54 protein-coding genes, 3 pseudogenes and 1 other annotated feature (2 of these 58 cut by a window edge) are annotated in these 57,671 nt (G+C 34.2%); of the genes and pseudogenes, 11 read left to right on the plus strand and 46 right to left on the minus strand.

Annotated elements, in window-relative coordinates; all coding sequences use genetic code 11:
• Window positions 1-218, minus strand: the 5' portion of a protein-coding gene (locus DES36_RS05190) for a helix-turn-helix domain-containing protein (protein WP_146953607.1). Its footprint begins 1,477 nt before the window's first position; the window shows 218 of its 1,695 coding nt (coding positions 1-218); it begins with the start codon at window positions 216-218; its stop codon lies off the left edge, out of view.
• Window positions 219-534: 316 nt separating this feature from the next.
• On the opposite strand from DES36_RS05190, the gene DES36_RS05195 reads away from it, so the two are divergent.
• Window positions 535-1,233: a DUF1048 domain-containing protein gene (locus DES36_RS05195; RefSeq protein ID WP_113920161.1), complete on the plus strand. Its 699-nt coding sequence runs from the start codon at window positions 535-537 to the stop codon at window positions 1,231-1,233.
• Entirely contained in the window at window positions 1,226-1,555 is a 330-nt protein-coding gene (locus DES36_RS05200) for a PadR family transcriptional regulator (protein ID WP_113920162.1), read from the plus strand. Before DES36_RS05195 ends, DES36_RS05200 begins: the two co-directional genes overlap by 8 nt.
• Window positions 1,556-1,770: 215 nt before the next feature.
• On the opposite strand, the gene DES36_RS05205 is transcribed toward DES36_RS05200, so the two are convergent.
• Entirely contained in the window at window positions 1,771-2,538 is a 768-nt protein-coding gene (locus DES36_RS05205) for a GGDEF domain-containing protein (protein WP_113920163.1), read from the minus strand.
• Between the two features lie 320 nt (window positions 2,539-2,858).
• Between DES36_RS05205 and DES36_RS05210 the strand changes: the two genes are divergently transcribed.
• The gene (locus DES36_RS05210) at window positions 2,859-3,524 is read left to right on the plus strand and encodes a hypothetical protein (protein ID WP_113920164.1); all 666 of its coding nucleotides are present in this window, start codon (window positions 2,859-2,861) and stop codon (window positions 3,522-3,524) included.
• 150 nt (window positions 3,525-3,674) lie between these two features.
• On the opposite strand, the gene ygiD is transcribed toward DES36_RS05210, so the two are convergent.
• Complete coding sequence (ygiD, locus tag DES36_RS05215; protein ID WP_113920165.1) at window positions 3,675-4,445, minus strand: 4,5-DOPA-extradiol-dioxygenase; 771 nt, start codon at window positions 4,443-4,445, stop codon at window positions 3,675-3,677.
• A gap of 228 nt (window positions 4,446-4,673) precedes the next feature.
• Between ygiD and DES36_RS05220 the strand changes: the two genes are divergently transcribed.
• On the plus strand, window positions 4,674-5,069 hold the full coding sequence (locus tag DES36_RS05220) for a DUF2500 domain-containing protein (protein WP_113920166.1): 396 nt from the start codon (window positions 4,674-4,676) through the stop codon (window positions 5,067-5,069).
• A 78-nt stretch (window positions 5,070-5,147) separates the two neighbouring features.
• Here DES36_RS05220 and trsS read toward each other — a convergent pair whose 3' ends face one another.
• The 24 genes from trsS to DES36_RS05340 form a co-directional block, all read right to left on the minus strand.
• Window positions 5,148-6,485 carry a radical SAM (seleno)protein TrsS gene (gene trsS, locus DES36_RS05225; RefSeq protein ID WP_113920167.1) on the minus strand — a complete coding sequence of 446 codons (1,338 nt, stop codon included), beginning with the start codon at window positions 6,483-6,485 and terminating at the stop codon, window positions 5,148-5,150.
• 16 nt (window positions 6,486-6,501) lie between these two features.
• Window positions 6,502-6,909, minus strand: a complete 408-nt coding sequence (locus DES36_RS05230) for a NifB/NifX family molybdenum-iron cluster-binding protein (protein WP_113920168.1) — start codon at window positions 6,907-6,909, stop codon at window positions 6,502-6,504.
• 342 nt (window positions 6,910-7,251) lie between these two features.
• A complete protein-coding gene (locus DES36_RS05235; protein WP_113920169.1) occupies window positions 7,252-10,368 on the minus strand; it encodes an EAL domain-containing protein in 3,117 nt (1,038 codons plus the stop codon).
• A 320-nt stretch (window positions 10,369-10,688) separates the two neighbouring features.
• Window positions 10,689-10,898, minus strand: coding sequence for a DUF3793 family protein (locus tag DES36_RS05240; protein WP_113920170.1), 210 nt, complete (start codon window positions 10,896-10,898; stop codon window positions 10,689-10,691).
• Window positions 10,853-11,287: a flavodoxin gene (locus DES36_RS05245; RefSeq protein ID WP_113920171.1), complete on the minus strand. Its 435-nt coding sequence runs from the start codon at window positions 11,285-11,287 to the stop codon at window positions 10,853-10,855. Before DES36_RS05245 ends, DES36_RS05240 begins: the two co-directional genes overlap by 46 nt.
• A 289-nt stretch (window positions 11,288-11,576) precedes the next feature.
• Window positions 11,577-13,076 (minus strand): carbon starvation CstA family protein, encoded by a 1,500-nt coding sequence (locus DES36_RS05250; protein ID WP_113920172.1) that lies wholly within the window; start codon window positions 13,074-13,076, stop codon window positions 11,577-11,579.
• Window positions 13,077-13,235: 159 nt separating this feature from the next.
• Window positions 13,236-13,982, minus strand: coding sequence for a LytR/AlgR family response regulator transcription factor (locus DES36_RS05255; protein ID WP_113920173.1), 747 nt, complete (start codon window positions 13,980-13,982; stop codon window positions 13,236-13,238).
• Window positions 13,979-15,655, minus strand: a complete 1,677-nt coding sequence (locus tag DES36_RS05260; protein WP_113920174.1) for a sensor histidine kinase — start codon at window positions 15,653-15,655, stop codon at window positions 13,979-13,981. The genes DES36_RS05255 and DES36_RS05260 overlap by 4 nt, the downstream gene beginning before the upstream one ends.
• Window positions 15,656-15,978: 323 nt before the next feature.
• Window positions 15,979-16,518, minus strand: coding sequence for a LemA family protein (locus tag DES36_RS05265; protein ID WP_242981703.1), 540 nt, complete (start codon window positions 16,516-16,518; stop codon window positions 15,979-15,981).
• 33 nt (window positions 16,519-16,551) lie between these two features.
• Window positions 16,552-17,523, minus strand: coding sequence for a DUF3137 domain-containing protein (locus DES36_RS05270; protein WP_113920176.1), 972 nt, complete (start codon window positions 17,521-17,523; stop codon window positions 16,552-16,554).
• Window positions 17,524-17,536: 13 nt separating this feature from the next.
• Window positions 17,537-18,715 (minus strand): DUF3137 domain-containing protein, encoded by a 1,179-nt coding sequence (locus tag DES36_RS05275; RefSeq protein WP_113920177.1) that lies wholly within the window; start codon window positions 18,713-18,715, stop codon window positions 17,537-17,539.
• A 60-nt stretch (window positions 18,716-18,775) separates the two neighbouring features.
• Window positions 18,776-19,360, minus strand: a complete 585-nt coding sequence (locus DES36_RS05280) for a hypothetical protein (RefSeq protein WP_146953609.1) — start codon at window positions 19,358-19,360, stop codon at window positions 18,776-18,778.
• A gap of 147 nt (window positions 19,361-19,507) precedes the next feature.
• On the minus strand, window positions 19,508-19,693 hold the full coding sequence (locus tag DES36_RS05285; RefSeq protein WP_113920179.1) for a hypothetical protein: 186 nt from the start codon (window positions 19,691-19,693) through the stop codon (window positions 19,508-19,510).
• Between the two features lie 38 nt (window positions 19,694-19,731).
• The gene (locus tag DES36_RS05290; protein WP_113920180.1) at window positions 19,732-20,634 is read right to left on the minus strand and encodes a hypothetical protein; all 903 of its coding nucleotides are present in this window, start codon (window positions 20,632-20,634) and stop codon (window positions 19,732-19,734) included.
• 214 nt (window positions 20,635-20,848) lie between these two features.
• Complete coding sequence (ltrA, locus tag DES36_RS05295; RefSeq protein ID WP_113920181.1) at window positions 20,849-22,261, minus strand: group II intron reverse transcriptase/maturase; 1,413 nt, start codon at window positions 22,259-22,261, stop codon at window positions 20,849-20,851.
• A 497-nt stretch (window positions 22,262-22,758) separates the two neighbouring features.
• Window positions 22,759-22,974 (minus strand): response regulator transcription factor, encoded by a 216-nt coding sequence (locus DES36_RS05300; RefSeq protein WP_170128184.1) that lies wholly within the window; start codon window positions 22,972-22,974, stop codon window positions 22,759-22,761.
• A 124-nt stretch (window positions 22,975-23,098) separates the two neighbouring features.
• Window positions 23,099-23,707, minus strand: coding sequence for an AAA family ATPase (locus tag DES36_RS15030; protein ID WP_187387059.1), 609 nt, complete (start codon window positions 23,705-23,707; stop codon window positions 23,099-23,101).
• Window positions 23,708-24,071: 364 nt separating this feature from the next.
• Window positions 24,072-25,301: a phenylacetate--CoA ligase family protein gene (locus tag DES36_RS05310; protein WP_113920183.1), complete on the minus strand. Its 1,230-nt coding sequence runs from the start codon at window positions 25,299-25,301 to the stop codon at window positions 24,072-24,074.
• Window positions 25,302-25,455: 154 nt separating this feature from the next.
• Window positions 25,456-25,681, minus strand: a binding site (T-box leader).
• Window positions 25,682-25,934: 253 nt separating this feature from the next.
• Window positions 25,935-26,477 carry a DUF2812 domain-containing protein gene (locus DES36_RS05315; protein WP_113920184.1) on the minus strand — a complete coding sequence of 181 codons (543 nt, stop codon included), beginning with the start codon at window positions 26,475-26,477 and terminating at the stop codon, window positions 25,935-25,937.
• A complete protein-coding gene (locus tag DES36_RS05320) occupies window positions 26,458-26,793 on the minus strand; it encodes a PadR family transcriptional regulator (RefSeq protein ID WP_113920185.1) in 336 nt (111 codons plus the stop codon). The genes DES36_RS05315 and DES36_RS05320 overlap by 20 nt, the downstream gene beginning before the upstream one ends.
• Before the next feature lie 382 nt (window positions 26,794-27,175).
• Window positions 27,176-27,772, minus strand: coding sequence for a cysteine hydrolase family protein (locus DES36_RS05325; RefSeq protein ID WP_113920186.1), 597 nt, complete (start codon window positions 27,770-27,772; stop codon window positions 27,176-27,178).
• A 396-nt stretch (window positions 27,773-28,168) separates the two neighbouring features.
• Window positions 28,169-28,729, minus strand: a complete 561-nt coding sequence (locus DES36_RS05330; RefSeq protein ID WP_113920187.1) for a GNAT family N-acetyltransferase — start codon at window positions 28,727-28,729, stop codon at window positions 28,169-28,171.
• Window positions 28,730-28,824: 95 nt separating this feature from the next.
• Window positions 28,825-30,591, minus strand: coding sequence for a DUF262 domain-containing protein (locus DES36_RS05335; protein ID WP_113920188.1), 1,767 nt, complete (start codon window positions 30,589-30,591; stop codon window positions 28,825-28,827).
• 14 nt (window positions 30,592-30,605) lie between these two features.
• Window positions 30,606-31,364, minus strand: a complete 759-nt coding sequence (locus DES36_RS05340) for a transposase (protein WP_113920189.1) — start codon at window positions 31,362-31,364, stop codon at window positions 30,606-30,608.
• Window positions 31,365-31,673: 309 nt separating this feature from the next.
• Here DES36_RS05340 and DES36_RS05345 point away from each other — a divergent pair, with 309 nt between their 5' ends.
• Both DES36_RS05345 and DES36_RS05350 read left to right on the plus strand, forming a co-directional pair.
• Entirely contained in the window at window positions 31,674-32,036 is a 363-nt protein-coding gene (locus DES36_RS05345) for a DUF1413 domain-containing protein (RefSeq protein WP_113920190.1), read from the plus strand.
• Window positions 32,029-32,229 (plus strand): hypothetical protein, encoded by a 201-nt coding sequence (locus DES36_RS05350; protein ID WP_113920191.1) that lies wholly within the window; start codon window positions 32,029-32,031, stop codon window positions 32,227-32,229. The genes DES36_RS05345 and DES36_RS05350 overlap by 8 nt, the downstream gene beginning before the upstream one ends.
• A 51-nt stretch (window positions 32,230-32,280) precedes the next feature.
• Here DES36_RS05350 and DES36_RS05355 read toward each other — a convergent pair whose 3' ends face one another.
• The 4 genes from DES36_RS05355 to DES36_RS05370 form a co-directional block, all read right to left on the minus strand.
• On the minus strand, window positions 32,281-32,697 hold the full coding sequence (locus DES36_RS05355; RefSeq protein WP_341457122.1) for a DEAD/DEAH box helicase: 417 nt from the start codon (window positions 32,695-32,697) through the stop codon (window positions 32,281-32,283).
• A gap of 15 nt (window positions 32,698-32,712) precedes the next feature.
• Window positions 32,713-33,531, minus strand: coding sequence for a carbon-nitrogen hydrolase family protein (locus DES36_RS05360; protein ID WP_113920193.1), 819 nt, complete (start codon window positions 33,529-33,531; stop codon window positions 32,713-32,715).
• Window positions 33,532-33,733: 202 nt separating this feature from the next.
• Window positions 33,734-34,135: a molybdenum cofactor biosynthesis protein MoaE gene (locus DES36_RS05365; RefSeq protein WP_113920194.1), complete on the minus strand. Its 402-nt coding sequence runs from the start codon at window positions 34,133-34,135 to the stop codon at window positions 33,734-33,736.
• Between the two features lie 353 nt (window positions 34,136-34,488).
• Window positions 34,489-34,836, minus strand: coding sequence for a zinc ribbon domain-containing protein YjdM (locus DES36_RS05370; RefSeq protein ID WP_113920195.1), 348 nt, complete (start codon window positions 34,834-34,836; stop codon window positions 34,489-34,491).
• 477 nt (window positions 34,837-35,313) lie between these two features.
• On the opposite strand from DES36_RS05370, the gene DES36_RS05375 reads away from it, so the two are divergent.
• On the plus strand, window positions 35,314-35,982 hold the full coding sequence (locus tag DES36_RS05375) for a hypothetical protein (RefSeq protein ID WP_113920196.1): 669 nt from the start codon (window positions 35,314-35,316) through the stop codon (window positions 35,980-35,982).
• 213 nt (window positions 35,983-36,195) lie between these two features.
• Here the strand turns inward: DES36_RS05375 and DES36_RS05380 are convergent, their stop codons facing one another.
• From DES36_RS05380 to DES36_RS05390, 5 genes and pseudogenes are all read right to left on the minus strand, one after another.
• Window positions 36,196-36,606 carry a hypothetical protein gene (locus tag DES36_RS05380; protein WP_113920197.1) on the minus strand — a complete coding sequence of 137 codons (411 nt, stop codon included), beginning with the start codon at window positions 36,604-36,606 and terminating at the stop codon, window positions 36,196-36,198.
• Between the two features lie 441 nt (window positions 36,607-37,047).
• Window positions 37,048-38,535 (minus strand): annotated as a pseudogene (locus DES36_RS15435) (HD domain-containing phosphohydrolase); the annotation flags it as partial.
• 48 nt (window positions 38,536-38,583) lie between these two features.
• Window positions 38,584-43,101, minus strand: a pseudogene (locus DES36_RS05385) (AAA family ATPase); the annotation flags it as partial.
• Between the two features lie 277 nt (window positions 43,102-43,378).
• Window positions 43,379-43,516, minus strand: coding sequence for a hypothetical protein (locus tag DES36_RS14760; RefSeq protein ID WP_170128186.1), 138 nt, complete (start codon window positions 43,514-43,516; stop codon window positions 43,379-43,381).
• A gap of 73 nt (window positions 43,517-43,589) precedes the next feature.
• Window positions 43,590-43,970: an iron chaperone gene (locus tag DES36_RS05390; protein ID WP_113920199.1), complete on the minus strand. Its 381-nt coding sequence runs from the start codon at window positions 43,968-43,970 to the stop codon at window positions 43,590-43,592.
• Window positions 43,971-44,135: 165 nt separating this feature from the next.
• On the opposite strand from DES36_RS05390, the gene DES36_RS05395 reads away from it, so the two are divergent.
• Window positions 44,136-44,720: a DUF6143 family protein gene (locus tag DES36_RS05395; RefSeq protein ID WP_113920200.1), complete on the plus strand. Its 585-nt coding sequence runs from the start codon at window positions 44,136-44,138 to the stop codon at window positions 44,718-44,720.
• 176 nt (window positions 44,721-44,896) lie between these two features.
• A pseudogene (gene tnpC, locus DES36_RS05400) lies at window positions 44,897-45,583 on the plus strand (IS66 family transposase); the annotation flags it as partial.
• 374 nt (window positions 45,584-45,957) lie between these two features.
• On the opposite strand, the gene DES36_RS05405 reads toward tnpC, so the two are convergent.
• The 3 genes from DES36_RS05405 to DES36_RS05415 all read right to left on the minus strand — a co-directional run bounded on the left by DES36_RS05405 (window position 45,958) and on the right by DES36_RS05415 (window position 48,902).
• Complete coding sequence (locus tag DES36_RS05405) at window positions 45,958-47,115, minus strand: ABC transporter permease subunit (RefSeq protein WP_113920201.1); 1,158 nt, start codon at window positions 47,113-47,115, stop codon at window positions 45,958-45,960.
• Complete coding sequence (locus DES36_RS05410; protein WP_113920202.1) at window positions 47,112-47,987, minus strand: ABC transporter ATP-binding protein; 876 nt, start codon at window positions 47,985-47,987, stop codon at window positions 47,112-47,114. The genes DES36_RS05405 and DES36_RS05410 overlap by 4 nt, the downstream gene beginning before the upstream one ends.
• 492 nt (window positions 47,988-48,479) lie before the next feature.
• Entirely contained in the window at window positions 48,480-48,902 is a 423-nt protein-coding gene (locus DES36_RS05415; RefSeq protein ID WP_113920203.1) for a hypothetical protein, read from the minus strand.
• A gap of 100 nt (window positions 48,903-49,002) precedes the next feature.
• Between DES36_RS05415 and DES36_RS05420 the strand changes: the two genes are divergently transcribed.
• Window positions 49,003-49,500, plus strand: a complete 498-nt coding sequence (locus DES36_RS05420; RefSeq protein WP_113920204.1) for a hypothetical protein — start codon at window positions 49,003-49,005, stop codon at window positions 49,498-49,500.
• A gap of 289 nt (window positions 49,501-49,789) precedes the next feature.
• Here the strand turns inward: DES36_RS05420 and brnQ are convergent, their stop codons facing one another.
• Window positions 49,790-51,154, minus strand: coding sequence for a branched-chain amino acid transport system II carrier protein (gene brnQ / locus DES36_RS05425; protein WP_113920205.1), 1,365 nt, complete (start codon window positions 51,152-51,154; stop codon window positions 49,790-49,792).
• Window positions 51,155-51,560: 406 nt separating this feature from the next.
• Window positions 51,561-52,133, minus strand: coding sequence for a hypothetical protein (locus DES36_RS05430; RefSeq protein ID WP_207657428.1), 573 nt, complete (start codon window positions 52,131-52,133; stop codon window positions 51,561-51,563).
• A gap of 158 nt (window positions 52,134-52,291) precedes the next feature.
• On the opposite strand from DES36_RS05430, the gene DES36_RS15035 reads away from it, so the two are divergent.
• Complete coding sequence (locus DES36_RS15035; protein ID WP_187387060.1) at window positions 52,292-52,459, plus strand: hypothetical protein; 168 nt, start codon at window positions 52,292-52,294, stop codon at window positions 52,457-52,459.
• A 202-nt stretch (window positions 52,460-52,661) separates the two neighbouring features.
• Here the strand turns inward: DES36_RS15035 and DES36_RS05435 are convergent, their stop codons facing one another.
• From DES36_RS05435 to DES36_RS05455, 5 genes are all read right to left on the minus strand, one after another.
• Window positions 52,662-53,021 (minus strand): transposase, encoded by a 360-nt coding sequence (locus DES36_RS05435; RefSeq protein WP_113920207.1) that lies wholly within the window; start codon window positions 53,019-53,021, stop codon window positions 52,662-52,664.
• Window positions 53,022-53,299: 278 nt separating this feature from the next.
• The gene (locus DES36_RS05440) at window positions 53,300-54,616 is read right to left on the minus strand and encodes an alpha/beta hydrolase family protein (protein ID WP_113920208.1); all 1,317 of its coding nucleotides are present in this window, start codon (window positions 54,614-54,616) and stop codon (window positions 53,300-53,302) included.
• A 144-nt stretch (window positions 54,617-54,760) separates the two neighbouring features.
• Window positions 54,761-55,186, minus strand: coding sequence for a DUF3021 family protein (locus tag DES36_RS05445; RefSeq protein WP_113920209.1), 426 nt, complete (start codon window positions 55,184-55,186; stop codon window positions 54,761-54,763).
• Between the two features lie 15 nt (window positions 55,187-55,201).
• Entirely contained in the window at window positions 55,202-55,639 is a 438-nt protein-coding gene (locus DES36_RS05450; protein WP_113920210.1) for a LytTR family DNA-binding domain-containing protein, read from the minus strand.
• Between the two features lie 819 nt (window positions 55,640-56,458).
• Window positions 56,459-57,671 carry the 3' portion of an oxidoreductase gene (locus DES36_RS05455; protein ID WP_113920211.1) on the minus strand. The gene runs 713 nt beyond the window's last position, so 1,213 of the gene's 1,926 nt are visible here — the last part of the coding sequence; its start codon lies beyond the right edge, outside the window; it ends in the stop codon at window positions 56,459-56,461.

The following is a 57,671-nucleotide window of genomic DNA, read 5'->3' on the forward strand; positions in this document are numbered from 1 at the left end:
GAAAAAAGGGCATCTTCCTGCTCTAAAAGTGTGTAAAAAGAGTCAGAGACTTTCTTTCTGCGCCTATCTAAAGGTTTAGGAGAAGTTGCTGGTATCAACCACATATGACCTTTTTTAATTGCACCATCAATACGCCCTGCAACCAAATGGTATGTAATTGAACGAGGGGACACACCCCATTTTTCTGCCGCTTCACTAACGGTAATATAATCCATCATTCCACCTACTTCCTTGATATTATATAATTGTAATTATATTTCTTTTTACAGAAGAATTCAAGAAAGTACCTGCACACTTTAGTCACTAGTCATTCGTCTCTAGTACCTAGCATTAGCGTATCTCCTTGGGGTCAAGATGCTTCGCTTTCGCTCAGGATGACTGGGAGGAGCTACATCAAAAGTAAAACTTTCTAGTAAAATATAAAACGATATTAATTTTTTTAAAAAAGCTTGATTTTTTAACTACTATGTTATACCGTATACCTATACTATTATGTATTACATAGTAGTAAAATTTATTAAAGGAGTGTCCAAATTGAAAGCGAAAAAAGTAATTGAAGAAATGAATAAATACAGCAGTGATTTGAATGAACAACATCAAAAAATATTCGATGAAATACTCTTAAAAATTAGGTTTTCAGACTTAGATGAGCATGATGCTGAAGAGTTTAGTCATCATTGCTTAAATCTTTTTCTACAAGCAGAAAAAGAAAATAAAAGTATTAAAGAAATCCTTGGAACTGATGATGTTTCTGCTTTCTGCAATGAGTATATTACAGAAGTTAAAAGAAATTATCATTTCATGAAAAAGATGTATCTAAAAATAAAATATATACCTATGATGCTTCTCATTTTTAGTTTTTGGGAAATTGGAGTGGGTAGTATCTTTCCTAAATGGATAAAAGAAAGAACATTTATTATGGAAGCACCTATTACTATATCTACTGTGGTGAGCACCATCTTTATGATTCTAATGGTTTACCTTGCATTACACTATATACCTAAGATTTCATTTGAACTCAATCATGGAAGTAAAAAGCAAGATCACAAGTGGACTTTTATTTTCTTTTTAATTTTTGTCCTTACAACAACATTTTTTGTAGTAAGTAAATTATTATTTCGCCAAGTACTCTTTACATTAAATTACCTAGTATTTTTAGCCCTGTTTGGCACTATTTATGCCCTTCAATATATAATTGAAAATGTAATAGACCGAGGAAATGTAAATGAATAAAAAATCTCAATTATTAAAAGGAAGTTTAGAAGGATGTGTTTTGCGCATTATCGACATAGAAAAGGAAACATACGGTTACGAAATCGCTAGAATTTTAAAGGAAAATGGTTTTGAAGACATTTCAGAAGGCACCTTATACCCCTTGTACACAAGATTGCAAAAAAACGGACTTATAGCAGCCACGATGCATAAATCAGACTTGGGTCCTCTGAGAAAATACTACTCTTTAACAGACAAAGGAAAAAAGGAATTAGAAGATTTTATTGATACTTGGAACTATTTAACAAAATGCATCCATTCAATTATAAGAGGCAATATTTGATTATAATCAAAAAGCACATTATTTAATCGTCTACAGCAAAGAAAATAATATCATCATATGTATAGTAATTTGTTGGATATACTCCTGTTTCTGTCATGCTGAGAAATTTTGCAATAGAGTCAAGTTCATATTTTAACTACAAAAAAGACAAAATGAACGGTGTCTAAACTGTATACTTCTAGGGGGGGACTCTAAACTCCCCCTTAGCCTTTAGCTTAGCCTAGAATACTCGTGTTTATCTTATGTTTATTTTTATCCTCATACATCCTAGTATCTGCAACTTCTATTAGTTCTTCAAAAAGTTGTCCATCAACTGGATGCGCTGCATATCCAATACTTATGCCAAAATCTTTTTCTAAATAGAGTCTATATATTTTATCTTTTATAGAAACGATTGTTTTTTCAACGAATTGTGAGTCTGAATCTACTACTATTATAAGAAACTCGTCTCCGCCAATTCTAGAAACATGTCCCTTTCTCCCTACTAATTTAGTTAATATTTGGGATGTATTACAAATGAACTTGTCCCCCTCTAGATGCCCCATTGTATCATTTATTAACTTTGTACCATCTAAATCACAGATAATAAGATAAAAAGTCTCACCTTTCTTTGCTAAAGCTTCATATTCTTTTAAAATACCTTTTCTATTTAAAACTCGTGTTAAAGAATCCAAATGTGCAACCTCTTCCAATTCATTAATGATTCTCTTTGTCAGATTACTCCATAAAATGATTCCAATGATAAATAAGATAGAACCTACAGTAAAGCAGGTATGTATTATAAGATAGATATACTGATTATGTAGATAGTTTGCAAATGTATCTAGAAAAGTTCCTACAAACAGTAGTGAGAGTCCACAGATCAAGATAATAAAAACATGAGAGTCTTCTCTATGTTTTTTCATAGTTTCCAAAATTCGGATCTTATAGAATAAAAAAATACCTACAAACAGAAAAACCAGTACTTTTCTTGCTTCAAACATAAATTCACCTCTGACATCCTGGTAGAATATTACAAACCACTTACATCAACATGCTTCTATTTATCTCCTTTTGCTTGCAATTATGAAGAAGATTAAAAGGTAGATTTAGAAGAGGGTATAATTTCCAATTTTGCACATCTACGTTATTATATCAGATTTCTAATTACAAAAAGTTGGTTTTGCGAATATTTAATAAATTTCTACAATGGATTTTTAAATATTTGTCTTTGAGTAGTTTATTATTTCTTGGGTATCTAATAAAAAAGACAAAATGCACGAAACTACTAGCTGAAATATATTAAGAAAGGTTGGGTAAAGAGATGATTTACAGTATCGATGATATTAAAAAATTATTGAATCGTTATTTCTTTTCTGATAGCACTCTCAACACCTTAGAAGAGGCAGTCTCAAATCAAAAGCAAGACTTTATTACATCCCTTATTTCTTTTGTAGAAGAAAATTTACAAAATTTAGAGCTCCAATTGCCAAAATTAATTGACCTTATTCACATGCTTTTCTCAGAAACAAACAAATCAGATAATCTTATGAATGTCATGCATTTTATTGACTTTACTTTAAAAAATGAAAAAGAACTTGTTTGCAATCCTTCTTTTGTAGTAAAGTGCTTTGCTTCAGATATAGATCTATCTAATGCGTTAAAAAATCTGTACATATTTCGTATCATTGAAAAGGTTCGATTTGCGAAAATGCAAAGAGATAGCTTGTCAGACCCTGCTGCTTACAAGAGACATACAACAAAAGCTTTAACAGTAATAAAAGATGCTTTAAAAGTATTATTTGAACTCAATGCAGATTACGATGAACTTGAAGCCATTTTAGAAAAATACTACGAGCTTAACTGCCAAGTAAATACTACAAATTGCTGGACAGAATTCTTTGCTCTGAAAGGACATGGCACTTTTGATCAATTTATAAAGGAGAAAAACATAAACGAAAAGGTTCATCTTAATACTGAATTTGAATAAAATCTTGATTGCCAAGATACATAAACTTACTAAAAATATCTTTTGAATTTCCCATCTTATAAATGATAAATTTAGAAGAGTCCCACTTTGGGGACTCTCTGGAAATTCTAGTCTACTGCAATGCACTAGCTAGTCCGTTTCGGCTGCAGCTTACTCAAAAAGGTAACCTGTCATCGTTAAAGAGCCAAGTTCACCAGACTTATTAAAAATAGTCACCTTATCTTCTTCACTTGAAGCACCAAGTATATATAGCAAAGGATAAAAATGATCTGGCGTTGGCACTGCTAGCTTCGCAAGATTGCCTTTATTCTCAAAATGCAAAATATTTTCATGGTTTCTCTCTAGGATATTTTCCTTTATAAAATCATCAAAATTATAAGCCCAATCAAACCCCTCATTTCCCATATTCCAATCAACTAATCTTAAGTTGTGTACGATATTACCAGAACCAAATAGCAGAACCCCTTCATTTCTCAAGGATCTTAATGCTTTTCCTATCTCATAATGCTCTTCTGGCGAAGCGTTGGCATCTATACTTATTTGAAATAATGGGATATCCATCTTAGGATACATATGAACTAATACGGACCATGTACCGTGATCTATTCCCCAAGAATTGTCATATTCTGTTTCTTTTGAAATTAAATTCTTAGTAACTTGAGCAAGGCTAGGTGATCCAGGTGAATGATAAATAATTTCATATAATTCATCAGGAAACCCGTACATATCATATATAGTTCTTGGTTTTTCTTCATTCATAATTTTAGTGCCTTGTGTAAACCAATGAGCAGAAAAAGAGATTATGGCTTTGGGTTTTGGTATTCTTTGTCCAATTTCTCTCCAACTTTTTGTATAATCATTCTTTTCGATAGCATTCATAGGAGAACCATGCCCTATAAAAACAACTGGCATCTTTGACATAATATATTTCATTCCTTTCGCGTAAGATTAATTGCGATTTATTATAGACTGTATTTATTGTATTTAACGCAACATCCGAATCAATTAAACTGTTGGCCATGTTATTTTTATACCCTAATTATTTAAAATTATAGGCGCTTGCTACAAATTTAATAATTTGTTCATATGCATCTCATATACTGGGTGATATAATAATAAGATATCAATTTAAAATAAGGGGGATAATAAATGTTTATAGATTCTATCTTTTTTGGAGGAGGTTTTGAAATTATTTTTTCTATAATGTTTATTTTGGTTTTTTGCGTAATCGGAGTTACACTAATTAAGAGTATTCTGCAATGGAACAAAAACAACCATTCTCCTCGACTAACTATAGCAGCGACCGTTGTAGCAAAACGCACAAATGTCAGTCATCATCACCATAATACAGGAGATATGGGTAGTTTCCATAGTTCCTCTTCCACAAGCTATTACGTGACTTTTCAGATAGAAAGCGGTGACCGAATGGAACTGAAAGTAGACGGTTTTGAATACGGAAAACTCGCAGAGGGTGACAAGGGTCGTCTGTCTTTTCAAGGAACCAGATATCTAGGTTTTGAACGTCGACAATTCACGCCCTCATAAACTCATATTAAATGGCGACCATTTTGGTCGCCTAGTCCATTTTATTTATATCGTTTCATATGAAATTTATCTATAGTCTTATCTCCTGTACAATGACCTTCCATCTATTCCTGTTAAATTATACGCGCAAAATGGTATGATTCGTTTATCTGGACTTACAATATGGATATAACAATCTCTTAGTCTTTCTAAATCAAGATTCCATGCATCTTGAAATGCCATGGCGGATACTGCAAGAGTATACTGTTTTGTGCGTTCTAAAAATTCATCAATATCTTGAGGCTTCTGATTTCTAGGGGCAACATTTGCTTTATTCACTGCTCCCTTCCATCTTCTTGAAACATACTCCCTTGATCTTTCTGATTCATTATTAGATGAACAACAGCAACTTTGTGTTTTCTGAAGCGGTGTTAAGGTTTCATCTGGATTTAAACGAAAACCTCCATTGAAGGAGCAATATGGGTTTTCTGCTGTGGCCGGTTTAAAATCTTGGACTTTCATTTTTCCTTCTGTTTGATCTTCTATAGCTCTTAAGAGTTCTGGCAAAGTAAAATGCTCACTATCCTCTTCTGGATACCGTCCAAAATAACTACACGGTTGAAAATGCACCCCTCTTATATAGGGCATTTTTTCAATGGCAAAGTATAAAATTTTCCCTATTTCATCTGTGTTTAATCCTTTAACCAAAGTCGGAACCAAAACGACACCAATGCCATGTTCTGCACAATTCTCAATAGCCTTTTCTTTTATATGTAACAAAGCTTTCCCACGAATCTTTTCTAGTACCTCATCTTTTAAGGAATCAAATTGGAGATATACGCAATCGAGTCCTGCATCTTTAAGACTTTTCACATAGTCTATATCATGAGCTATTCTTATACCATTTGTATTTAATTGAAAGAAAGGAAACCCTAAATCTCTTCCCATCTTAATGATCTCTGGTACATCATCTCTTAGACTAGGTTCACCTCCAGAAATTTGAATGTTAAATGTTCCTCCAGCCTCTTTCAGAAGCTTATACCATTGCTTAATTTCCTCTAGAGAAGGATCTTCCTCATTAACTTCTCCTGAAGATGCAAAACATATAGGACAATGTAAATTGCAATTTTTCGTAATTTCCAGCAAAACACAGCAAGTATGCTGTCTGTGATCTGGGCATATACCACAATCATATGGGCAGCCTTTTTTAACTTCTGTTATACTATATACATCCTTAGCTGCCTTTCTTTCAGGTGCCCAGGAATTATATGAAGGCAACCCCTTCCATATGCGCACAGAAAAATCCCCATGTTCCTTGCATGTCTTATGTAAATATACATCATCTTCATATTGGATTTTTTGTGCTTTAATTCTTGAAAGGCACACAGGACATACGCTTTCTGTTTCTCCAATCACTGTCCCCTTTAAATTTCCCATTGCCTTACCTCATTTCTTATTTATCTTCTAGAGGGGTTTCATTTTCACCACACTCACAAGTATCGTGATGATGATGATTACCGTTGCCACCTTTATAATCACGGATAAGATCTAATTTACGACCTTCCATTAGCTCTACGACTTCCTCTACACTATGCTTTGCACCAAAATAGCGTGTAACTTGAGCTATGGCCAATTCATCAAATGCTTTTTCCTCTATGCTTCCTGTAATAATTCCTTCACAATCACAATCAATAATCTTCTTAGCCATTTCAATTCCCAATGGATCTATATGCTGATTGTTTGCATAATGGGTATAACTCAAATCATCCATTTCTACAATAAATACATATTTGCTTTTCTCGAATTCATCAGAGACTACATCTTTTAATGTATCTCCATCTGCAGTTACTGCAATTTTCATTATGTATCCTCCCTGTTCTTATAAAATATGAATTGAGAATAATTTCCTCAATTTTCATGCGATGGCAGTAAATATTTTTTAATTTATATTGATTTTCATCTTTTGTGTAAGTTACCCAAAAGCATCTATTCTATATAATTTTTTGTAAGCGCTTACATAAATTATAAATATAGCATCTGCTCTTGTCAATTCGAAATATAGTATATATAACATTATTTAAAAATCCTTCATTTAGTATTAATAAGATTAGTGATTAAAAAACACCTTGCAAGTACTTCTTTACTTGCAAGGTGTTTTTTATGTAATAGAACAGTCCTACTTTTGACATTGGCTCCTGTCCAGTCATCCTGAGTGGCTACTATTCCTATTGACGAAGTTTTTGCGGTTTAGGTCATTATAGCTAGACAATATGATCTGCTCAAGCTCATCTGGTGGTACAGGCCGGTAAAAATAGAATCCCTGGATTTCATCGATGCTGTTTTCTATGAGAAAATCAAGCTGGATTTTTGTTTCTACGCCTTCAGCAATAATCTTGAGGCCGAGGGTATGAGCCAACCCGATAATCCCACATATAATTGCATTATTCTTTTCCTTCTGGCCAATGCCACGGATAAATTGAATATCCAGTTTAATGCGGTCGACAGGCATATCACATAAACGGCTAAGCGATGAATATTCGGTTCCGAAATCATCAATAGAAACAGATACTCCCAACTTTTTTAGGCTTCCAATCAACTCGATAATATTGTAGTGTTCGTTAACCGTAGCACTTTCTGTAATCTCCAGCTCCAGGTAGTGAGGCTCCAGTTGAGTTTCCTCTAATATCTGTCTGATACGATTAAAAAACGCAGGATTTTGCAGCTGAAAAATCGACACATTAACGGCAACTCGAATATCCGACACCCCTTTTAAGTGATGTTTTTTGCACTGCAAGCAAGCCTCCATCAGTACCCAATCACCGATGCGGCCAATCAGTCCAATCTGCTCTGCCAGTGGAATGAATAAACCAGGCGATATGATGCCGAGTTCCGGATGAAACCACCTCAGGAGAGCTTCATAGCCTATGATTTTCTTTGATTTCGCACAGACCTGAGGCTGATAATACAGCCGTAATTCTTGCCGTTCCAGTGCTTGGTGAAGGTCTTCTATCAGCTTTAGCTTTCGGGCGGTTTCCGCTTTCATTTCCTCAGTACAAAACATGTATTGATTTTTCCCCTGCTCCTTTGACTTGTACATTGCAAGATCCGCATTCTTTATGAGTGTCTCCGGGTCATTGCCGTCATTAGGATAAACAGAAATCCCGGTGCTGCCCGACAAATAGAACTCTTGATTTTTAACTACAAACGATTTTTTGAAGCTGCCTGTTATGTGTTCTGTATGCCTCCGAATATCATCCACTGTATCCATCTGTGGAATCAGAATCAAAAATTCATCGCCTCCATAGCGCGCCAGATAATCAGTCGGACGAAGACAGTCGCGCAACGTCTTTCCAATCAGTGTCAAGATAAAATCGCCACTATCATGGCCAAAGGAATCATTCACGGATTTGAACTCATCAATATCAATAAAAATGACGCCTACTAGCTTATCGTTTTTTTCCGCTTTGTTTATTTCATGGAATAGTTGTTTGAAAAATAATACTCTGTTGGGTAAGCCTGTCAAAGCATCGTAGTTTGCCAGATAGCTTAATTCTCTTTCAGATTCCAGCTTTGCCCATATATCGGTAATCAGATGAACAATCAAATTTCCAGTTTGCTGCTGCTCCTCCTCCCAAGTCAGGATCCTTTCAGTAGAACCTAGGCATAAGATACCGATTGTTTCGTTTTTGCCTCTCATCGGTTTGATGACTAGAGACTTTATACCCATAGTTTCAAGCAGTTTGGCGATTGGCTCATTTTCTGCTGATGTCTTGGAATCAGCTTTGAAAAGACAGCCTTCGGGTACAAGCTTGTCTGCATATATCATATCCTGCAACTTCTCTAAGGTACACTGGCGTTCGGATATGGCTGCCCGAGAAGCATACCATTTATAGCTATCCGGCTCCCTTTCTTTCGAAACGAATAATACGTGGACGCAATCGAGATTAAAATGTTCCCCGCAAAGGCGTATGCCTTCATACATTATTTGATCGACATTGGTTTCATTTGTGATTAAAAACAGATTGGATATCTTATTCAATAGTTTCTCCAGCCTGATCTTCTCCTTGTTTACATTGATAATATCAATATAAGTGCGGTTGATGTAAAAAACGAACCAAAGGATTATAGTCAAGATTGTTATCCTAGATAAATGGTCTACGGAGGAAAACGTCATATTCAAAACCGGTACTTTAGTCCAGAGCCATATAAGTGTTGCATAAGTTACCACCCAAATGAAATAGAGCATATACAGCTGGTTGAGGGCTATGGCTACCAACATCAGAATCACAGGCACCACCCATGCGTAAACACCCGATACATCAGTATATTTCAAAACGATAACCGGAATGGAAACAATAAAAGCGATATTGGAAAACAGCTGCTTATATTCTGGTTTTATCTTCAGGTTCTGAATAATATTGATCGCAAGGCCTAATCCAAATAGGACTGAACTGAAAAGAAGTATATCTCCAATCTGCTCACGCTTTGAAAAAAACTGCATACCAAAATTCACGAATCCCCCAATCACGTATGTCATTGACAGATAAGAGTATAGCTTTGATTTAGTATATTCGCTTAGGATCTGATTGGCTTTTGGTTCTTCGTGTTGGAGCTCCTTGCGCATAAAGTTATATCGTCTGATACAGTACAGCATCGCGGACAATGGAATCAGGATGATAATCGAAGCAAGTTGAGGAACTTTTACATGTAAAAAATAATTAATAATATATTCCGTCAAAGTTCCAAAGATTACGGCAGCAATATAAGAAATACCAATAATAATAGATTGCTTCCGTTTGGCAGTCTCCTTTGAGATAAAGCCCCAGCGAAACAGAAGAACGATACCGATCACTGAATAACCAACATAATAAAGATTGAAGTACCAGTCCAGCAAGGTATTGCCAGATATGTTGATCCAGCCGAAGTATGTTTGCACAAGATGATAGGATTGTACTACAGTATTTGTATAAATACCATATAAGAAAATATTCAAAAGCGCTGGCATGTAGAGCAATATGTAAATCGACTTTTTCTTTAAGAGCTTGTTTCCTGTTAATAAAAGAATATAGTGAAGAAAATAGCTGTACAATGAACTCCAGCCAATTGATGCAATTCGGCGCCAAAAAAGGGCGCTTTCGTAGTCTACAGCAACATTTCCTATGGAGAAGGATAAAGCCCATATAGACATATCCAAGCAGCAGCAAAAAAACAACCAATGCATCGTCGACTTTCTATTATTTGAAAGGACCAGTAAGCCATAAAAAAAGTAGATTGCGCACGCGACAAAATAAATAACTGAAACGATGTCCGGCAGATACATCTGATATACCCCCTCTTTGGCTGAAAAGTATTTAAACTATAATATATATAATATATCGTCATTAGCGGGAATACTTTAAGCCCTACATTTTATATGTAGAATTGGTCGTTTTCACATAGTCTGCCATCCTTATATTTCTTAAATAACTCTTGCACATTATTGTACTTTGTAAGAAAATAGAACGAAAAAACGCACCCTCCTTATGGATAGATGCGCTCATCTACATGTTCACTATTGCCCCAGTCACCTCTCTTCTGAAAATAATCTTGCTATGCTTTGGTGGAATCTGACTCGAGTGGAAGCTACATTCGATTTTTTCCTTATGCTGCACGGTACTTTTCTATAACTTGCTGTATCACTAATCTCCTCGCACAATCGAAGCTTTCAAATTGTTTCTGGGCATTATCAGGGTCATGATAAACTTTCCAATATCTACATAGAAGACAGTTTTTACCTTGATGCTTGATAAATCCACAGACATCGTCTACTTTTTTACCACTTCCGCAAGGCGCATTGCTAATTCTTTGCACTGGAGTAAGCCTTCTTCTGTAGGTTCTTCATGGACAATTAACCCTTCGTCAATTAAATGGACTCCTAGATTTTTCATTCTTTCTTGCCAGTCTTCCATCCACTCGCCATCTCCCCAGCCGTATGATCCGAATAATATCACAGGTTTTCCTTTTAAATCTTCTGACTCTAGTTCACAAATAAAAGGTTCCATGACTTCTTCTTCAAGTTCCTCAGCACCCATAGAAGGGCAACCAAGTGCCACGCCATCTGCCTGAAGAACATGGTCAACTGTGGCTTGTTCTACACTTATCAATTCTACCTGTACATCCCCTAACCCTTCCTCCATTGCCTTTGCCATTAACTCTGTATTCCCTGTACCGCTCCAATATATAATACTAATTTTTTTCATTTAAACACCTCCAACAATATTTTGATATTGATAATCATTATCGTTAATATAATACTACTAAACCCTCATTAATTTGTCAATACGAAAAACACTAATAATAATCTTTTAGCCCTCATATTAATATTCAACATATGAGAGCAATGATTTTTTCGACATTATATGCCAATTGCTTTACTTTTAGGAAGCCCTGAATGCCTAGTCCAAAAGCAATTAAAATCCACAAATGGCAAACCGACTCTCATTGCTAGATCATAAGTCTAACTCATTAGAGTCGGTTTATTTGATATTATTATAGATTTAATTTTCCCAAATTATTAGTAGCTCTTTTTTTGCCAGCTTTCATAACAACCCAGCCATAAATAATTGCAATGATTGCGCCTAGAATGAGGGAAAGGCTATAGCTATTTGGATCTAATCCGAATAGATATCCAATTCTAGATTCTAATCCAAATCCAATAGGCTCATGCAAGATATAACTTACAACAACCATACAGTAGAATACTCCTGGCAATAATGAAATCCAGTAATTTTTGTTTTTACCTGCCAAGTATATTGCAATCATAGCCAGAGCAAATACTGCAATAAGTTGGTTCGTAAAACCAAAGTATCTCCATAGAAGGCTAAATCCTCCAGGACTTGATTTGGAATATACTAATATTACAGCTGCAATTGCAAAGATAATTACTGAAATGCCCATTCTGTTTTTATTTGTAGATTGATCAATGTTAAAGGTTTCTGCTAAGGTAAGTCGTAGAGACCTGAAGGCGGTATCTCCTGAAGTAATGGGTAGTACAATTACTCCAAGAATTGCAAACAAAGCTCCTATGTTTCCTAGAAAATGCCTAGAAATCATACCTACCATTAATGTAGCATTCGTATCCACAGCCGTACCTAGATTAAATAGTACCATTGCGCCTGCCGCCCATACCATGGCAATAAATCCTTCTACTAACATCATGTTAAAAAAGGTACTTCTTCCTTCTCGCTCATCGGTAACCGTTCTACTAATTAGTGTTGATTGAGTAGAGTGGAACCCTGACATAATTCCACAGGCTACAGTTATAAAAAACACAGGGAAAAAGGATAATTCACTAGGATGTTGACCAAAAATATTAGTAGATAAAGATAAATTTGTTAAGTTTACTCCTCCATCTAACAAAACGCCTCCAAAGATTCCAAGGGCAGATAAAACAAGTATTGCACCAAATATAGGATATACTTTCCCAATGATCTTATCTATTGGAAAAACAATAGAAGCTATATAATAAGCAAAAATTGCTGCATATACAATCCAAAGTACTGGATTGTCAATAGTTGGCTGTTGACCTAAAATATCTGATACAATCAAATCCCCCGGAGTATATATGAATACTGTTCCTACTAAAAGTAATAATATCCAAACTACTACATTATAAATCTTATAGGTTTTTTCACCTAAATACTTTCTAATCATTTTAGGCATTTGATCGCCACCATTTCTCATAGAAAGCATTCCAACAAAATAATCATGCATAGATCCAGCAATTACACATCCAATAGGGATGGTTATAAATGCAATCGGTCCAAACAAAACACCTTGAATAGGTCCTAAAATAGGTCCTGTTCCTGCTATATTTAAAAGTTCAATTAATCCGTTTTTCCATTTACTCATACCGACATAGTCAATACCATCGGCTTTTTCAATTGCAGGTGTTGTTCTGTCATCTGGTCCAAATACTTTTTCACAGTATTTTCCATAGAAATAACCACCAACTATTAAAATAATAAGTCCAATTATGAATGTAGTCATGGTAATCCTCCTTTTTAATAAATAGTTTAAAATAAATCAATAATTACCTTACAGGTTCATATTATAGCTTTTCATTCTAAAAAGGATAAAAAGATCACCAAATGACAAAAAACAGACCCAAAGTGTCTGTTTTTTGTCATTAAGCACATTAAATTTTTCTCAAATTCCTAATATGTTTTTAAAAGCCTTTACATTATTTCTGCTAATGGGCACTTCACCATCATAACCATCTAATAGTGCCATATATGAACCATTAAACCATGGTGAAATTTCTTTAATTTTATTAAGATTGACTAAAAAACTGCGATGAGTTCTAAAAAAACCCTTATCACTAAGTTTTTTCTCTAATTCTTGGATAGAATAATTTGAATGGAAAGTTTCTTCTTTGGTTTTTATATAAATATTTCTATCCTCTGTATAAATAACTATAATACTCTTTATGTCAATGAGTAGTATTTTGTCTTCTTTTAATACCGATAGTTTATTAAGGGCAACAGCTTTTTTAACTAGTTTAGAAGGCTCTGTTTCAGTATTTTCGTCTTGAATTAGATTCTTTGCTTTATTTACTGCCTTTAAAACCCTTTGCTCTTCAAAAGGTTTTAATATATAGTCAATGGCCTCTACATCAAAGGCTTCCAAAGCGTATTTGTCATAGGCCGTACTAAAAATAATCTTACATTTTATATCTAATTTATTTATTTCTTTACTAAGTTCAAGCCCAGTCATATCTGGCATTTGAATGTCTAAGAAAACCAAATCTGGTTTTAGGTCCTTTATAAGCTTTAATCCTTCTATTCCATTGTAAGCCCTACCAATAATCTCTATATCCGTAGCTTTTGAAAGTAGGAAGGATAATTCTTCAATAGATAAATACTCATCATCAATTAAAATAGTTCTTATGCTCAATTTAAGCTACCCGCCTTTGGAATATTTATTAACACTTTTGTGCCTATATTTTCACTGCTTTGGATTTTTAATCCATAATCATCTCCATAAATAGATTTTAATCTTGTGTCTATATTTTTAAGAGCAATACCATGACCAATTGGCTCTTGTGAATCCGGATTAAATCCTACCCCATCATCTTCTATCTTTATAATATAATTCTTTTTATCCTCATTAATAATGATAGAAATAGTTCCACCATCTTTTTTTGTATATATACCATGCTTTACTGCATTTTCCACTAAGGGTTGTAGTATAAGATGAGGGATTTTAAAATTATAGTCATTTATACTGTATTCAACATTTAGTCTTTCGCCAAATCTTGCCTTTTCAATTTCTAAATAAGCTTCAATATGCTTTAATTCACTGCTTATATCTATCATATCATCCTTTTCTCTAAAATTTTCCCTTAGAAATGTACTTAGATTAATTAATAGTTTCCTTGCTGTATCTGGATCGATTCGAACCATCGACACAATAGTATTTAGGGCATTGAAGAGAAAATGTGGATTAATTTGAGCCTGCAAAGCCTTTAATTCAGCTTTTGCTAAAAGTTGTGCGTTATAATCAACTTCTGCAAGTTCTATTTGGGTTGAGAAAAGACGAGCGAGACCTTCCGCTAATTTTACATCAATACTTGTAATTGTATTTTTTTCAGTTTTGTATATTTTTAATACTCCTATCACTTTAGATTTTTTCATTAGAGGAGTAATAACAGCAGAATTAAGTCGGCAAGTTTTATTTGAACAACCAACTTCATCCTTATTTTCTACGATAATAGATTTCTTCGCCTTTAATACCGCTTTTGTTGAAGATGTTTGCACGATTTCACCAGGCAAATGATGATCGGATCCAATGCCAACATGGGCAAGAATTTCTTCTCCTTTTGTAATAGCAACCGCATCTACTTTTGCCATAGAATGTATAATCTTACAAGTAGCTAATGCCGTTTCTTTATTTATCCCATTTCTTAAATAGGGAAGAGTTTTTTCTGTAATCTTTAACGCTAACTCTGATTGAATGGCAGCTTTTCTTTCTTGTTCTTTAAAAATGTTATTTATTAATAATAAAAATAGCATAACTCCTATAGAATTCATTAGGGTCATAGGAACAAAAATCGTTTTTACTAAAGAAACTGCTGCTAAATAGGGTTTTGCAATGATAATGATAATACCCATTTGTATGACTTCTGCTATTATAGTCAGAAAAAATCCTAATACCCATATTTTTTCAAATCTATTTTTATATTTATATCCTATGCTTCCAATAATACCTGCAACAATTGTAGATATCATACAGGCAAATGCCGTAAATCCACCAATATCAATAACCCATCTATGAAAACCTGCAATAAGTCCAGCACTAATACCTACAAAAGGGCCTCCTAATAAACCAGCTACCATAATACCGATTACCCTAGAATTGGCAATCGCCCCTTCTATAGGAAATCCATAATAAGTACCAAAAATTCCAAAGAGACTAAATATGATCGCTAAAAACATTTTGTTCACAAACGTATTTTGCCGATTTAATATTATATTTTTAAAGGGAGTGGTATTTGATAATAAAAATGTAATAAGAAACATTAAAGATATATTATTGATAAGATTTATTGTAATTGGTAAGTTTTCCATAATATCACCTCTGTTATTGTCTCTTTTGGATATCTTTTAATATGGTTTCGTTCTATTTTATGGCCCTTAGGGCGTTACTCCTCAACTTCTTTCTGTTATATCTTATCATATATCCCACCATAAATTAATAAGGTATCATTTTAGTTTTTAAAATGATACCCTATTAATTAAGGATACCCATGCCCACATTCAGCTTGATCCAAAGATTTACAGCTAGATAGTATTTTACTTTTAAGTATCTGTCGCCATTGGCACATAAAAAATCTTATTACATAAAAATGGCGGCCTTTATGGTCGCCATTTTTATGTTCTGTTTTTAACTATTAAAGATCGATCTTTACATCCATCTGCTTGATTTCATCTGCCTCAAAAAACTCCCTTGGCGTGTAGTGAGCTACGTTTGCAATGATACTATCGGGAAATACTAGCATTTTTTGATTAAATGCAGATACGTTCATATTATATACTCGACGTGCGGCCTGCAAATGGTCTTCTGCATCCATAATCGCTGCCTGAAGCTGCTTAAAGTTCTCGGATGAACGAAGCTCGGGGTAGTTTTCTGCAACTAAGTTGATCCGGTGAGCCACCTCATCCATAGAGTGATTGGCTTCATTTTTCTCCGCCATGCTCATTCCAGCGCGAAGCTTAATCACTTTCTCAAAAGTTTCAGTCTCGTGTTTAGCGTACGCCCTTACAACATCCATGGTTTTGGTCAGCGTATCATAACGCTTTGTGAGTGCCACGTCAATCCCTGAACTCGATTCGCTGATCTTTACCAAAAGAATCTTGAAGCGGTTTGACATACTTATAATCCATATAACAACAATAACAGCAACTACTAAAATTCCAATTAAAAATGGCATATTCATTCCTCATTTCTTTTTTTGATACCTACCTCACGAAAAAAGTTGCTCGTTATGAAACAGTTCATCCAAAATATCTGTAAAATATGTAATCTCATTTTGAATTCGAAGCCTTAATGCTTGAATATCCTTGATTTCAGAACCTTTCTTAATTTCGAAGAAATCCTTGCCGCTATGTACAGCAATATGAACCCATTCCCCTCTAAAACAAAGCAATGTCTGGCCACCAGACTTCTTATCCACAGATAAAATACGCTCCATAAAGTGGGGAGTCAATACATAGAAAGTGTAATGAACGTCGTTGGTAAGGATTTGAAACTGTTCATTAAAGGCATGGTTTTCTGTCTCTACATCGCTTTTGACCCAAGTGTACTTTCCTACAATATTTTTAAAAAGGAGAGCCCGTTCTTTCTTTTCACGAATTCGCACTTCTGCTGGCAGGAATTTCTCTAATTTACAGGTCATCCATATCCCTTTAAAACTGGTTTCCTGCTCTTCTCTTTCCTCTCTTTTCCCTTCTTCATCTACCTCAATTTTTTTTGTAATTTTCGTAACATTTACATCACAAAGCTCAATTTGGTGCCCCTTATATTTTCCACTAATATAATCGTTGCCGACGAATTTGAAGTGGGTTTCAGTATCATAGCTATCCCCCCCCGAATCCCAGTCGTCAATGAGTCCGCTATCTCTAATCCGTGTCCTGTCAATACTCCCATAGGGATTGTAGATGCAGTCATCAAAAACCTCCTCTATTACCTCTTCCACAGTAGTAATCTTTGCGATCTGTTTTATTTTTTTATTTGCTCCCATGCTTTTCATTCCAAAGACAATGACCCCTAATAGGGCGAAAATAAATAGAATCACTTCTGCCATAAGCAAAAAAATAATCACAGCAATCAAACACAAAAGGGCAATAAGACCCATTCGCTTTTTTTTCGTTTTCAGGTCATAGAGTTTCGTCTTAAGCTCCCAATTGCTAGGCTGTTCAAAACTTTCACTTTTCATTCATCTACTCCTTTCAATCTCTGAAGTACAATATTTCCATTAAATCAACCATGATTTGAATTTCGTACTCTACACGCTCTCGTAGTTCTGAAAGAGTTGAATCCCCCACGATTGCTGCCTCAAAGGAGTCTCCCATTGCCACCGCCACATAAATCTTGTCATTTATGAATGACAGAGATATTGGAAAATTGATTTTTTCGCCGGCAAGCATGATGGCTTCGGTTACTTGTGGAGTCAGAATACGCAGCGCCCCAAGAGAATCTTTTGATACTACATGAAACTTTCTATTAAAAGCATCCAGCTCTGTTTGTATCCCTTTGCTAAATGGATACCCACTGCCAGACTTACTATAAACCATAACAGGCTCATTTGAAATAGCGTCATAATCGAATATCATAAGCCGTCCACGAAATACCGTTCTGTATCTCGTTACGGTTTGGGTATTTCCATCGTCATCTGTATAGGTAGCTTCGTACTCTTCTTCAAGATGAACATCTGATTGGATAAAGCGTTTGTTTTGACAACTGGCAGAAAGATAATCGTTGCCATTATATCTGTCATAGGAGGTGAACAACTGGCTCTCCTCTATGTTGCTTTCATCAATTTTTTCATTAGGGCGAAAGTCCACCTGTTTAAAAACCTCTTCTAGTCTTTTCTTTACAATCTCATCTTTAAATGAATCTCTATAACGACTCGACGCTTTTAATACCAAAATCCCTATCTTGAAAAAAACAATTATTGCGACGATAACATATATTACTACCAATCCAGTTTCCGCATAAACGTGCACAGCGATACCAATCAGCACTGCCACCCCGATCGCGAGGAAATATAAAAAACTTGCTATTTGCACTTTAATCCTCGCCCTATCAAGTTCCAAAAATTCGGTGGAACCTGTGGCTTCGGATTCTTTGAGGCTCTTATGTTGCTTTCTTCCGCTGCTCACCCCACCAACAACTGCGCCAATCAGCACCGAGACCACCATTATGACTAATAAAATTGGTGCAAAAAAAACACCAAACATTATTACTGAAATGATTAGGCCGCCTATGCCATCGTCGATAGCAAATCCCCCAAAATTATAATAGAATATAAGTGCCATTAATAGTGCGGCAGCAGCAAAACCGATACGGAGCCATTTTACCCAGGAATACCGAGATTCAAAACCCATGATTTTTCTTATGAACTTCATCCTTTTTTACCTCACACAATTTATATATTTTTTCTTACCTTAAACATATTGCCACAACTTCTACTCTTCATCGCTCTGGCTGCTAGCATGAGCAAAGTAGAAGGGACTGCCTTCATATGACATATCGGTAGGGAAAAGTTTTACGGGATATAATTCCTCAAATTCTAGTTCTTTCCCGCCGTCCATGGTATAGTAAGTGTCTATTTCTTCGAAGTTTTCACGAAGAGTTCGATACAGGCTATCCATCATAAACCAGCGCATGGAGTCCGCATCGTAAAAGAAAAACTCCTCTTTTTGTTCCCTGTCACCAAGGTTGGCAATCAATGTGCTCTCCTTTTTCCAATCTACCGTAATACCTTTTTGAGTTTGCGCCGTATCCGCTATAAAGTCAAGTCCAGTCAGCTCAGTCAAGCCTTCCAAAAGTGCTTCTGGAGTCAAATCCCCAGTATATTCCAGTTCGTATTCTTTAATATTTAAATCGGAATTTCCGCTGGAAAAATCTGCGCAAAGTACGGCAGTGTTTTCGGTTTGCTCCTGAGAGGACTGATTTAGATCCTTTTGGTTTTTGTACGTGGAATCGTCTTTACAGGCAGAAATAGATAGTGTCAATATGATGAATAAAAGTAATGAAAGATTTTTTTTCATGTCATCTATACTCCTTTCTAGATGAATCTCCTGATTGCATAATACCCCTTCATCCGTTGTAGTCAGCAATAAAACAACCTTCTTAAATTGCTCGAACTTTCTACTTTCAACTCGTATTTGCCTTTACTTCGCTGCTCTCTTCATACTTTAATCAATACTGTACAGGAGCAGTAGAGAAGCTGTTAAATACAACAGACCTCCCACAAGAATTACCATCAGTATGAGCCCCATTATTATCTGGTTTGTTTTTCCGATTTTCTTTCTAGTGAAAAACAATAACATTTCACTCGCCAAACAAACGAGAATTAGGAAAATAATCAGCCATAATGGCATGCTGCCCCTCCTGTTCTTTGCGCCTATGCAAAAAAAATTTATTCTATAAACTTGTATTGGCCACGCATATGAGCCCAATCCGAACTTTCAGGCGCAAAGAAATCGATGGCGCTGTAATCTTTATAGAGGCTAAAGGAAATTTCACCATATTCCGCCATATATTTATCATCTGGATATAAAGTCGCAGTTCCACTCATTACCGTACTACCATTTCGGAGCAAATAAATATCAAACCAAAAGCTACTGCCGTTGAATTTAGTAATCTCAATGGAAAACTCGTCTCCTACATACATGCCCCGCCAGTTGGGACCATATGGAATAAGGTCACCCTTTCCATCATCCTGGGAAAGGACATCACCACGACCGTCATCCTTCGAAGTATTGTCAGTGTGAGTGTTGTCCTTCGAAATAACGTCGCCAAGACCGTCATCTAGAATGGTATCACTGAAATCCTCATAAATGGATGCCGTTTTATTGCCGCTGTAGTCTACTGAAAACCGATATATCACCTGATAACCGTCACCCATAAGCCCACCTTCAGCGGTGCCAAGAGCAACACTATAAATGTAACATTCCCGTCCCATAGCAGAATCAATAATCATTAAATCGTCAAAAGAAATATAGAGGCACTCATCGGCGGAAATCCTATCTCCGCTGTAAAGCCCTGTTGAGGCCAACAGTTCATCTACCAGCCCTGCCCCTTCCCTTGGAGTAAGACCGTCGCCTGGATCGCCAGAAAGTTCGTAAAGCTCATAGTAGAAGACCCCTTGCCTAATTTCATCAGCCCCTTCCGGAATTTTGTAATCATCGAACACATCACCTCGCCCATCGGAAGACTCGTTTATATCTTGTTTATCTTTCTGCTCATCCCCCTTTGGTTTGCATGCACACAATGTAAACACCATAAAGACAACCATGCAAAATGCTATTACTTTCTTCATTATCAATACCCCCTTATCTTTTTCATAGATATTACCGATTCAATCTTCATCCACCAACGTTTAAGTCTCCTTTATGTCTATGCCTGTGTCCTCTTGTAAGCTTATTCATTTGTTCTCCGCAGTATGTTTTATATAATCGAGTAGGAGGTAGCTGATTATTTCAGCTACCAACCTCTCACACCACCGTACGTACGGTTCCGTATACGGCGGTTCTCTAGTTTTTACATATTTTCAGATAGTAGTCAGCCATGGATATATATCCGAGGCTGGCTATTACTTTATTTGTAAGTACACTATTTAGCATTATTGCTGACCGCCAAATTCCCTTACGACAGTTTGCCATTTCATGTACTTTCCATTCAGGCATACCAAACTTCTTAATCATTTGATATCTCGTCTTAATTTTCTTCCATTGTTTCCAGTATATAGCCCTTATCTTACGACGTAACCATTCATCTGTACTCCTTAGCAGTTGTTTCATGTCTGCCATACCAAAGTAATTTACCCATCCTCTTATAAATTGCGTCAATTTCAATGCTCTGTATTCATTTCCCCATCCATTACTTCTAGATGTTAATTCTTTCAATTTTGCCTTCATTTTCGCTATTGATTTCGGGTGTACCCTTAATCTACATTTTCCTTTATATCTATAGAAACTATAGCCAAGGTATCTCACTTTGCTGATATGTGCCACTTTCGTTTTCTCTCGGTTAACCTTTAGAAAGAGTTTTCCTTCGATATGTGGCATAATGTTTTCCAAGGTTCTGATTGCACTCTTTCTGCTTTTGCAGAAAATCATACAATCGTCCGCATAGCGCACAAATCTGTGCCCTCTGCGTTCTAGTTCCTTATCCAATTCATTCAGCATGATATTGCTAAGTAGTGGACTTAGTGGTCCGCCTTGGGGCATTCCAACGTTTGTCTTTTCAAACATCCCATTACTAACTACTCCCGCATTGAGATATTTGTGGATAAGCGATATAACTCTGCCATCCTTAATGGTACGTGATAACACTTCAACGAGTTTGCTTTGACACACTGTATCAAAGAACTTCTCTAAATCCATATCTACCACATATACATAACCATCATTAACATTCTGCTGGCACTGTTTCAATGCATCGTGTGCACCTCGTTTTGGTCGAAAACCATAACTGTTCTCCGAAAACTGTTTCTCATATATTGGGGAGAGTACCTGTGTAATTGCCTGTTGAAATACACGGTCAACTACTGTTGGTACACCAAGTTTTCGGGTTTCGCCTTTTGTTTCTTTGGGTATTTCTACCCTTCGGACTGGATTGGGTTTATACTTTCCATCCTTTAACTTTTGGACAAGTTTCTTTTGGTTATTTTTGAGGAACGTTAGAAGTTCATCCACGCTCATCCCATCAACACCGCCTGCTCCTTTGTTTGATTTCACTTTCTTATAAGCCTTATTAAGATTATCTGGTTGCAAAATCTGCTCCAACAGTTCGTCCGTCTGAAAATCTGTACTGATGTCGTTGTTTTCAGTAATCCTTGAATGAACGGACACTTCTGCATACTCTTTCTGTTCCGCAGATACCATTTGCAGATAGTCCTCAATATGAAGTTGTCTGTCCTTAATTTCATTCTTAGTTACATTCATTTACTCACATCTCCTAAAGTTCAGTCCTTCCCAACTCATTTGCAACTGAGTTGGTACTATGACCTCGGCTGACTTCTCATGATAAATCTTATTTCAACCATAACCCCAAATATTTTATTGCATTGGTTATGTCCATGAGACCTCCCCAGGTAAGAACACAATCTTCCTCTCCATCTATCTGCCACATATACTACAGTTCATTCCGAGTAGTTATTGGACTTCGACTTGTTACGCAGCCTCATCCTAAACTGTAGCCTGATGTGATTTCTGTTCGTCAGACCAGAGATTTGCCATCCGGCTTCCTTCAGATTCGCAATCGCTCACGACACCCCTGCCATTGGCTATGTCTTTCCCACTACTAGGGCAGACTAGGGACTTTAACCCATAAGATTGCGCCCATGCTGGGCACACATAAAAAACGCTATTTTACAATTTAAATTGTATAACAGCGTTTTGTCTTTGTATATTACCCACCGGGTAGTTTTAGGGTGAATATTTCATCTTTTCAAGTTATAATCATTTAATTGGACTCGTGAACGTATTCCAAGCTTCTTATAAATGCTCTTTAAATGGAATTTGACTGTAGCTTCCGAAACAAACATCATCTCGGCGATTTCTTTATTATTAAGCCCTTTTTGCGCCAGCAATGCAGTATCACACTCCCTTACGGTAAGCCTGGGCGTAAGGACTAGGGCATCTTTTATCAATTTCATGCCATTTGCTTGCCTGCGGCAAAGAGTAAGGACCTCATCCATGCATGCCTTATTTCCTGTTATTTGTACTGCCTGTTTTAGGAGTGGCAGGAGTTCCTCTTGTTCGGCAAAGGGCAGATATACCTTATCTGGTAGGGCCAGAAATAAAGCTTGACAAAGATTCTCCAGAGCCCTTTCCCTCCCCCCTTGCCGTAAAAAACAACGTATCCTTTCCAATGGTCAAGATTCTGCTGTTATAGGTGCTACCAGGAGCAGGCAAATCCAATTCCTGAGTAATGATCACTATATGGAGATTGGAGCTACCATTATAGGATAATGCGCTGATGATTTCTCTCTGAATATCACTTTGGATAAGCTGATAATTATCGATGACCAAAACAGTCGGAGCTTCGCATCGGCAACTCTTCAGCAACCGAGCAATATCTCCAAGGGTTTCTCTGGCAGGAGTCCCTAAATACTTCAACGCTTCGGCCGTTTCACTGTCAAACGGATAGAACGCATCATATATGTATTCCCATACCCGGGCAGGCGTTTCGCCTATGGCCGTATACCAGTATTCATTGACTGACTGAGGAATGTATTCTTTAAGATATTCTCTGACAGCGGTGGTTTTTCCAGCGCCCGAAGGTGCCTCTATTACTGTCAAAGGATAGTCTAGTATTTTCTCGAGTTCTTGGAGCAAGCGCCCCGACAAATAATAATCTTTAGTGTCTCTCCCATACACATCGTTCATATCACCACTCCTATTCCTAAATATTTCTCTCCGTTTACTGCATTGACTTTGTCTCATTATTATTCTTACACGGCGAAGGAACATTGAATATTTTTATAATGCAAAATATATTACCCATTTATTTCCACTCCTATTATATCGTACCATATTTTTATGTTAAAATTACAATATCTTCTTAGTTTATTGCCGGTTGATGTGATAAAGGTGGAACCTTTAGTCATAAGGGGCAATAAATCACCTAAACCTCTTATTTTAAGGGCAAATAAAGGTGACTGGATTGAAGTGACTTTGAATAAAATATGGAAAGAGATATACTACTAAATTAGCTAGTCTGTCTTTTATTTTAATTCGTATAATTAATTTTCTAATATCTATTATCAAAAATTCTGGTAGATTTCTTTTCACTCCGGGGTAGATCGCCAATACGAACTGCCTTTGGTATAATAGAAATCCCAATTCTAGACTTAAAATAATTTTTTAAATTATGTTCAAATTCTTTCTTTTCAATAGAAGGATTTGTTTCTACAAATAAAGTCATAATATCCCTTCCCTGTAAGTGATCAATCATGATTTGATACTCACTACTAGCTCCCTCCACTTCATAAAGCAAAGAGTCAATTTGCCCTGGATATATATTTACGCCCTTTACCTTTACCATGTCATCAGTACGACCAATTAATGTATCTATTCGAGGATATGTACAACCACATTCACATTGTCCAGGTATAAATCGTGTTAGATCATGGGTTCGATAGCGGATCAGTGGCGCACCTTCCTTATGCAAAGTAGTTATTACTAGTTCACCTATTTCTCCTTCCGGCAGCACTTCTCCTGTTCTCGGATTAATTATTTCAAAATATACATAATCATCCCAATAGTGCATACCCGATTCGTAATCGCAGCTCATGGCAACTCCAGGTCCGTAAATTTCTGTTAATCCATAAATGTCATACAGTTTCGCTCCCAGCTCTTCTGCAATGCGTTTGCGCATCTTTGTTCCCCATCGTTCAGATCCAATAATCGCCTTTCTCAAATGGATTTTATCTCTTATGCCTCGCTTTTCTATTTCTTCTGTTAGCAGTAATGCATAAGATGACGTGCCACATAAAACCGTACTCTTCATATCAATCATCATTTTTAATTGTTTTTCTGTATTTCCTGGCCCCATAGGAATTACCATTGCACCTAAGCTCTCAGCACCATTTTGGAATCCAATACCTGCAGTCCATAGTCCGTATCCCGGTGTTATATGTACACGATCTAGCTTTGTTAAGCCAGCTATTTCATAACAGCGTTTAAACATATCTGCCCAATCATCAATATCCTTTTGCGTATAAGGAATAATAATAGGAAGTCCTGTTGTTCCTGAAGAAGAGTGGATTCGAACAATTTCTTCATCAGATACTGCCTGAAGGCCTAGTGGATAAAGTTCTCTTAATTCATCCTTATTTGTAAATGGTATCTTTTCAAAATCCTTCTTATTTTTGATTCCATTTATATCGATGTACTGTAGTTTGTTTTGATAAAAGCTTCCATCAAGATTAGTCAGTTTTATCAATTGATCCTTAATTAAATTAAATTGTACTTCCTTCATTGCCGAACCTCCTCTAAACTTATTTGAGCAAAATATTTCTTTCACTTTCTACCTTCCGTTATTATATTTCCAACATAAAAGTAAGCAAAGAACAGTGAAATCATAAACAGAAGTAGAATTTTACACATAAAAAAATCCCAAGTATAACAAATATACTTGAGACGATTTACCCGCGGTACCACTCAATTTGACTAAGTCCACTTTATCATATACTAACATATATGCCACATGATTAACGGTTGTGGTTTCCGTCAACGCCTACTATTAGTTCGGGTTGCCCTCAAAAGTCCATTCAACTAAGGTCTTCATATCGCATTCCACCAAATCGCGACTCTCTATAATGTTAACTAAAGCCTACTCCTCTTTCTCAAAGGTTTATAAATAAATTATTATGTTTGATAATAATACATTATTTGGAATTTGTCAACAATAAATTTTTCTATAGCTTGTAGGTGTAAATACCACATCGTGTTTTTATAGTATGAAAGAACAAAACAAAATATCTATACCTTTATTATATTATTATATAAATCTACTGAATATTGCATTCCGCAAATGCCTAGTCCCGTAAATTCTTGAAACATGTCGCTTCTAGACTTTCACCTCAGAATTAACTTACTCAATCAGGATAGCTTACTCCCTAATAAGTTTCTCTTGCTCAAGTTTCTTAATTTTCTTTGCCCAGATAATACAGACATAGATGCAAACAACTCCGATAACAGCATTTAATAATCCAATAACAAGATTTGCAACATTTTTTGTAGATAACACCATGGTCATATTTGATATGCCACTGGGGATGTTTATTAACATTATTGCAATAAATAAAGTGAACAAACGCTTGTAATACTTTATTTTTGAGTCAATATCAGAAAAAAGTTCAAACTCACCATAAGCTTTATTTTTCCTCAAATAGACCCAACGAATATAACTTCCTATGCATTCAACACCTGTTTCCTCAAGAAACTGTAAATATTTTTTGCTTTCAGAGTGAAATGGTACATTTTCTAATAGCTCCAATCGATATACATATTCATCTGGATTTCCTTTAGTAAATACATATCGGAACACTTGGACAGAATCAAGTTGCCATCCTTCTGCAGACATTTTATTAATCCATTTTTCTTCCTTTTCAAAATTCCATGCCCAAAAAAGTTTATAAACTGTTCGTTTCATTATATCCACCTCCAATTATTGATTCACCATTCTTAAGAAGTTCTCGCAGTCTCTCAATTTCGTTTTGAACTACAGCTTTCCCTTTATCATTAATTTTGTACTCTTTTTTCCTAGAGTTTTTTTCTTCCGGCAAAGCTTCGATCCAATTTTTTTCAAGCAGCGTATTGATTGCGCCATATAATGTTCCAGCCGCTAGTTTTACCCTGCCATTACTCAAGTCCTCTGTATTCTGCATTATCCCATAACCGTGCATCGGTTCATAAAGTGAAAGAAGAATATAAAAGACAGCTTCTGTTAGTGCAATGTTGTTGCTCATACTAATCACCTCTATCGGTTATCGATATATCATGTTACGTTATATCGTCTTATGTTGCAATTATATCGTACGCCGATATATTAGTCAATAAAAATATTAAATCTCTACATAAACTTATAATATAATTTGGTAGGCATTTACTTCATTCTGCAAATACCCACCTTCTAATCGCTATCAAAAGCGGCTTAACTGTATGACACCAATAGAGTATAGAACTTATCTACAAGACAAAGCAGCATAAAAATATCTCCAACCATACAAATAGTTGGAGATATAACGACTTTTTTATTTTTTCACATGTCTACTTGACAAGGAGCAGTTCAAAAATTGACGCCCCAAATGTTTTCTCTCTTATACTCTTGTGTAATCCAATCTACTTTTTCTACTCAAACATATTATATACTTCTTGAACATTGACTACTTTACTTCTTCCAAATTTAAGCATTTCTAGCCCCATTTTCTTTCTTTCGGCATTAAAAGATGCTGTAGCTTCAATTGGGACTATACAATTATAATTTAGAGAAAAAGCATGGCTACAAGTTTCTAATACACAAACATCTGTTGCTGCTCCAACAATTACTAAATTCTTAATATTTTTATCTTTCAAGATTTCATCTAATTTAGTATTAAAAAATGCATTCCATCTATTTTTAACGATCAACTCTTCTCCATCTCTTGGTGCTAATGGAGGTATAATTTCAGCATCTTTCGTCCCTTTTACAAAATGATTGTATTTTTTGACATCAAATCTTTCACTCAACATCTTCCAATCACTAAAATCTTCCTCATATTCTGTTTTAATGTTAATAACTAACATTCCATTACTATTAAAATAATTTTTTAATTTGATTATAGGTGTAACCACATCTTCTTGCTTTGTCACATCAACATTTATCATCTTTACTAATGATCCATCAGGTGCTCCACCACCATACTGCATATCAACAACTAAAAGTGCAGTTTCTTCCTTAATTAACATATTTATTTCTCCTTAAAATTCATTTACTTTTGTATTATACTACTTATAATTTAATAAACAACCTATTTTTAACCCTTCTATATATGATGAGTATTGCATTTTACTAGACTGGTTGTAGAAACTTTTGAGCCACTCAATGCCAAGAATCAGACCAATAAATGCTAATCGATAGATTATCTAATAATTATATATTCATAACCTCTTGTATAATTAAAAGATTTCATGGGATCATAGGCAGTGTGAAAACGACCGATTCTATATCTCAAGTGTTGAAAAGATTTGGACAACAATAGGACGAGACCTTGATGTAGAAAGTCTCGCCCTTAAAGCCATATTTTTGATATTAAAATCCCGTCCGTACTGTTGTATTCTAATCTATGACAAACTCGAAATGCACTAATGATCTCTAGTTTTGTCTACTGTAGACATCCATTGTTCTTTGGTAATACAGGTAATATACTCCACTCTAATATCATTTAGTAAAGGCCATTCTTTATCCTTAATTGTGCATTGATATTTAAAACCACACTTCTCCTGTACCCTTTTTGATCTTTCATTTCCTTCAAAATAACCACACCATAGTTTCTTAAGATCAAGTTCATTAAATGCATAACCCATAAGTTCTCTAACTGCTTCTGTTATCAAGCCACGACCCCAAAATGGTACACCAATCCAGTAGCCTATTTCAGCCTCGTTACGATTTAAACTGATATTGCTATTTTCTCCGATCATCAACCCTATGCTACCTATTGCTTTGTCATCTTCTTTTAGGCATACAGCATAAGTTTCTGGCGCTGATAACACATTTTCAATAATTTCTCTGCTATTCTCAATACTTGTGTGAACAGGCCATCCAGCGATCGGTCCAACTTGTGGATCCTTTGCAAATTCATACAAATTATCTGCATCCTCTATACGCCAAGGACGTAAAATTAATCTTTCTGTTTCTAGTACCATTTCTTTCCTCCTCATTCAATATTGCATTAAAATTTTGAGTCTTTAAAAGTCACCGTCCCGATATGTCTTTATTCCGATTATTTATACCAGATTTTCTAAATAAATCCTTTTCGTTTCAACTCTTCAATTAGCTTTAATTCTTCTGCAGTTGGAACAGGCGACTCTTCTACTACTGGTTCATCGGAATGATTCAATCCCCATTCGTTTAACAACTGTATAAGCTCATCAGAAATCCGAATATCACGCTCGCGAATTTCCTCAAGCCCCCAATCTTTATATTGTTTAGAAAGGTTAAGTAATATTTGAACTTTGGATTTCTCGTAACTTTCTTGTTTCTTCTTGAAGTAGCCATTGCTTGCGATAATATTTAGCTTTTTCTCAAATGGAATCTTGTTTCCAATATGCTCAACTAATTCTTTTACCTCCTTATCTGAATTAGCTGGGAAATAACTAGATTGCCATTTTTGAGGTAGAATATGCTCTATTTCCCATTTTTCAGGTAACAACTCGTCCTGATGTTGGTAAGCGAGCATCTTCAAGATCATACGAACGGTGTTACGATGTGCAGTCTTGATTTTTTCTCTCAACTCCTGTTCATCAACCTCAGTAAAATCAAATTTTGGAGTTGGTGATTTAATAATTTCTGAGTTTAAGTTTAAAATTCCACGTTTGACTGCATTAATGGTTGGTGTAACAATATATCGTGCAGACAAAACTGCAAGTAGTTTTCTAATAAACTTCAAGAATAAATATTCAAAATCTTCAATAGTATAATACTTAAGGTAATAAATCACTACTGGATACTTCCAAAACTCATTTGGATACGATATCAATCCATCTAAAACTTGCTTGATCTCGATGTTTTTTGACCATTCTTCCCCCTCAATTTCGACTCTATTATTCACTACAAGCCAAAGGTTGAGTATTGTATCTAAATTTTTCATCACGTCTTTTTTATACAACTGTTCGAAATTATCTCTTGAATAGTACTTTCTTATTCCTGGCGTTGTAGTATTTCTATCATTCTCTAATGCTCTTAGATAGAACATATAGTAATAAAACAGTTTCTGAATACTTTCGTTGGCATTTGTAGCTTCTTCATCAAGTTGCTGCCAAAGTTCAATAAAATTGGCCTTACCCTCAACATCCAAATGATTATATATTTTTGCTTTAAAAATATCTGCATCAGATAAAGCTAATCCTCTATCATTTAGTGTTGAGAAAATAGTCAGAGCAGTATCCTGCGAGTCTGCAGTAATAGGCAAAAGAATTGCTTTATTTAAGACATTTCGTATAAACCAAAAAAACAACTCCGGCTCATTCGTCGCATATTTTTCAATTAACTCAGTAAACAATTGATAGTTCAGAGAGTACTTGTCCTTAGCACCATCTTCGACAATCCCCTTAATCAAAATATTTGCAAATGCTTTGTTTCCTTCGTCACCCATCACTTTAGAGATAATGAGTATCTTTTCATAGTCGACTTCAGCTGTTAACTCATCTTGCTCCCATAGTGCGGATTCAATCTGTGCCTTAAAGTTCTTCACTTCTTTCGTTTCAGTCATCGATTCAAGTTTAGAATAAAGGGCACGAAGTAACAAAAATAATGATGTTATACGTTGTTGACCATCTATGATTTCTTGACCACTATCATCATTCTCATAGGATACAACCGTACCAAGAAAATACGTGCTTTCATTATCATTAGCCGTATATTCAGTTAAATCATCAAAGAGCGTTTGGATTTGTTCATCAGACCAAGCGTACGGTCTTTGATACTCAGGAATAATAAACTTATGAACTTTTCCCGATTCTAACAACTGTTTGACACTTTGCTTATTAACTTCTATTGTTGTAGCCACATCTCAATCCTCCATTATATTCCAATTACTTTGCTTTTAGGTAGCCCTGTAATACTCATTATCTGACGATTTGTTAATCCCTTGGCTTTTAAGCTTTTAATAAGGACTATCCTCTGTTCTATAGTTATCTCTCCAATACTTTCTATTCCAAGCTTTTTCATATCATCATATATAATTTTTTCTGCTTCTATATCTGCTCTTCTTATATTACTTGCCGTTAAATAAACAATGCCTTTATCTTGTTTTTTTAGTTCTTCAATGAAATATTTCTTTGCCTTTTTTTGGTTTGTATCTAGCATATTTAGAAAAAACGCTGTATCTGTTATGGAGTTTTTTTCGATATACTCACGATAACTGCTCCATTTATAATCTTCAGCTTCCTCTACTACATTACATTTCACTGGATTGTTTAAGATGTACTTTAATACAGTAATATAATAAGTTTGAGTCTCTACACATTCACTTTTAAAACGATCCTGAAACAGATGGCCTACTCGGTGATGCCTATGATTAAACCATCCTCCGTAAATTCCACAGATTTTTTTCATGATTACACTAATGGATATTTCATTTTCTTTTAGGAGAAAATGGGCGTGATTTCCCATTAGGCAATAGGCATATAGTTCAAATTTTGTCTCACCTTTAGTCTTTTCAAAAATATCTAAGAACTTATTCTTATCTTCTTCATCATAAAAAATAGCATTCCGATTAATTCCTCTGATCATAATATGATATATCCCTGTTGAACTAACTTTTCGAGCTGCTCTTGGCATACTAAATCACCTCACCAAATTATATCATCTATAATAAAATTTATCCACATTTTAGGTGACATAAGTCACCGTCCCTATATGCCTACCTTCGCCTCTCATTTGGCCTAAAATCGGGAGAGGCTTGACGTTAAAAGTCTCGTCCCTGCTGAGTCTACCAACAAATGGTGAACAGATATATACAAGTGGTCGATGCTTTTTCCGGTGGAACTGAAATTTTTTTTAGAAAATTATTGCATGTTGGTACCAAACGTGATATCATACTTACAGGTTGGTACCTAACATGAAATTTTATTATAGGAGGATATTTATATGCCAGTTGTAAAATTGACACTAAGCGAAGAATACTACGAAAAACTAAGTGAAATGTCAAAGGCCAAGAATATGAGCATCCAAGATTTTATTCGAGACAAACTTTTTGATGAAGATACAATCTTTACACCAGAAGAAGCTGTACAGCGAGCACTTGATGGCAGATTTTCGGACGGACGTGAATTCTCTTTACCTGATGTCTATGGGGATGACTGGACAATCGAAAGAGGTCCTGCTGGAGTATTCGGTAAAAGATTCTATAATTACATCATGAATGGTGATACTAGAATTGAATTTGTGGATATGGACAAATACGGACGTAGAGCAATGTACAAAATAAAGGAGGCAAATAATAATGAGTAATATAATGATTAGGCGTACTATTAGAAAATACGTAAAAAAATTTGGTCCTCAAGATACGAGAACCGTCATTGACTATTTTTCAAAAGGATTGCGAACTACAAAGCAACGCATTTCAGGAAATCTAAGTTGCATGGCTTGTATCGATGGAACAATTACAATCATCAATAATAGACCACATAGTATTATGTATTAAGTATTAAGACTTGCAGCTGGCCTTCCGCCAGCTGTTTTTTTGTCCGAGACATTATCGTTTCCTTTTCTCATAAAAAATAGCACTCCGATTACTCCCTCTGATCATAATACGATAACTATATTGGTCACTTGTCTTAACCACCTGATAGAATAAATTTGGTCTGTCAAAGCCGATTATTGATTTTACGGGGTTTTGAAGTTCTATTAATTTTATTATTTCCTCTACTACTTCCTTTGTAGCGGTAGCTGTATACGCAGATGCGATAGGTCTATTTGAAAGGGTCTTTATAAATTCTGGAATTTCTTTGTAATAAGGCCGAAAATCAAGCCTCCATTGACTGATACAATGAGCTTCATCTATGGTCACCATAGAAATTTTGATGTCTCTGGCTAAGTTTTGAAATGAATAGGCATTTAGCCGTTCAAGGGCTACGTATACGATTTTATATATGCCCTCTTTTGTCCCTATTGTCTAATGACCTATTTATATCCTCTCTAACTTATATACATCTTCTCGCCTGCTCTTTATACTTGGTATTTGAGCTCTTATGCTAGCTATTAGACTTAGATCGATCTCTGCCGTGATCACGCATGGAATGTCGCTTGCTTTAGCTATTATATTACCCCAAGGGTCGATGATCATGGTTTTTCCATAGGAAGCAAATCTAGATTTGTTTCCTATTTGTGCTGGCGCAACTACATAGCAGGCATTTTCTATGGCTCGAGCCCTTAGAAGGGGTTCCCAGTGGTCTTTGCCTGTGTGCATTGTAAAATTAGCAGGCACGATAATCACTTGAGCGCCTTGTAGTGCCATAATCCGAAAGAGCTCCGGAAAGCGCATGTCATAGCAAATAGCAAAACCAAATGTGGCTAAATCTGTTTGAGCTGTCACTATCTCCTCTCCTGGCGTAAAATGATCGGACTCTCGGACTTTTGTTCCATCTTTTAGTTCAACATCAAACATATGAAGTTTACTATATTTTGCGATGATTTCTCCATTTGGGTTTATGAATACAGTCGTGTTAAAGGGCAGCTTCTCTCCATTACTCTCTGAGATACTACCACCATGTATCCATAGATTATATTTTTTAGCTAATTTGCATAATATGTTCGTCGTCCTTCCAGGAATCTCTTCCCCTTCGAGGTAATCCTTTCCAATATAGTTCATCATTTCTGGCAAAGCTACGATATCAGCTCTTTTACTTGCAGCTTGCGCAATGTAACGTTCCATGTCTTTTAAATTTTGCTCTTTATCATCTTGAGTATTTAGTTGTATTGCTGCCAATGTAAATTTGTTTTTCATGCCTGCCTCCACAATTTTTAATAGTAAATTACTTTGGATAAATGTGAATTCCAACAATCAACATGATTAATTCTCAAAATGAAGAATAAACATAACCATGATATTCATAAGCTTTTCTAAAAAAAGATTTCCATCTAAGGCAATAGTCGCCGTCAGATGGAAAATTTAACTGAGCCCCCATATATTAGTGCTGACTATCTAACTATTTGTATTCAATTTCAGTAACACATTCTGTCTTTATTTTATCCACTAAGAATTGAAGCGCATCTACAACATGTGGTCTAATATCCCCGCCTATCAAAACATACATAATATCATCTCCAACATTAAGAATACCCTTATTTAGCCATACTTTAATGTGAAAAATGCCTTCCATATTATATGCTTCAGCTATAGCTTTATCAACTTTTTCTGCATTATAACTAAATTCCATACCTTTTACTTTAGAACCGTCATCAATCCCTTGTCTTACCATAGCCTTTGGCGTTTGACGAACCACTCCATTATGTATTAAATACATTCCCTCCTGCAAAGCCTTTGTATCAGATTTGGCTTCTTTAAGCCATTGTTCTATAGACGGAATGTCTTTTCCTTTACTATCCATTTAGTACTCCTTCTACTGATATATATCAGAATTAATATATTTTTTCTCTATTTATTTTTACAAAGCAATAGGGGATACTTCTCAATTTTTTCATTCCTGTCTTATCTTATCATATCTTCAATAACAAATTACAATATTTTATGATATTTCAAAAATATTAATTGACAAACATGGAACAGCTTTCAAGGAATTATCAAACAAAAAATAGCTAGAGAGCCCCACTGATGGCTCTCAAAAATCATACAGGTGGCTCATTTGCACATAACCTTAATTATGGGAAACCCCTAAAGATTAAAAGGGCGAGACTTGAAACCTGACCCAAAAATTCACGTCCTTAATGGGTCGTACATGTGCTATGCCCTCTTTACAAATTCAGATTTTAATCTCATGTCACCAAACCCACTTATTTTACAGTCAATATCGTGACCATCACTAGAATCGTATATTAATTTTATACTTTTTACTTTTGTACCTTTCTTTATAGACGATGAACTCCCTTTTACTTTTAGATCCTTGATTACAATTACAGAGTCACCATCATTTAAAACATTTCCATTAACATCTTTTATTACTTCATGATTAGCGTTATGTGCCTGTTTTTGCAAGGTCCATTCGTAGGCACATTCAGGACAAACCATAATATTTCCATTTTCATAAGTGTATTTTGAATCACACTTTGGACAATTCGGTAAATCTGACATTATAGACACCTCCATTTATTATGTAACTATTATACTACCATATCTTACATAATAAATCTTTATTCTACAACATTATACATGCCCATCTTAAACAAGATAAGCTAAAAAATTTTTCTCACTTTCAAGGTTTAGCAGGTATAATATGTGCTTTTGGATTGTAAGTCTAGCGCACCTCCTCAAGTTATGCTAGTTCCAATCACTAGACAAATTGAGATTTGTCTAGTGATTCATTAAAAGGTTATCCAAATCTTTTTATATACTCCCCATCCGCTAATACTTCTATTGCTTTCTTCATTATTTACCTCACATAAGCGTATTTATATATATTATACCATTGACATGTATTTATAATTATATTAATTGTTTCAAACTTTCCCTAAGATTATAAGAAAGTTCTCCCTTTTGTAGTTTGTTATACTTAGATAGCATGATATTATATAATAAATATAACTAACAATATTTAAAGGAGGCAGCTGAATGAGTTTTATATTTAAAAAGGATATAAATGGTAAGGAAGTGGTCTTTGAAGTAGTAGCTAAACCACATTCTCCTAATAAATTAATCACTGCAAGTAAGTATACTGGTTATAAATGTTCTTTGTTTAAGATTAGCGGAAAAGAACTTTCCCAAACTTCAGATGTAAGATGCTATTTAGAAACTCATCAAAAAACAGGACCGGTTTTTTATTTAAAAAACGAGGCTCTATCTCTTCTAGAAGATATTTGCAATACTAGTTTTAATAAAGATTCCTTATATATTACCATTCCTGAATTGTATAAAGACAAATATATTCAAATGCTCGACTCTTTAGGCTTAAGCCAAGAGGAAGAAGAAAAAAAACAAAGAGATGAAAACGACAAAAATATCCAGGAAGATGATATTATTTATATTACGAGGAGTCATCTTTATATTGCAGTTACATACCCTTTTGACTCCAACCGTGATACAGTCGAATCTAAACTTTTGACAGAATCTATTCATCACGAAGAACTTGATAGTTGGGTTGAAAACACCCTCGCCCAATATTATGTAGGAATGGGATGTGGTAGTGCTCAAAAGTATAAAATGACTTATAAAGATTACAGGAAATTCTTAGAGGAGTATTCGTCGAAACTTTCTAAAAAGTCTATTACCCCTTCTATTTGAAGGGGTAATAGCAAGTAATCATAATAAAACTAGTGCACATATGGGGTGGGGTAGTTATTTGCAATAAAAAAAAGGTCAGGACTTAATATCTTGACCTGGAAAGTCCCGTACCTACTGAGTCTTATTTTTGGCTGGTATAAGTCTTTAAGTTCTTTTATAAAGTCAATCATTTTTCTTTTTCCTTTTTTCAAAATTGTGCCGCTAAGCTTGCAATTATTTCTGCTCTGGTTTATTTTTTAATAAGAATATCATAGGAATCAGAGCAAATATAAACTCGGTGCTAAAGGCAACAACTAGCCAAAGCTGTAAGCTTGACGGCCATGGCCAAATCAGCTGTATAATAATTCTTGATAACCATATAAGAGTAAAGAACACATAAAATACGCGTAATTCTCCTGAACCATCAAACAATTTCTTTTGCACTATTATTAACAGCAGACTAATCCCTACTAACAAAAATGAAAAGCAAAAATTTATGTAGTTTATGGATTGAATTATTTCAGTTGGAGCGTCTGGTATATAAGAAAACCAATTTGAAGAATACGGGACAAAAAAGTGCCATATCCCTACTATACTACCAATAATACAAGCAATATTAAATAATACCTTCGCAGTTTTTTTCATTTTTTATACCTCTCAATTTTGTAGTTTGTCTAGTTATTTAAGGTTGTGATTTTATTAAATGTAGGTGCATCCATATTATCCTTGATAGGTTTACTCTAAATATTTGTCATAAAAGACAAGACTCTTTTGGTTTAAATACCAGATAGGGACACTCCTCATTTTTTCTACTTTCATCTTATCATACATTCAGCAATAAATTACAAATACTGTTCGAGCCACTTAAGTATTCTCCATATTCATATTAATTCACCACTAACTAATTGTTCATTAACATGCAGTGTTTTTATCATGTCTTTTTTTGCTATTTTTCATATAATAGGATTATTGAGTTACAAAATATAGCTTATTAATTATCATTTTTCTCCCACTATCATATAAAATTAGTGGGAGATTTTATTTAAATAGTGAATTCTTGAAATATGTCCCTATTGGTGGTACTATTTATAATCCACTGATTTGTCCTAATACTTTTTCAATGAATACATTTACTAGTTCAGGATCAAATTGACTCCCTGCATTTTTTTGTAATTCCCTTATTGCAATTTCATCTGGCAAAGCACTTCGGTAACTTCTCGCACTAGTCATTGCATCATAGGCATCCGCTATAGTTATTATTCTTGATATAAGAGGTATCTCATCCTCTTTTAAGCCTTTTGGATATCCTTTCCCATCCCATCTTTCATGGTGACATAATACATATTCTGCCATTTCCGACATATCATTCACCGTACTCAGAATTCTATAACCTATTTCTGGATGACGCTTAATTTCTTTCCATTCATCCTCTGTAAGTTTACTTGGCTTATTAAGTACATTTTCATCAATAGCTATTTTTCCTATATCATGAAGTAATCCAACTGACCTAAGTTCCTCAATTTCATATTTAGGCAGCTTAAGAGCTTCTCCCATGCTATTGCATAATGCTGATACTCTATGGGAATGTTGTTCTTCCCTTTTGTTTTTTTCATTAAGTGTATTAATTATCGCTTTAATTGTTTTCCCTCTCATACTTGGACCTTCAAAAAGTTTTTTCTTATACATATGATCTTCAGCATTTCTAAATATGTCTTCAATTTTTTCTTCCTCATTATTTTTAGTATCATAACCAAATGAAATAGAAATATCAATGGAGCCTACTTTTTCTTTTAATGACAGATCATTTATACGTTTAATGATTTGCTCTGTTCCAAAAGCATCCGTTTTTGGTAATAGAATAACAAATTCATCACCTCCGAGTCTGGCAATAATATCACCAGTTCGGCATCCTGACCTTAGCACCTCTGCCACTTTCTTAAGAAGCTCATCACCCACAACATGTCCAAATGAATCATTGATAAGTTTTAATCCATTTACATCACCCATAACAATGGTCAAAGGAAGGTTTCTCTCTGTATCGAATCTCCTTAACTCTTCTTCGTAAAATCTACGGTTGTATAAACCCGTTAGTTGATCATAATAGCTAAGATTAAAAATTTCTGTCTCCTTTTTTTTACGCTCCGTTATGTCAATGCCTAAACCTGTAAAATATTGGGTACCATCCAGATAAAAAGCACTGGCAGTAAAATACATAGGAACTATATTACCATCCTTTTTCTGCAGTTCTGCCTCAGCATCACCAAATCCCTGTTCAATAGCCCTAGTACAACCCTCTTTGATGGTCTTCTGGTTTTCTTCATCCCCCTTATAAAAATCCATAAGGCTGATTTTAGATAATTCCTCCGAGGAGTAACCAGTTATATCCTCATGTTTTTTATTCCATCTCAATAATCTATACTGACTATCATAGAGATAGATCATACCCGGAGCACTGTTAAATATTGCATCTGTCAATTTTTTTTCACTTAATAACCTATCTTGTGCATTAATGCGTTCCGCAATTTCTTCCTTTAGTCGAGCATTAGCCTCTTCAAGCTCATATGTACGTTTTTTAACCTTATTTTCTAGTTTAGTATATAAGAAAGAGTTTTCAATAGAAATTGCAACTTGTGATGAAATTATCTTTAGTACTTCAAAATTTTCTTTAGTAAACGCTCCCGATAATGCATTATTTTCCAGATAAACAATTCCTATTAAAATATCTTGCTTCAAAATGGGAAAACATATTGAGGATTGAATACTGTTTTCTGAAAAATAATTATCAGATAAAAACGGACTCTGTTCCATATCCTCAATAATTATTACTTCTTTTGTTCTCATAACATAGTTAATCATAGAAATTGGCAGTACTTTTTTTATATCTGTACTATCAAAAATTATCTCTTTGTGATTAACTATGATTTCTAACTCATTATTTAATTCACCAGAAATTGATAAAATCCAACTACTTTCATCTTTTAAAAGTATGTGCCCCATTGTACTTCCTGAATTTTGCATCATTATTTTCATTAATTTTTCAAGCAGTTTTTTTATTTCAATTTCGCTAGAAATAGTCTGAGCTGCATTAGCAATAGATTTTAAATCTATTGAGCTTAAATCATTGTTAATACTTGATAAGGACTGGAAGTCACTACTTGAAAATAAAATATCCTTATACTTTTCTTTCATTGCTTCTACTTTACCTATTGCTCCCCAAGTAAAAAAACTTGCATAAGCTTCTTTAATATAAAAACCTGCTGTCTTCTTTATACCCATTTTAAGATATCTCTGTGCTGTTATTTCACATATAAGACCATAGTGATAGTATCTTTTATTTCTTTTAGCCTCAAACATAGCCTTTTCATATAACTTTAAGGCTTCCTCATATTCTCCACCCATTGCTTTCATCTCAGCGCATACTATATCATAGAGATGCTGAAAATTAAAAGGTGCGTCTTTTGCTCTTTGATACATCCATTCTTGATTTTCTTCCAATACTTTTTGCATAGTCTCTTTCTTTTCTGTATTCTTCATTTCTTCAATGGTCTTACAAATAGAAATGGAGTTTAAAAAGCGATAGAGTGCTATTATATAAAATGTCTCAATATAACCCAAATACGGAACAACCTTCTGCGTAAGTGTATAAGCCATTTTAAAATCGCCAAATAGCACTGCTAAAAGTGCCCTGTAAATATAGTAATAACATAATCCTATTGCATTGTGCTTAATATCTTTCACATGTTTTTCTTCATTAAAGCCTTCATCATTAAAGCTCCCATACATTAATGTCTCTCCCTTCAACGCTTTTAAAAGCTGACGAAAGGTAATAAATGATTCCAGTGCATATAGGTTGCCCATTTTACTTGCAAAGGATAAAGCTGTTTCTACTTCAACCCCGATTTCTGAAATAGAATTGCAGCATTCAATAATTCCTGCCTGAGAAGTAAAAAAACTAAAACAGGAACATTCAAATTCTCCATTTTGCAAATTTCCTTTATAAGCTTCATGAGCGTAATAAATCTCAGTTTCCAAAGGCTCAAACCAATGACAACTAAAAAGACTATAGGTATGATACATTCTATACAATTCACTAATAAAACCCTTTTTTTCTGCAATAAGTATTCCTTTTCTTGCAAGCATATATCCTGTTTGAAAATCATTTTTCAAAGGGATTAATGCCACTATAATTGCTCCTGAATGTTCTAGAGCAAAGGTAGTAACACCTTTTTCAATCATTAAGTTCGTATTTACAAGAAGAACCCAAAAGGAAGCCAACGGATTAAAAAACAAACTTGCTGGTGATATACTGCTCAAAAGTTTTGCAATGGCTTTGTCTTTTTCATTACAGAGCATTTCCTTTTCTTCAAGATTCTCTAGGCTGCCATTACTTTCATACTTATAAAACTTCTCAACCTCTGCCTGAAGCACATCCATTAATTTGTCTTCAGAGTAACTTATTCCAAGCTTTTCAAGAAGAGATATACCTAGATAAAAAGCTTCTTTGTACCGGCTTCTATTTGAAAGGCTGATTAATTGTACGCAACAAGCATTTACCAATTCAATGGGATATTTTGTTATTTTTTCTATTTTTGAATAGATTTTATCCACTTCTTCAAAATCTGCTAAACTAAAAAGCACTAGATGATACTCCGTATATATAGTCCGCATGAAGGAATCATCCTTTTTAAAAATCTCTGGTTCAATATCGATTATGAGTTCAAGATACTTCCTTGCAGTATCAAAGGCGGAAGTAAGTCTAGCAGCCTTTGCCGCATTAAGAAAAATATTAATTACTCTTTTAATATCTTCCTCTTTGTTAATACAATCTAATACCTTGGAATAATGTTCTGCTACTAAAAAAAGGTCTGAAGTATTCGTTAACCCTTCTATATTTTCATAATAATTAGCAATTTTCATATGAATTATTTTCTTATCTTCTTCTGATAGAGAAACATATCCTGCCTGTTGAAATTTGTCATGACAAAACATAAATTCTACTTTTTTAGGGCTTAAATTATCTTTTCCTAGTACATAAATCATCTCACCTGTTATAGCTGGTTTTAAACATTCATTTATATTTTCTAAATTTTTTCCGGATATCTTTGAAAGTATTTTTATATCAAACCGATTTCCAATACAGGCAGCCATGGAAATAAGTTTTTTCGTGGCTGCAGGAAGTGTTTTCATTTTTTCTATTAAAAAATCCACAACATTATCTGAGGTTTTGCTATTTCTTATATCACTTTCATTCCACTTCCACCTTTTTTCACATACATTATAATACAGCAGCTTTTCTTCATTACAATATTTTAAGAATTCAATAATATAGAATGGATTCCCTAATGTCTTTTCATGAACTATCTTTGCTAGGCCATAGGCATCTTCCTTATTACAACTTAACATATTAAATATCATTTCTGTAACTGCATAGATATTCAAATTATCTAGATGTAAATATTCTATTTTACCCCTATCCTTCTTTATTTTTTCAATTGTTCGAATCAAAGGATGAGATGCATCTACCTCATTTTCTCTGTAGGTGCAAATGAACATCAATCCTCTAATACTATTATCAAAAATAACCTTTTCAAAAAGTTCTAAAGAGGCTGAATCTATCCATTGAAGATCATCAATAAAAAATACAATTGGACGGCTTTGTGAAGAGATAGCTCTTAATAAATTTTGAAGAGCAGCACTAAATTTAACCTGTACTTCTACAATAGATTCTTCCATCAACTGTGGTTGTGAGCCTATAATCAATTGTAGTCTGGGAATTACATCTATAAGTAAAGCACCATTTTTTCCAAGTGAATCTACTATTTTTTCTCCCCAATTTTTTACTTCAACCTCTGAATCAGATAGGATATAAGTACAAAATTGATCAAGTGCATTAAATAAAGGTGAATAAGGAGTATTTTTGTTGTATTGATCGCACTTACCTGAAAGAAAGATTCCATTCTCCTTGATTATAGGTTTATGAAGCTCATTTACTAATTCGGTTTTACCAATTCCAGAATACCCACCAACAAGAATTAGCTCTGCATTTCCTTTGGCTGCTCTTTCAAATGTTCTAAGTAATTTTTTTATTTCATTATCTCTTCCATATATCTTTTTAGGAATTTCAAATTTATCCAGTATATCATTTTTCCCGAGTTCAAATTCTTCTATAATTCCCTTTTCTTCTAATTGATTTATACATTCTTGTAAATCAAATTCAATGCCTGAGGCACTTTTATATCGATCTCCAGGCATTTTTTCCATAAGCTTTAATATGATTTTAGAAACAACAGTCGGAATGCTTGGATTAATTTCACAAATGGGCAATGGAATCTTTGCTATATGAAAATAAACTATATCTGCAGGATTATAAGAAGCAAAGGGAAGCTTTGAACAGGCTAATTCATATAAAGTAATTCCTAAAGAATAAAAATCTGTTCTATAATCTATCGGTCGATTCATTCTTCCAGTTTGCTCTGGTGAAATATAATACAATTTATCATGGAACATATTTGGATTTATCGCTTCTGCAGTTTCAAAAGAAAATTCTGATGAACCTTCAAAGCCAGAGAATTTTATAATCTTTTTATCAGGATTATACATAATATTGAATGGATTAATATTCTTATGAATTACATGCTTACTATGTATGTATTTAATGCATTTTGTTATTTTCAAAGCTATATCAAGCAATTCCTTTATTTGCATATCATTGTTTTTTATATATTCAGAAAGACGAATTGCTCCAAAATCCTCAATTACAATTGAAATTTTATTTTCAAACTTTAAAAACTTACGAACCTTTACAACATGATCACCTTGGAGCTTTTTTAATAGCTCATATTCATTTTTCATCTTTGATATACTTATCGGATCATTATTTAATGTTTTAATTATAACAGTTTCATTTTTTTCAATATTCGATGCCTTAAAAACGGTGTTATTTGGTGAATTATAAATAGTCTCCGTAATTATATAATTTCCTTCCATCCTTCTCATATGTTTCCACCCCTTATATCTCGTTTTAAGAATCAAATTCATTTTATTGTAATCATCTTCATTATATCCGTTATATTTAAAAGATTCTATATTTTTAATTATTACTATTTTAAAACTAAAATTCCAGTCAAAGTGACCTATCATCACCCCAACTGGCTTATTAAAATCATCTATTCAATTTTACATTCAATCTCAGTGCCACTAAGCAATGTTGCAATGATCTTCTTGCCTTCAAACACGGTCATCGTTTCTATAATCCTAAAAAAGGCGTTTGTGAGGAATGGGACTTTTCAAGTCAGATTTTTAGATTCTCAAGTGTCGATCTACTCTCATTTACAAATTAACCACATTAAGGATGAGGCTTCAAGCGTAAGTTTCGTCTTCTTTTATTTTAGGGTATTGGGCTCAAGACATCCCATCCCTAAGCAATTTCCCCTTCCCAGGCGAGTCTTTCAGCCTGGCATGGCTCAAGAACTTGACCCAAAAATTCACGTCCCAAGTGGGTCACTTCACCTGAAGGATGTGGATGTAAATCAAATGATGCTACTGTTTTTTCCAATCATCAATCTCTATGCCACCTATTGCTTTATCATCTTCTTTTAGACATACAGCATAAGTTTCTGGTGCTAGGACTAAAAGGTTGCTTTTCTCCAAAACTTCGTCATATCTTTTTTGTCTTCAATATTATAACTTACCATCTTATCAAGTAATTCAAAATCCACTTCATCAGTCCACTTAATTCTCATTAACTCCTGTGTATGAGAATACCCTACTCCTTTAATTTCTTCTTCAAACTGTCTAATGGCTACCGCTTCAGGTGCTACTGCAATATGCCCTTTGGCAATACTAAAACCTATGATAAAGGTGCCGTGGTCACTAAACATAGGCTGATTCCATTTGATTTCTTCTTTCAACTGTGGGTATTTTTTCTTAATATGATTGAGAATCCCCTCCATTCTATCTCTTTTGTTCAATTCGTCTATGTTTTCTAGAAATTCTTGAAAGTCCTTCATTTATTCACTACCTTTCTCCTTTTATCTAATGCTTTTAGATTCATATTCCTGTTCAACTGTTGTTCAAAAATAGGTTAACATTATCCTGTCTACTGAATATTATATAGAAAGAGATTTTGTCATAATGTAAATATTTATACAAAGTAATGTTAAGGAGATGCATCTATGCCACATGATGTTATTAATTATATATACCATACAAAAGATATGAAATCACAAGAAATTGTTAGTATCCCAGTTTCTTTAGATAGGTCCTCTCAAGGGAAATATTTTGTTGGGCAGACAAAACCTTTGTTTGTATCTGATGAAAAAATAGCATGGGCTGGTTTAGTAAATCCGTGTAATTCAGGTGTCAACTTATTTGCAAATGTATTTACTGTCTCAAATTTTTCTGAGGACTATATAACTGCTGAAATATGGCTTAATACGGATTTTCCTAAAGAAGCAAATATATCCCGTATGGTTTCTCCGACAAATACATCTTTATGTCCACATCCTCAAAATAAGGTAGCTATTAAATTTATAAAATCTACTAACAGATTTCCTCAAGATGGAGTGAACGTATATAGAAGAATTGTCCCTCCTAATACTACATTAGTAGGAGAAGAAGATGGAAAATTTATCGAAGCACCTGGTGGAAATTATACATTAATTCTAAAATCACCAAGTATTGATCTTGATAAAATTATCGTCGCCTTTGGCTGGTGGGAAGAGCCTATTGATTTGGCGACAGTTGAAAAACGTGATTAACTCACCGATTAGACTCATATATTCTTACTTTTAATTATGCTCAAAAGTGATGCTAAGGGCGAGACTTTTTGTATCGATATTGTATTATGACCCAAAAATTCACGTCCCTAGTGAGCCTTTTCGATATTGTATTATGACCCAAAAATTCACGTCCCTAGTGAGCCTTTAAACCCTCGAGAAGTGGAGACAATGCAAGCAAATACTTAGAAGGGTTTAAGGGATACCTTCATTCTGATGGGTTTGCAGGATATAATAAGATCAAAGATGTTGTTAGATGTGGTTGCTGGGCACATCTTAGGCGTAAGTTTGTGGAGGCTATCCCGGATAATAGGGCAAAGGACGCTCCACTTACCAATGCAGAAATCGGCAGAGATTACTGCAATAAGCTTTTTAAAATTGAGGAAGATCTCAAAGAACTTCCTGGTAATGAAAGATATACTAAGCGTCTAGAACTTGAAAAACCTGTTCTTGATGCCTTTTGGTGTTGGCTTGAATCATTAAACGTATTAAATGGTTCTTCACTTGCCAAAGCAGTAAACTATGCCAAGAATCAGAAGCCATATATGGAAAATTACCTTCTTGATGGTAGATGTTCCATTTCAAATAACCTAGCGGAAAACAGTATCCGCCCTTTCGCTATTGGGCGAAAAAACTGGCTCTTTGCTGATACTACAAAAGGAGCAGATGCTAGTGCAGCAATATATAGCATTGTTGAAACTGCAAAAGCAAACAACCTTAATGTATTTACATATCTCGAATATTTACTGATGTACATGCCTGACACAGATTATCAAGGTGATCCAGAAGCACTGGAAGATTTGATGCCTTGGTCAGAAAATGTAAAATCAGTATGTGGAAAATAATATATTTGGCTAGCTTAGTTCCATTATAGCTAGCCTTTATTTATTTTACTAGGCACCTTGTTGTGTAGCGCTTACGTTGGCTTTGCTCTTTTTGCAATTACCTACCTATATAAGGCACTCTGTTATTGAGCGCTTACGATAAAGCTGTCTCTAAATCGCAAGATTAGAGACAGCTTTTTGTAATGTTTTTCTGATGTTAAAAGTTACATACCCAATGAGTCTTCATGCGCCCCATAGGTTATCCATTTGAAATCCACTATTCACCCTAGTGAGTTTTTAATGTCTTTAAAATAAATTATTTGCCAATTAGGGTAAAAATAAATGGGAGACTTCAAAAAACGTGACTTAAAAAGCCATGCCGCTAGCGAGTCGCTTTAATTATATGAATATTTAGTTTTGAAATAAGCAACTAAATCACCAAGAATCTTTACTACTAGTAATAGACATATTACAAATACAAAATTTTGTGCAAATGTGTTAAAAACAAATCCTTTTTCCGCACTCATTACTGTTAACATACTCTCAGGATTATATATGTTTATAGGAAATAGGCATAGTAATTTATGAATAATTCCTGTTCTAAAGACTGAACTTAATCCTAGAGGTAGAAAGAAAGCACTCGTTGCTACTAATAATGAAGCAAACGTCGATTTTGTGATAGAGGAAATAAACAAAGTAACACCTACTGTTGCTAATAATCCAAACAATTGAAAAATAAGAATTAAAAAATATACTTGTAAGTGGTTCACTTCAACAGGAAAATTAAATAACTTTAATGAAAAATTCGTTTGAATACTTGCATTCCATCCATCTAAAGCATAATAATGGAAATAAAAATACATAAAAGTAATTGCATGAATTACTATAAATAAAATTATCGAAATCCCTGTAGCGACAATAATCTTTGATAAAATCATTTTACTCCTACCGTACTTTGTAGACAATAAGAGCTGATTGATATTACTAGATACTTCACCAGAAAAGACAGTTGAGCAAATTACAATTGCTAGCAAACTCATTAAAATAAATAGGGCACCTAAAACAGTATATAAATCATTCCATGGTGTATAACTTCCTATTTTTAAAGGATCGCTAAAAGTGGAAAATCCGGCATCTTTTACGGACAAAAGGTTAACTTCATCAATAGTTATTTTCTCACCGCGTTCCATTGCATCATTCATTTTTATATAAACATCTTCATCCTTAGGAAAAAACACTTCAGCAATATCCCATGAAAACAAATCAAATGGTCTTTTTTCTCCATCTATTTCACTTTGGTATCGCTCTATAAAATCCGATAGAATTTCTTTTACTTTTTTATCATTAAATTCGCCAGCATGTTTATTCGCAACTTCCCTATAAAGTTCTATATGTCCATTCTTTTGATTACTTATTTCAGCTAAACTAAGTTGAGAATAATTAAATCCAACTTGAAAAATCCCAACTAGAACAATTAGTGCAATAATTACAAAAGATAAAAAACTCTTCGTTTTTATAATCTTCTCTATTTCACATTTTATTACTTCAATCATGCTACAGTCTCCTCTTCTCTAAAGTAATATAAATATAAATCCTCGAGTGTAGGTTCTACTTGGATCGCGTTTTCTTCAGGTCGATTTTTTGAAATAACTCGTAAAATAAGGCGATCATCTTCATGTTTTTGATTACTAACTATGTATTTAGTTGATAATTCAGCAACCATTTTTTGTGGTATTGAACATTCCCAAACTTGTCCTTCAATTTCTTTTACAAGTTCCGTTGCAATTCCTCTATTTATTAAGCATCCTTTTTTTATAATCAATATTTCATCAGCAATATATGCTACATCTGAAACAATATGTGTAGATAATATTACAATTTTTTCATTCGATAGTGAACCTATAAGATTTCTAAATTTAATTCTTTCTTTTGGATCTAATCCAACAGTTGGTTCGTCTAAAATTAATATTTTGGGATCATTAATCATAGCTTGCGCTATGCCTAAACGTTGTTTCATTCCACCAGAATATTTTCTGATTTTCTTATTTTTAACATCATTTAATCCTACTATTTTTAGTAATTCTTCACATCTTTCCCTAGCACTTTTTTTATCTACCCCTTTTAAAGCTGCTATATACATCATAAATTTCAAACCAGTAAGTTCCGGATAATATTTAAATTCTTGGGGTAAAAAACCTAAAATAGAACGATAATTTTCAAACCTTTCAAAAATATCCGTATTATTATAATTAACAGTCCCCTTATTTGCTCGCGTCACACCACAAATAATTCGTAATAATGTACTTTTACCAGCTCCATTAGCTCCTAACAAACCATAAATACCTGGTTGAAGAGTAAAAGATATATCATTCAAAATGCTAGTATTGTCATATTTTTTCTCAATATTTTTAATTTCTAAATTCATTTCTTAAACACAATCCTATCTTCTGAGTATAGTTGCAAACTTGTTTTATTTTACTATATCACTTTTATTGCTATCATTGTTTGATATGCGGAAAATTCAATTCATTCTTTAACATTTTAGTAATCATCTGTCAATGTTGATAAATAACAAACAATGTCCCAATAGGGACACTTCTCATTTTTTCACTACTTTTATCTTATCATACATCCAGCAATAAATTACAATATTCTTATAATAATTCTTGCACATTTCGTTTGAATGAAAAACTAAATTCCAGTTTTTCATAACTCCTTGTTTTCTGTAGATCTAACGTCTACTTTTCACTTAACAAAAGCTATTTTTTATCATATACTATCTGTATTAGCATAGAAAACATGTTTTTTACTGCATAGCAAACAGGCATCTGAAAATAGTGCGCGAGACTAAATTCCATATGCTTTAGTGTAAGACTAAGTTCTATACAGTAAAATCTCTGCCTGTGCTACGACTATTTTATTTTAATAATGCTGGAATAAGGGTTACCTCATCTGGTTTGATTGCCTTAAGATGAAGTTTTTTATGTAATTCCTTGTTCAGGAGAAGTTGGGACAGTTCGAACGGGGTATACCCATTCAGGCTGTCTCTTGCTTCGCTGTTGATATGGTTCATTAACAGAATGGCATCCTTTTGTATCAGGTCATTAAAAGATTTTCCTTTTGGCAAAACATATCGAATGTATTCATGACTCTTTTCAAGCATTCCTTTTTGCCTGGAACTATACGGATCACAGTGATAGATACTGGTACGTATTGTACCATCGACTGTGCATTCCAGTATAATAGGATTTTGAAATTCAGTCCCACCATCTGTAAGAATGACCTCAAATAACTTCCGAAATAATTCTTGACCAAGTAGTTCTGTTAATTCGTCAAACACTCTTTTTATTTCACAAGGTACAAAAAACAGCTTATTAATTAACTTTTTTCTCCCAGTATCTTGTAATAATAGTGGGAGAATATATTTAAATAGTGAATTCTTGAAATATGTCCCTATTGGTCATAACTATGAAATTAAACAATATAAAAAACCGGTACTCGGTTTATTCGGTGGTGATAAAAAAAAGATTAAAGAATTAGAACAGAAAATAAGGAGATATGAAGCTGGTATCAAAGGATTAACTAATAATTTAAATATTCCTAACACACCTTTCACATTAGGTGAATTTTACATAGATTATGCAACTAATAGAGAATATTTTTGTGATTTTCAAACAATAGAATATGATGATAATCGATGTCTATACATAGTATATGATGAAAACGTTGGTGAAATCGGATCATTAAAACCTGAATTTACTAAAATGTATGGTATATTTAGAAGGTTAAAAGGATCCGAATTAAGTAAAGAGTTTGGTAACTTTGACCCATATGACTCTGGAGACTTTAGTTTTAGGCCAGATGATTATACGTATTCTGAAAGATCGGGTAAATATATTGACTACATTAGATATTACATTAATGTGTATGAGGTATAAGTAAGCCGCAAAATAGCTAATTCGAACGATGGGGACTTTTCTGTTTTTCTGAAGACCATAATTACCTCAGAGGCAGTTTATCGATATAAAAAGTACCGTTCCCATCGTTTGCTTCTTCATATTACCTAATGTAATATCTGCATTAGATTTAAGTTTCTGACGCTTGCTCTGTAATTCTTCAATTTTCATATCTTCACCTACAATAAATTTCGCTACAAGTGTGCAAAACAGTACTTCATTAAGGGCTTAGATATTCTTTAAATTAATTTAATATAGTCATTAAATTAATTTATCTTAGTGGATTATGTCTTAGTTTATCATTAATTCTCCATTTAATAATTCCTATAATAAAGCCAATTAGTGCTGGTATGATCCAGCCAAAACCATAGTCAAATCCAGGCAAACAAATCTCAGCGAAATTTATTAACTTATTTACTACAGGAGTTTCCTTTATAGTTTTCGGCAATGCATTACAAAAATCAAAAAAAGCTGCCATAATTGTTAATAAAGTTGTCCACCTGTATATATCCCTTTGCTTATTAATAATTGGGGCTAATAATGATAGTATAATCAAAGTAATTGCTAAAGGGTAAAGGAACATAAGCACTGGTATAGATAGTAGAATGATTTTACTTAGTCCAAAATTAGCAATTAAGAAAGATACGGTGGTAAATATAATGGCATATTTATTGTAAGTTACTGATTTTGGAAACAATTCACTAAACATCTGAGAGCAGGAAGTAATTAATCCAATTGCTGTTTTCAAGCAAGCAACAGTTACAATAGCAGCTAATAATATTTTACCTATAAATCCAAAATAATGTTCACTAACCACGGACATTATTACTCCACCGTTGTCAGCTTTACTAATGATGCCTAAGCTTGTCGCCCCCATATAAGCTAGTGATGCGTAGATGACACTCATTCCAACAACACAGACTAAACCCGACTTACATGTTTCTATTGCCTTTCTTTTCGGGTCTTTAATACCTAATTTTTCTACATTTGATATAATAACAATTGCAAAAGCAAGAGAAGCTAAAGCATCCATAGTATTATACCCATCTAATATCCCTTTAAATAATGGCTTATAAATGTAATCTCCCTGAGCCGCATATTGACTGGCTTGTCCCATTGGTTTTATAAAGGTTGCAATTATTAATATCGATAGAAGGGCTATAAAAATAGGGGTGAGGTATTTACCAACCCAATCGAGAATCCTACCAGGCCTAAGTGAAAAGTACAGTGTAATTGAGAAGAAAATCAACGAAAATACAAATAATGCTAATTGAAGTTTTTCTTCTGCAATAAAAGGATTCAAACCCACCTCAAATGCTACACTAGCAGTACGTGGAATAGCAAATAAAGGTCCAATGGTTAAATATAGCATACATGTAAATAGTATAGAATATATTTTGTTAACAGGCTTGGCCATATCAAATAAGCTTTCACTCTGAGACAGAGTAGATGCAATAATGCCTAATAGAGGAAGTCCTACTCCAGTAATTAAAAACCCAATTGTTGCCTGGAATGTATTGCCTCCAGCTAAATGTCCCATTTGAACGGGAAATATGAGATTGCCCGCTCCAAAAAATAGTCCGAATAATAGTGACCCTACTAATAAATTCGATTGAAAATCTAGTTTTTCTTTCATGATTAAAAACTCTCCTTGTACCCAATAGGGACACTTCTCATTTTTCCACCACTTTTATTATCATATATTCGGCAATGAATTACAATATCTTTTACAATTATCATTGCATATTATGGTTGAGATATGTCCCTATTGGCGTCCATTAGAAAAGCACGGTTTTTTCTTTGTTTCAAAACTTGACCCAAAATTCCAAGTCCCTCGTAGGTCCTCATAAGATACTTAAGCACAACCTTTTCTTGTTAACCTCTATTTTCTATCCCCTTTTTACACTAAAATAGCCTAATAATGCCTTAAATATGTAAATTGTTGAAAAACGTCCCCTATTGCTTACTTGGATATCGCCTTCGTGGCTCACGAGAACTGTTTCATATTGGTCTATTTCTAAAACAAATAAAACAAATGCTTCTTAATTCTTTTTCCATTGTGATTCTTCACCGTTAAAATCTGTAACATATAATATATTATCTATGACTTTATACACATCTATACCACTAGGTTCTAGTAACTGCGGCTTTTCTTCTGATCCGTAAATTTCTTCAATCTCATATGCTAATAACTGAACTGTTTTGTTTGATTCATCGTAATCTACAATCTCATATTCGTATTTAAAAAACCATTCTGATTGATCTTGTCCTATTAGAATCTTATCATTTGTTATCATCATAATATAGTCATATTCATCGTTTGGTTCCTTAACATACATCCATTCTCCAATGATTAGATTCTTCCCTGCCTCTTTATCACTTGTGCTTAAATCCTCTTCAGTTAAATTTTCAACCTGTCCGTCTTTTGAATTCAATGGTTCTGATGAATTGTCTATATTTTTTGAATCTAATACTTTTTCTGAATCTACTGAATCCAATGGCTCCTCTGGATTTTCCACATTTTTAAAATTTGGTGAATCCTTTGAATTTATTGTTTCCAACGAATTATTTAAATCTATACTTTCTTGTGTTTCACCACCACACCCAACGAACATTACAAAAACGATAAATAACAATGTAAATATTTTTACGATTTTATTTATACTTATCATGAAACAACATCCCTTCCTAAATTACTTTTCCTAATAGCACTAACTTAACAATATATCTTAAACATCGCATCACAGGGTTTAAAGCAATCTCTGTATTCCTTATGAGAGACCTATATGATTACAGCTACAAAAAAATCTGTAAAGAGATTGGTAATCTAACTATTTCACGAGTAGCTACCCTCTCAAACAAAGGCTTTAAGCTACTAAATGAAGAAGCCAAATATAAAGATCTCCTACCTAAACTACTCAAAGAGATTAGAGTTGCTTAACTTCTAACTATCCATAAATTTAATGTTAATCCATCGAATGCATAGTATATTTACCATGTCTTTTTTTGTCTTTTTCTTCATATTATAAGTAGTTAAAGGCAGCTATTTCTTCTTTTCTTTCAATTTTTATCTCATATTTTTGCTTAAATAATCTAATAATGACGTAAAGTGGTAAATTATTGAAATGCGTCCCCTTAATATATTAATAATAATACTGCTGTGGAAATTTTAACTCCTCATGACTATTATACTTCAAAACCCATCGTGATAAAGTAATATGACTAGGTATTTTATATTTAACAGCTAAATTATATAAACTACCTTTACGGTCTAGATATTCACTCACAACTTTCATTTTAAACTCAAGCATGTAGTGATTACAATGTGTGGTCTGAATAAATGCAGAATCTCCAAAATCTCTATATTTCGCTACCCATTTTCTAAATAAGGATTCAGTAACCCCATATTTTTTTCCTATGGTTGTAAGAGATCCATTACCAGCTAAGTACTCTTTTACAGCTATTAATTTAATATCAGCTGATACTTTCTTCTTCTTAGACATAAAAACACACTCTTCCCTACAGTAAACACTGTGTCATTTTTTTACTCTTTTTTCATATAATTAGATTATTAAGGTACAAAAAACAGCTTATTCATTAACTTATTCTCCCACTATTTTGTAAAAATAGTGGGAGAATATAGTTAAATAGTGAATTCTTGAAATATGTCCCTATTGGTGTTTGTCAATAGTTATCTTAATAAATATAGACTATTTTTTCTTTGTTTTTTAATATCTATAATCAGTTCCTCTGCACTATTAATATTATTTAGTTTACTCCATCAATAATACTCTTTTGCAGCAAAAAGACCCTCACCCTTGACATAACAATTGAAAAATTCCAGCACCAGTTTATTCATGGTTTCTATACAGTAATACTCATCAACATTAGCCTTTGTTGATCCACCGGAAATTCCAGATAGCTGATTTGCCAACAATGGTGAAAACAGTGGTAAATCAGTATAGCTCATGTGGTTGCTACCTTTGATACAGATTTCAAAAGCCTTTGGAGAAATCGATGAAATATATTTATTAGGGTATACATATTCTGGATTAGCTTTTAGCTCATTAATTACATATTCTGAATAGAAGTTTAGCAGTGGAAGAGGATAGGGTTCTTCATTAATAACAATACTTTCATTACCGTTGATACTATATTCACCGAGCATTGAGCCATCTAGGTTAATAACAGCACTAATATCTTTCCTTTCACGTCCAAGCTGTACACTTGCTGCACCACCAAGTGAGTGCCCCATAAGACCTATTTTATTCGTGTCAATAAGATCATAGATTTCTGCACTGTTATTTTCAGTATTTTTAAGTATAATATCTATTACAAAATCAATATCATCTGTACGCAAATTCATCCATTTTTCGAAAAGCTGAAACTGCTCTTTTTCACTATAGATCTCACTGTTAGCATCTATAACCTCTTGCATAAACTCACTGCTACCAATTGTAAGGTTCCCATCTATATCTACAGTTCCAGCAGCATGATAAGGATGGTCAATGGAACAGACTATATAGCCATTACTTGCTAGTTCCATAAACGTAGATGCATTACTCATCTTTACTCCAAAAGCACCATGAGAAAAAATAATAAGTGGATATTTTTCTTCTGCTTCCTCTGGGTACCAAAACTCAACAGTTAATTTACGATTTTCGCCTGTATCAGTAAATCTTTCAATACGGTTCGTGTCCGTAAAGGTGTAGGATGAGGTCTTAACTTTATATCCTCCAGTTATATCAGGATCCTCATACTGTGGAAATACAATTGCTGGTATGGTAACAAAGCTAAAAACCAGCAACATAGCTATTCCTTTAGAAATAACACGCCATCTTTCATATAGTTTCTTCCCAAATTTCTTTGTAACTAATCTAATTCCACCGATTATCGCAAATATAAATAGCAAAGCTCCAAGTAAATACCATTGAAAGCTCCAATCAATTATAGTTGTTTGGATAAAACCTATAAATGTAAAAAATGCTAGTACCCGAATCCAACTTCTAACTTTGTTTTGGTTATCACTAGTTTTTATGCAATAAGCTATGAAAGCAACTTCAAATATTAATGCAATGATAATTATAAGTATTCCCATGATTATAACCCTCTTTCTTGTTTATAGTATAATCATATACTTGAGCGTAATAGCTGTAAAAATAAAATCGGTATGTTGCTTATTTTAAAAGGTAAGTTGTAAAAAAGAAAAGGCAAGCTGAAATTAAAGCAGCATGCCTTTTTCTTATTCATATTTATCTGTACGCTTCAAATGTATCAATTTTTCATTAATTCTTTTTGCTGTTGCAAGGTCACCCCGCCATGTAATTAATCTTACAATAACATAAATTACTACAATCTCAATGGCGAAAATTAAGTATTCCATAAATCCTGATACAATACTGGTAATGCCACCAAATATAAGTATTACAGCCTCAAGCAGTATAAAGTGAATTAGTATCCTCAATCGTCTGCTATTTTCAGTCAGCTCCGACTTAGACCAAAACACAATGCTTGGCAAATCTCCTACAGCAGCAAATACCATAGCCAATAGAATGTAATCCCTATTTATCGTGTTTGGCGGAGTCAGAAACACAGTACCTATAATTAGTATTCCGAAGATAACAAAGTAATCTCTAATTAATTGTCTTATCAAATCTAAAAATTTCATGTATTTCTACCTCCTTTACAGTCCTAGCTTGGATTTCAGCACTGGTACATATTGCCGTGACACCAATACTTTCTCCCCGTTTACCATAGTAGCTTCAAATCTGCCACTGATTGACGGCTTGACATGGGATATTTTCGTTATATTTATTATTATGGATTTTGATGCTCTGAAAAACCTTTTGTGATCACATATTTGTTCAAGCTCATATAGTTTCTGTTTGCACTCGTAGAACTTATCTCGGCAGTAGATGAATACTTTATTGTCTACGGATTCGAAATAATATACATTAGATGGGTTCAGTTGATAAATAGAATCGTCGTTATAACCTATAAGTATGCTATTTTTCGTCTTCAATTTGTTCATTAACTCAAGTATTTCATCATTGACCTCGTAACAACGGATGATAATTTCTTCTTCCTTATCAGGACTAACGTTTTCGATCGATATCTTCACAACATCACCTCCCATCATTAAGTGCATTTGTATTATCATATAACGATTTATCTATATAAACCACCCCAAAAATAGGGGGCAAAACGGTATTTGTTGCTCTTTTTTCGCCCCAAAACGGTCTTTTAACCACTATATATCGTGGGTATATGGTCTTGTTTCTACATAAAACCACAATGAATCATCACAATTACACTCTCCACATGGCACGAGTTTATCTAAATGATGTCTTGAGACAATTTTTAATATCTTACGCTAATGGGAACATATTAATTTAAAGTCATATCATTGTTAAGTTTCAGCTTGTGCTTAACAATTTTAGTTGGTATTTAAGCTATAAACTCTTGCCAAGCTTGTCTTCTCGAGTTACTATATCATCTTATTTGCCTTATATACGTTTCTGGAGAAAATCAACAAACGCATCTGCCTGTTTTTCCAAGGACACTCAATAGGGACACTTCTCATTTTTTTACTACTTTTATCTTATCATACATTCAGCAATAAATTACAATATTCTCATAATAATTCTTGCACGTTTCTACTCGTCAGACCAGAAGTTTGCCTCCAGCTTCCTTCAGATTCCACGTCGCCGTGGACACCCTTACTCTTGGTTATGTGCTTGGCACTACTAACCCGAATTTGGGACTTTCACCCGTTAGATTGCGCCCATGCTGGGCGAACAAAAAAAGGGTCAAGATTTAATATCTTGACCTGAAAAGTTCCATCCCTACTGAGTCTTCAAGGCCCCCGTAAAGGACCTTTAACAAGAATTCAAAGGTTTTTATATCTGTATAAGTAGTCAAATCAATCTAGCTACTTTTACTATAGACTAATTCCCACATCAAAACCTTCCTTTATTGCATCTAATGCATTACCAGTTTTTAATGCTCCACCAATTGTAATTACATTATGGTGAATTTCTTTTAATTGCTCTGTTAGTCCATTATTAGGTTTATAACCTAAAGCCAATACAACAGTTTCTGCTGCTAATGTAAATTGGCCTTGACTATTTTCTACTATTACGCCATCATCTAATATTTCAACCACTTTAGTATTTACATAAGCTCCTACTTCATATTCATTTAAGATTTTCTTTAAATAATATTTATTAACTCCATCAAGATCCATACAAATTGCAGATCTCATCTCTACAATAGAGACTTCTCTTTGTTGCATACCGAGATGAGCTGCAGTTTCAGAACCAACTTCGCCACCACCAGCTACAACAATCTTATCACCAACAGATACATTGCCTAGTAATACATCTTCAGCAGTCACTACATGCGCTTTATCAATACCTTTGATCGGTGGAACAAGAGGATTTCCGCCTGTAGCAGCAATTACTACATCTGGTTTTTTATCTAATATTAATTCTTTAGTTACTTCTGTATTCAAATAAATATTTACACCTAATTTTTCTAATTCATTTGTTACCCAAGTAGTATAATTAGCTAATTCACCTTTGCTTGGAGGATATGCTGCTGAACGGAACTGACCACCCAAAAACTCTCTTTTTTCATATATGCTAACGCTGTGACCTTTCATTGCTGCTGCTCTAGCTGCTTCTAAACCACCTGGGCCTGCACCAGCAATTAATACAGATTTAGGATTTTCTACTTTGCTGTAATCTAATTTGTACTCTTCGCCAAGAGAAGGATTTACTAAACAAGTAATAGGTCCTCCTACGTAAAGCGCCCCTGTACAGCCTTGTAGACAACCAATACAATATCTAATTGATTGTAAATCTCCAGCCTTTGCCTTATTAGGAAGATCAGGGTCTGCTAACGATCCTCTTCCCATTCCAATAATATCCGCTTTATCCATCTCTAGGAGGCTTTCAGCCATACGTGGATCATTAATTCGGTTTACAGTAAATACCGGTATATTAACTATCTTCTTTATTTCAGCAGCTAAATCTGCTTGCCAAGCATGAGAAACGTACATTGGAGATACAATCTGTCTGTTGTGGTCACCATATACTGCGCAAGAGACGTGTAGCGCATCAAATCCCCATTCTTCAATTAATTTTGCAAGA

This window comes from Alkalibaculum bacchi (assembly GCF_003317055.1).
Taxonomy (GTDB): Bacteria; Bacillota; Clostridia; order Eubacteriales; family Alkalibacteraceae; genus Alkalibaculum; species Alkalibaculum bacchi.

Bases quoted from the DNA above. Each gene is read 5' to 3' on its own strand.
- DES36_RS05220 (WP_113920166.1), top strand. From the start codon at position 4,674: ATGTTTATAGATTCTATCTTTTTTGGAGGAGGTTTTGAAATTATTTTT.
- DES36_RS05430 (WP_207657428.1), bottom strand. From the start codon at position 52,133: ATGTTCGTTGGGTGTGGTGGTGAAACACAAGAAAGTATAGATTTAAAT.
- DES36_RS05315 (WP_113920184.1), bottom strand. From the start codon at position 26,477: ATGAAACGAACAGTTTATAAACTTTTTTGGGCATGGAATTTTGAAAAG.
- DES36_RS05280 (WP_146953609.1), bottom strand. From the start codon at position 19,360: ATGAAAAAAAATCTTTCATTACTTTTATTCATCATATTGACACTATCT.
- DES36_RS05275 (WP_113920177.1), bottom strand. From the start codon at position 18,715: ATGAAGTTCATAAGAAAAATCATGGGTTTTGAATCTCGGTATTCCTGG.
- ltrA (WP_113920181.1), bottom strand. From the start codon at position 22,261: ATGAATGTAACTAAGAATGAAATTAAGGACAGACAACTTCATATTGAG.
- DES36_RS05250 (WP_113920172.1), bottom strand. From the start codon at position 13,076: ATGACTACATTCATAATTGGACTTATTATTTTAATAGTTGGTGGTTAT.
- DES36_RS05200 (WP_113920162.1), top strand. From the start codon at position 1,226: ATGAATAAAAAATCTCAATTATTAAAAGGAAGTTTAGAAGGATGTGTT.
- DES36_RS05345 (WP_113920190.1), top strand. From the start codon at position 31,674: ATGCCAGTTGTAAAATTGACACTAAGCGAAGAATACTACGAAAAACTA.
- DES36_RS05440 (WP_113920208.1), bottom strand. From the start codon at position 54,616: ATGGGAATACTTATAATTATCATTGCATTAATATTTGAAGTTGCTTTC.
- DES36_RS05365 (WP_113920194.1), bottom strand. From the start codon at position 34,135: ATGGATAGTAAAGGAAAAGACATTCCGTCTATAGAACAATGGCTTAAA.
- DES36_RS05290 (WP_113920180.1), bottom strand. From the start codon at position 20,634: ATGAAGAAAGTAATAGCATTTTGCATGGTTGTCTTTATGGTGTTTACA.
- DES36_RS05325 (WP_113920186.1), bottom strand. From the start codon at position 27,772: ATGTTAATTAAGGAAGAAACTGCACTTTTAGTTGTTGATATGCAGTAT.
- DES36_RS05350 (WP_113920191.1), top strand. From the start codon at position 32,029: ATGAGTAATATAATGATTAGGCGTACTATTAGAAAATACGTAAAAAAA.
- trsS (WP_113920167.1), bottom strand. From the start codon at position 6,485: ATGGGAAATTTAAAGGGGACAGTGATTGGAGAAACAGAAAGCGTATGT.
- DES36_RS05445 (WP_113920209.1), bottom strand. From the start codon at position 55,186: ATGAAATTTTTAGATTTGATAAGACAATTAATTAGAGATTACTTTGTT.
- DES36_RS05235 (WP_113920169.1), bottom strand. From the start codon at position 10,368: ATGTATCTGCCGGACATCGTTTCAGTTATTTATTTTGTCGCGTGCGCA.
- DES36_RS05260 (WP_113920174.1), bottom strand. From the start codon at position 15,655: ATGGAAAACTTACCAATTACAATAAATCTTATCAATAATATATCTTTA.
- DES36_RS05375 (WP_113920196.1), top strand. From the start codon at position 35,314: ATGAGTTTTATATTTAAAAAGGATATAAATGGTAAGGAAGTGGTCTTT.
- DES36_RS05410 (WP_113920202.1), bottom strand. From the start codon at position 47,987: ATGAATTTAGAAATTAAAAATATTGAGAAAAAATATGACAATACTAGC.
- DES36_RS05390 (WP_113920199.1), bottom strand. From the start codon at position 43,970: ATGAAGGACTTTCAAGAATTTCTAGAAAACATAGACGAATTGAACAAA.
- DES36_RS05380 (WP_113920197.1), bottom strand. From the start codon at position 36,606: ATGAAAAAAACTGCGAAGGTATTATTTAATATTGCTTGTATTATTGGT.
- DES36_RS15030 (WP_187387059.1), bottom strand. From the start codon at position 23,707: ATGAACGATGTGTATGGGAGAGACACTAAAGATTATTATTTGTCGGGG.
- DES36_RS05435 (WP_113920207.1), bottom strand. From the start codon at position 53,021: ATGTCTAAGAAGAAGAAAGTATCAGCTGATATTAAATTAATAGCTGTA.
- DES36_RS05265 (WP_242981703.1), bottom strand. From the start codon at position 16,518: ATGCCATTTTTAATTGGAATTTTAGTAGTTGCTGTTATTGTTGTTATA.
- brnQ (WP_113920205.1), bottom strand. From the start codon at position 51,154: ATGAAAGAAAAACTAGATTTTCAATCGAATTTATTAGTAGGGTCACTA.
- DES36_RS05230 (WP_113920168.1), bottom strand. From the start codon at position 6,909: ATGAAAATTGCAGTAACTGCAGATGGAGATACATTAAAAGATGTAGTC.
- DES36_RS05370 (WP_113920195.1), bottom strand. From the start codon at position 34,836: ATGTCAGATTTACCGAATTGTCCAAAGTGTGATTCAAAATACACTTAT.
- DES36_RS05205 (WP_113920163.1), bottom strand. From the start codon at position 2,538: ATGTTTGAAGCAAGAAAAGTACTGGTTTTTCTGTTTGTAGGTATTTTT.
- DES36_RS15035 (WP_187387060.1), top strand. From the start codon at position 52,292: ATGAGAGACCTATATGATTACAGCTACAAAAAAATCTGTAAAGAGATT.
- DES36_RS05320 (WP_113920185.1), bottom strand. From the start codon at position 26,793: ATGAGCAACAACATTGCACTAACAGAAGCTGTCTTTTATATTCTTCTT.
- DES36_RS05245 (WP_113920171.1), bottom strand. From the start codon at position 11,287: ATGAAAAAAATTAGTATTATATATTGGAGCGGTACAGGGAATACAGAG.
- DES36_RS05360 (WP_113920193.1), bottom strand. From the start codon at position 33,531: ATGAAAAACAAATTTACATTGGCAGCAATACAACTAAATACTCAAGAT.
- DES36_RS05300 (WP_170128184.1), bottom strand. From the start codon at position 22,974: ATGAAATTGATAAAAGATGCCCTAGTCCTTACGCCCAGGCTTACCGTA.
- DES36_RS05310 (WP_113920183.1), bottom strand. From the start codon at position 25,301: ATGAAGGAAGTACAATTTAATTTAATTAAGGATCAATTGATAAAACTG.
- DES36_RS05330 (WP_113920187.1), bottom strand. From the start codon at position 28,729: ATGGTACTAGAAACAGAAAGATTAATTTTACGTCCTTGGCGTATAGAG.
- DES36_RS05340 (WP_113920189.1), bottom strand. From the start codon at position 31,364: ATGCCAAGAGCAGCTCGAAAAGTTAGTTCAACAGGGATATATCATATT.
- ygiD (WP_113920165.1), bottom strand. From the start codon at position 4,445: ATGTCAAAGATGCCAGTTGTTTTTATAGGGCATGGTTCTCCTATGAAT.
- DES36_RS05270 (WP_113920176.1), bottom strand. From the start codon at position 17,523: ATGAAAAGTGAAAGTTTTGAACAGCCTAGCAATTGGGAGCTTAAGACG.
- DES36_RS05395 (WP_113920200.1), top strand. From the start codon at position 44,136: ATGCCACATGATGTTATTAATTATATATACCATACAAAAGATATGAAA.
- DES36_RS05405 (WP_113920201.1), bottom strand. From the start codon at position 47,115: ATGATTGAAGTAATAAAATGTGAAATAGAGAAGATTATAAAAACGAAG.
- DES36_RS05285 (WP_113920179.1), bottom strand. From the start codon at position 19,693: ATGCCATTATGGCTGATTATTTTCCTAATTCTCGTTTGTTTGGCGAGT.
- DES36_RS05210 (WP_113920164.1), top strand. From the start codon at position 2,859: ATGATTTACAGTATCGATGATATTAAAAAATTATTGAATCGTTATTTC.